The sequence below is a fragment of the Cognatishimia sp. MH4019 genome, assembly GCF_020177595.1.
GTDB lineage: Bacteria > Pseudomonadota > Alphaproteobacteria > Rhodobacterales > Rhodobacteraceae > JAHTBL01.
This window is the reverse complement of sequence record NZ_JAHTBL010000004.1, coordinates 220,351-276,170: the sequence shown is the minus strand read 5'-3', so window position 1 is coordinate 276,170 and position 55,820 is coordinate 220,351. Positions and strand designations below refer to the sequence as shown.

The following is a 55,820-nucleotide window of genomic DNA, read 5'->3' as shown; positions in this document are numbered from 1 at the left end:
AATCGGGGAAGATGCCCACCACATGGATATCGTTGACGTCCTTGAAGGTCTTTTTCGTAGGATCGACAAGCTCTCCGCCGAAGACAAGATGCAGGCGTTGGGTCATGAAACGGGCCTTCCGAATTGCGGATCTGAAACTCGCCGCACCCTACGCCATCGGCGCAGACGGTCAAGCCAGAGCGTCGTGCAAAGCAGCGTGAAGCGGCCCATTGGCGGCCAGAACACCTTTTGTCTGTGGATGCGGATTGTTGAACCGCAGCGGGGTGTTACGCCGATCTGTCACCTCGCCCATCGCTTCGCGGATCAGCAGATCGCCTGCTGCAATGTCCCATTCCCAGCTGTCGCGCAGGGTGAGCATCGCGTCGAATTTGCCTTCCGCGATCAGCGCCATGCGATACGCGATGGACGAGCGGAAATGCCGCTCAACCGGGGGAACCTCCGCGCGCCAATACTCGGCGTTCATGTTCCACTTGTTGGCCAGCATCGTCGCCCCATCCAGCGCGTTTTCACTGACGCGTATCGGCGCACCGTTCAGCGTGGCGCCCTGACCTTGCGCCGCTGCGTAGAGCTTGTCTCGCATCGGCAGATAGACGACTGCCGCGGTGACCACGCCCGCTCGGGCAATCGCAAGGCTATGAGACCACGTGCGCGAGCCTTCGATGAAGGCGCGGGTGCCGTCGATGGGGTCGACGATGAAGACCGTGTCCGCATCAAGCCGTTCAGGCGTGTCCTCGGTTTCCTCAGACAACCACGCATAGTCGGGACGGCTGGCCATCAGTTCGGTGCGCAGCATGGCATCAACCGCCAAATCGGCCTCTGTCACGGGGCCTGCGCCGCCGTCTTTCTCCCATGTCTGGGGGTCGTCCTTGAAGTAGCCCGACGCGATCTTGCCGGCTTCCTGAGCGGCAGCGATCAGCAGGTCCAGATCAGTCTCCGGCAAGGGTCATCCCTTCGACCAGAAGCGACGGCACAACGCGGGACAGGTAGGTCCGCGCGTCATTGGCCGGGATGATCCGGCGCAGCATGTCGCGCAGGTTTCCGGCGATTGTGCATTCGTTGACGGCATAGATGGGCTCGCCATTCTCGACCCAGAAACCGGCGGCACCACGGGAGTAATCGCCTGTCGTCGGATTGATGGTCGAGCCGATCATCGAGGTTACCAGCAAGCCGGTGCCCATTTCTTTGAGCAGATCCTCGCGGGTCTTGTCGCCTTGCGTCAGTTCGACATTCCCCACCGAAGGCGAGGGCGGTGCCGACGTGCCGCGCGCCGCATTGGCCGTACTGTGCAGCCCCAGCTTGCGGGCATGGGCCAGATCCAGCGTCCACTGTTTCAACACGCCGTTTTCGACGATGTTACGGGCGGCCGTCGGCAGCCCCTCGGCGTCAAAGGGCTTGGAGGATGACATCCGCTTGCGATGCGGGTTCTCTGTCAGTGACAGCACATCTGGCAGAACCGGCTGGTCCATCGCATCGCGTAGCCAAGACGCGCCGCGCGCGATGTTGGTGCCGTTGGAGGCCGCCAAGAGATGCCCGATCAGAGAGCTTGAGATGCGTTCGTCAAACAGCACCGGAAAGCTCCCGGTCTTGGGTTTGCGCGCGCCTGCACGTTCCAAAGCGCGGGTCGCGGCTTGGTGTCCGATCTCTTCGGGGCTGCGCATGTCAGACGCGAAAACGCGAAAATCGCCGTCATAGTCACGCTCCATCTCGCTGCCGGTGCCCGTGATTGCAACACAAGACAGTCCATTATCGGTGCGCGTGTAGCCCCCAGAAAATCCGTTGCTGGCAGACAGATGAATGCGGCGGCGGCCATAGCCAGCCGAGGAAGACTGCACCTGACTGATACCCGCATGGCTTTGCGCGGCAGCTTCGGCGCGCAATGCAGCCTCTTGCAAGGCGGCAGGGTCCGGCTCTTCTGCCGGATCGGCCAGTTCCAACGCAGCAACGTCCCAATCGCGGGCAAGGTCTGCCGCATCCGCCAAGCCGATATGCGGGTCTTCGGGGGCTTCCTTGGCCATCGCGACCGCGCGTTCAGCCATCTGGGCAATCGTGTCAGGCTTTACATCAGACGACGATACACAGGCCTGCCTTTGGCCAATCAGCACCCGCAGCCCGATATCGATCCCTTCCGAGCGTTCGGCCTGCTCAAGCGTACCTTGGCGCACGTCGATGGACACTGACGTGCCATCGACCGCCATCGCATCGGCCGCATCGGCACCTGCGCGTTTCGCAGCGTCCAAAAGCGCCTGTGTCAGGGCATCTAGCGTATCGGCCATCGGGAACCTTCCTCAATCCATGTCACGAGGAGGTAGTCCGATGTGGGGGTCTCCGCAAGGCGCGCTGTGCTTAGCGCAGCCGCTGCCCGTTGGCCAGAACCTGCCCGTCCTCGGTCACTTCGATTTTCGAGGTCAGCTCATCCTCGCCCGTCGGTGTCGCAAAAAGACCCAGCATCATGCGTGCGCCCATCGCTTGCTCCTGCGGCAAAAGACCCATGGAGCTCAGCTTGTCGATCAACCCGTTGCCGCCTTCTAGCTTTAAATTCACCGTGCCTTCGGGGCGCGGCATGCCGTCAAACGTGGTCGTGTCGGCATTGTCGAACTCAAACGCGCCGTCGCCGGTCAGCTTGGCGCCTGCCAGCTCAACCAGAAGGTTGTTCAAATCCAGTGCATGGATTTCGCCGGGCGTTTCGGCGCTTTCCAAAGCGGCCGCTTGCTCAGGATCCATCAGATCAAAGAACCAGTTCGCCTTTCCGTCGATATCAAACGACACGGTGGCCGGATCGCGCGGCAGGATGGTGCCTGGGTCAAACATGTTCCACAGCGCGTCGGCCATGGTGAATTCGGTCAGGTTCAGGGCCAGACCGAAATCCTGCGGTTCTTCGGATTTGCTCATGGGCATGAGGAAGTCGAACCCGTACTCGGCCATCGCAAAGCTCAGCGGGAAGGGCAGATCGCCGGTCTGAACATTCATGTTCAACCCGCGCGTTGTGCCTTTATAACCGATGCCGTCTTCGCTCATCACAACGTCCAAATTGCCACCTTCCGAGGTGCCAGCGCCCGAAATCGTGTCGCCATTGCTGTCAAAGCTGAAGGTCGAGGCCGAACTATCGAACGTGTAACCCGCATCGCCCATCAGACCTGCAGACATCATCATTGCTGGATTGTCGGAGATACCGCCTTCCGGCAGAACCGACGTGCCGGTCATGGACAGGCCTTGAACCGTGCTGGAGAAGGCGGCTGTTTCGGACGCTTCGGGGTCTTCGAAGTTCATGTTCACAAGTGTGTTGACGGCGTTCAGCACATAGCTGACATCCATGGTCTCGCCCGCTGTCGTCTCATATGTGCCGGTGAGATCTGTGGCCATGACCTCTAGCGTCAGTGGTTGCTTGATGCCCTCGGCCAGTACCTCGTCCACGACAAGCCCGTAGCTGTCGGCGGCCAGCGCATAGCTCATTTCCTCGGGCGTGCCGCTGACCAGCATCGTCATGCCTTCCTGCACCATGCGCATGGTCATGTCGAAGGCTTCCGCATCAGCGGGATCGGCATTCACCTTAACGGTGTAATCCGGTGCCATCGTGACGCTGACGGTGCCGTCGCCATTATCTGTGAAAGCAAGGCTTTGCGTGATTGCAGAAACTTCGCCATCGGGGATTTCCATCAACATCGCGATGTTCTCGACATTCAGCGTGTCTCCATCCCGAGTTTCCGAACCGATGGTGACGTCGCCATCATAGGCCGTCATCCACTCTTGCCAGCTTTCCCAGACCTGTTCGGGTGTGACATCGGCATGGGCGGCGGTTGTGGATAAAAGCAAAGCAAAGGTCGGCAAAGCGGCGGCAAAACGAGGCATGGGGGGTCCTTTGGGTCTGAACTGTTATCGCCTAATGTCAGGCTGCACTGCACAAAGTGCAAGGGGCCTCGTTTTGTGACAGGCGGTTTTCACGCCCGCGCCAAGTCGCTACACCTGCAATGCGTTCAAGGGAGTGTGCCAATGGATATGACCGGAAAAACCGCTTTGATTACAGGCGCAAGCCGTGGAATCGGGGCCGAAGCCGCGCGGGTCTTCGCCGCTGCGGAGGCTAATGTTGCTTTGTTGGCGCGCTCTGAAGAAGCGATTGCCGATCTGGCCAGCGAGATCGGGCCGAAGGCGCTTGCGATTCCTTGTGATGTGAGCCGCTATTGGGAGATGCAGGCCGCTGTCGACGCCACGATCAAAACGTTCGGCACGTTGGATGTGTTGATCAATAACGCCGGTGCGATCGAGCCGATCAGTCATTTGTCCTCTGCCGATCCTGATGCATGGGGTCATGTGATCGACATCAACCTCAAGGGCGTCTTCAACGGAATGCGCGCGGCGATGCCAGTGATGGAGGCCGCAGGCCGTGGCACGATCCTCACCATCTCCTCCGGCGCGGCTCATGGCCCGGTGGAAGCATGGAGCCATTATTGCGCCTCTAAGGCCGGGGCCGCGATGCTGACCCGCTGCGCCGATAAAGAGGCCGCTGATAAAGGCCTGCGCGTCATGGGCTTGTCGCCCGGCACCGTGGCGACCGAGATGCAGCGCGAGATCAAGGCTTCGGGCATTAATCCCGTCAGCCAGCTGGATTGGAGCGATCACATCCCCGCCGATTGGCCCGCCAAGACGCTTTTGTGGATGTGCTCCCCCGATGCGGATGCGTTCTGCGGACAAGAGATTTCCTTGCGCGATGAAGACATCCGCGCGCGGGTCGGCCTTACATGATCCGTCTGGAGAAGGACGGTGACCTGTGGACGGCCACGATTGACCGCCCCGACAAGGCCAATTCGCTGACCCGCCAGATGCTGACCGATCTGGCAGATATCGCCGAAGAGGCCCATGCGGCGAAAGCTTTCATCCTGACTGGCATCGGCAAGGTCTTCTCCGCCGGAATGGACCTGGAGGCCGCCAAGGAAGGCCTCGCCACAGACCCCGTCTGGGAACGTCTCTCGGGCGCCATCGCCGCCCATCCTGGCCTGACGATCTGCGCGTTGAACGGCACGTTGGCGGGTGGTGCCATGGGCATGGCGCTGGCCTGTGACATCCGCATTTGCGTCCCAACGGCTAAATTCTTCTACCCGGTCATGAAGCTCGGCTTCCTGCCGCAACCTTCAGACCCCGCGCGCTTGGCGGCCTTGATCGGCCCCGCGCGGGCCAAGCTGATCCTGATGGCAGGTCAGAAAGTGACCGCAGAGGAAGCGCTGGCGATGGGGCTGGTCGAGCGGGTTGTTGAGGGCGATGAGTTGGTTGAGACGGCAGAGGCGCTCGCCGCAGATGTTTTGTCTGCAGACACCGCGCATATCGCGGGCATCAAATCCCTGATCGCCTAACGCCGCCGTTTCGGCACTTTCGACATGAACTCCGGCGGGCGCTTGCTGACCCAGCGAAAGAACTTCTCTAACCGCGGATGCCGCCGCAACGCCTCGACCGAGTTGTAAGCCCGCGCCAATTCCGCCTCGCTGAGCGTCGCGTGGATTTCCTTGTGGCAGATGTGGTGGATCAGCACTGTCGGCCCGCCTTTGCCGCCTTTCAGCTTTGGGATCAGATGGTGCAGGCTTTGGGGCACGCCGGGTGGAATGGGCCGCTCGCAAAGCGGGCAGAGCGGGTCCGGCGTGTCGGTGTCAAAACGGCTTTCCATGTCCGCATGACAATGGGATAACATCCTTGCAAGACAAGGGTGTTGGGTATGGATCTGGACAATTTACCGCCAATCTTCGGTCAGGCCTTCGAGATGATCGAGCCCGGTATTGAGCTTGCGCAACGTTGGCTTCTCAGCCCCGCAGCCTGGTCTCAATTTGCTCTGCTGATTGTGGCGTATATTCTCGCTGTCATCATCACGCGGCGTCTGTCCCCGACCTTGTCGCGCTTGCTGACACCGCCAAGCGATCAAGAGCATATCATCGCGCAAACCCGGCGCTTTGTGCTGATCTTCTTGCCTCTGTTGCTGCCGCTTTTTGCGTATGTCTTCACCGCGATTGGCGAGCAGGTTGTGCGCTCGCTTTTCGATTCAGGTGCGGTGATTGCCTTTGGCAAGCGCGTTTTCCTGTTTATTGCGGCGCGTATTCTGGTCAAACACATCATCAAAGACCCGTTCCTGAAATTGCTGGGCAAATACGTGTTGATCCCGGCGATGGCGCTCTATGCGGTGGGTCTTCTGGATGATGTCACGGTCGCGCTGAATGAAACGGTGGTGAACCTCGGCAACATCTCCTTCTCGGTGATGTCGTTGGTGCGCGGCGCGATTGCGGGCAGTCTGCTTTTTTGGCTGGGCCGTTGGTCAAACGATCAATCCAGCGCTTATATCAGCAAGCAGGACATGCGCCCCTCGACCCGCGAATTGGCGATCAAAGCGGCCGAGATCACGATCTTCGGCGTCGCATTCCTGCTGCTCATGAACATCATGGGCATCAATCTCAGCACCCTCGCAGTGCTTGGGGGTGCGATTGGTGTGGGCCTTGGTTTCGGTCTGCAAAAGATCGCGGCCAATTTCATTTCCGGTGTGATCCTGCTCCTTGAGGGGCAAGCGACCGTCGGCGACTATGTCGAGCTTGATGGCGGCGAATCCGGCACCATCGTCAAAATGACCGCCCGCGCCACGATCCTTGAAACCTTCGATGGCCGCTGGATCGTTGTTCCGAACGAGGATTTCATCACCACGCGCGTGGTGAATCTGTCCGATCAAGGCTCGGCCAACAGGTATGAGGCCGCGTTTTCGGTCAGCTATGACACCGACATCAACCTTGTGCCGGACATCATCGAAAAGGCCGTCTCCACCCACCCGGATGTGTTGCAGATGCCCGAACCTCCGGATTGTGAGCTGCGCGGCTTTGGCGATAGCGGCATTGATTTCGCAGTGGAATTTTGGGTGAATGGTATTGATGACGGGAAGAACAAATACACGTCCGATGTGCTGTTCCTGATTTGGAATGCACTCAAGGACCATGACATCGAAATCCCCTATCCCCAGCGTGTGGTGGAGATCAAAGGACAGTTGCCCCAGTGAAAACCGCTCTGGTCATCGGGGCCGGACCGGCTGGCCTGATGGCCGCCGAGCAGCTTGCCCGCGCGGGTCTGCACGTGACCGTGGCAGAGGCGAAACCATCCGTGGGGCGCAAATTTCTGATGGCGGGCAAGTCGGGGCTGAACCTGACGAAGGCAGAGCCATTCGACACCTTCCTGCCGCACTATTTTGAGGCCGCAGGGCGTTTAAGCCCGATCTTGGAGGCGTTCGATGGTGATGCTGTACAAGACTGGGCGCGTGGATTGGGGCAAGAGGTCTTTACCGGCTCGTCGGGTCGTGTTTTCCCCAAAGTGATGAAGGCCTCACCGTTATTGCGCGCATGGTTGGCGCGATTGGCTGAGCTTGGCGTCGATATCCGCACCCGCTGGCGTTGGAGCGGTTGGGACAATGGCTTCCACTTCGATACGCCCTCTGGTCCCGAAACCCAGACGCCCGATGTGACCATTCTGGCGCTTGGCGGCGCGTCTTGGGCGCGGCTTGGATCGGATGGCGCGTGGACTGAGCTGTTCAAGACCAAAGGCCTGCCTCTCGCCCCGTTCAAGCCTGCGAATATGGGGCTAGAGGTCGATTGGTCGCCGCACATGGCCAAGCATTTCGGCGCGCCGTTGAAGGGGATTGTGCTTGTTGCCGGGGATCAGCGGGTCAAAGCCGAAGCACTTCTTTCTGAGCGTGGTCTTGAAGGCGGCGGCATCTACGCTGTGTCACGGACGGTGCGCGATGGCGCGACGCTGCAAATCGACCTGCTGCCAGACCTGAGCGCGGATCAAATCCGTGCGCGTCTGGCCAAACCGCGCGGCAAGGCGAGCCTTAGCAATCACTTGCGCAAGGCCCTGCGCCTTGATCCCGCCAAACAGGCGCTCTTGATGGAGTTCGGGAGGCCACTGCCAGATGATCTTGCCCCGCTGCTGAAAGCCCTGCCGATCCGCCACGCGGGGCCCCGGCCCATGGACGAAGCGATCTCGACCGCAGGCGGTGTGCCTTTTACGGCTTTGAATGACGATCTGATGCTGAAAGATGCCCGCGGCGTCTTCTGCGCTGGCGAAATGCTGGATTGGGAAGCGCCTACAGGTGGCTATTTGATCACCGGATGCCTTGCGACCGGGCGCTGGGCCGGGCAAGCCGCCGGACGGTTCGCCTAGCGGCGCGCTTGCGCGAGCATCGCCAACCGGATCAACGCGCGTTCCATAACAGCCATTTGCGGAGATTTAGAGGTGGAGCGCAGGGTCAAATCTGCATCCAGCAACGTCTCCAAGGCTTTTTCCAATCGGTCCCGTCCGATGCCTTGCGCCTGCCGCAACATCCTGTCCCGGCGTGGTCCATAAACCGGTGGGCGCAGCTTGCCGATGCCCGCAGGCGCACCGCCGGGATCAGAGGCCGCCGTATAAAGCTGCCGGAAATGCCGGGTCGCCCCGATGCACAGCCCCACGGGCTGCATGCCTTGGGCTTTCAGCTTTTGCATGACCGGCCCGATCTCGTTCGTGCGCCCTTCGGCTACGATGTTCAGAACATCATCCAGATCCGCCTCGGTCGAGGAGGGCGCGCAGGCCAGCACATCCTCCGATCCGACCGGGGTGCTGTCGCCCAACTTGTACAGCGCTAGCTTCTCAAGCGTTTGCCGAAAATCGCCCGGCCCCAAATCGCGCGCCAGATTGGTCAAATCGGTCATCGCCTCCTGTTCGATCTGCGCCAGACCGGCGGCTTTCAGATCGGCTTCAATCTCGTCCCGCGTGGGTGGGTTATCGTAGATCCCGGCGGCATAAGCATTGGGATGACCCTCAAACAGTTTGCGCAGGCCTGAGCTTGCCTTGAGTGCACCCGCCGTCACGATCACTTGCGCGTCGCCCTGTTGCCAGTCCTGCAACGCCGCTGTGATCGTTTTGGTTACGGTCTCATTGGCGTCTTCGACAAAGGCCACACGGGGGCCGGGGAAAAAGCCCTGCGCCTTGATTGCATCGTTCAGAAGGGCGCTGTCTTTGCGCAGGTCAGACGCGGGGATACGGGTCAGGCGCATCTCTTCTTCGGCGTTTGGCCCCAACAGCGCTGCGATCACTTCCTGACGTTTCAACGCGACGCGCATGGCATCTTCGCCAAAGATCAGGAGGCCTGTCCGATCCGCTTCAGGCTTTGAGAAATACCGCCCCGCATCGCGCGCGGTCAGCTTCATTGCCAGCTGCTCGACGTTGCATAAAGCCGCGAGACGATCTGATCGGCCAGCGTCGTTGTCAGACGCTCGAACGCGTCATCGCGCGCGCTGGATGTGGCCACCGTAGAGCCACTGGCGGAATAGCCGGTGAAATTGCTCACCTTGCCTGTGTCCAGCACTTCGGGTGTGCCTGTGCGACGAACTTGGTATCGCGCCGTGCCAATGACATTCAATCGGGTAATCGACTGCTCGGACGTGATCGCCAGGTTCTCGGTCTTCAGATCAAGCGAGACGGCCATCGTATAGGGGGCCGCATCATTGCGCCCCAACCGGTCTTCCAGCTGTTTGCGCAGGTTGAAGCTGTTGGCGTCGTTTGGGGCCTCAAACAGGATTTGGTCATAAAGACCGCGTGCAGAACCGGACGTGCCGTGGACCGGCTCAAACCCGCATGCGGGTAGAGCAACAAGGCCCAAAAGAAGGCTCCGGCGGTCAAATGACGACATTTACGATTCTACCCGGCACGACGATCAGTTTCTTAGGAGCGGCACCCGCAAGCGCCTTTTGCACAGCATCATGTGCCAGCGCGAGCTTTTCAACCTCTTCTTTAGGCATGTCTTTGGCCACGGACAGTTCGCCGCGGCGCTTGCCGTTGATCTGAATAGGCATCGTTACATTGTCTTCGACCAGCATCGCCTCATCAGCCACGGGCCATGCAGCGTTTGCGATCAGGCCCGCGCCGCCCAGCTTGGCCCAGATATCCTCGGCCAGATGCGGGGTCATGGGCGACATCAGTTGCGCCAGCGTGCGCATGGCTTGCTTGCGGGCCGTACCGCCAGCTTTTGATTTCTGCACAACATTCGTGAACGCGTAGAGCTTGGCGATAGAGGCGTTAAAGCCAAAACTTTCAACGCCCTGCGTGACCTCAAAGATCGCCTTGTGCATCGCACGCAGCAGATCTTCATCGCCTTGGCCTATACCGTCCTCCATCTGGGCAATCTCGTCGGCAATGCGCCAGACGCGCCCCAGATGTTTATACGCGGCCTCGGCCCCAGAGGCGGTCCATTCGACATCGCGTTCGGGCGGGCTGTCAGACAGCACGAACCAGCGCGCAGTATCCGCGCCGTATTGTTCGATGATGTTCACCGGGTCGACGACATTGTTCTTTGATTTGGACATCTTGGCGGAAGGGATCACTTTGACCTCGCGCCCGTCGTCTTTCAGAAATGCCTTGCTGTCGCGCAGTTCTACCGTCTCAGGATAGTGATAAACCGGACGACCGTTCTGGGGGTCTTCGGTCTGATAAATCGCGTGTGTCACCATGCCTTGGGTGAACAGCGCATCAAACGGCTCAATTGCCTTGGCGGGCAGGTGTCCGGTGATGTGCATTGCACGGGCAAAAAAGCGCGAATAGAGCAGATGCAGAATCGCATGCTCGATCCCGCCGATATACTGATCCACATTCATCCAATAGGCAGCATCTTCGGCCACGGTCGGCGTGTCCGCGCGTGGCGCGGTGAAGCGCGCGAAATACCATGAACTGTCGACAAACGTATCCATCGTGTCCGTTTCGCGCTTTGCGGGTTTGCCACAAGACGGGCAGGCGCAGTCGCGCCAGATCGGATGCCGATCCAGCGGATTGCCGGGAGTGTCAAAGGTGACATCCGAGGGCAGTTCGATGGGCAGGTTCTCTTTCTTTTCAGGCACGACGCCGCACTCGTCACAGTGCACAACGGGAATCGGGCAGCCCCAATAGCGCTGACGGCTCAGCCCCCAATCGCGCAGACGAAACTTGGTGACTCCCTGACCCACGCCATTGTCTTCGCAAAAGGCAATCGCTGCGTTGATGCCCTCTTCACCGGTTTGCTCCGTCTCGCCGGCAAAACCACGCACATAAATGACCTTCTCGGTCTTCGCGGGAACAAAGGCATCGCCGCCATCCTCGGGCATGGCGGAGCCGTCATCTTCGGCAGGGGCATAGGTCGAGACGACAGGCAGATCGTATTTACGGGCGAAATCCAGATCGCGTTGATCATGCGCTGGGCAACCAAAGATTGCGCCAGTGCCGTAATCCATCAGAATGAAGTTGGCGATGTAGACGGGCAGTTCCCAAGCGGTATCAAAGGGATGACGCACTTTGATACCGGTGTCGAAGCCGATCTTCTCCCCGGTTTCCAGTTCTTCCTCAGTCGTGCCGCCTTTGCGGCATTCGGCGCAAAACGCAGCGACCTCAGGGTTATCCTTCTCCAGCTGCTTGGCCAGCGGATGATCCGGAGAGATGCCAACAAAAGACGCGCCCAGCAGTGTGTCGGGCCTCGTTGTATAGACCTCGATCCTGTCGAATCCTTCGGGTGCCTCAATGGCGGAGAATGCAAATTGCAGACCGCGCGATTTGCCGATCCAGTTGGCCTGCATCAGCTTCACCTTGGCAGGCCAATCATCCAGCCCGTCCAGCGCATCCAGTAATTCCTCGGAATAATCGCTGATCTTGAAGAACCACTGCGTCAGCTCGCGCCGCTCAACCTCCGCGTCCGAGCGCCAGCCCTTGCCGTCGATCACCTGCTCGTTCGCCAGCACGGTCAGATCAACCGGGTCCCAGTTAACCACGGCATTTTTGCGATAGATCAGCCCGGCATCCATCATGTCGATAAACAGCGATTGCTGTTGGCCGTAATACTCGACATCACAAGTGGCCAGCTCACGGCTCCAATCAATGGAAAAGCCCAGCGGCTGCATCTGTTTGCGCATGTCCGCGATGTTGGAATAGGTCCATTCTGCCGGATGAATGCCCCGCTCAATTGCCGCGTTTTCGGCGGCCAGACCGAAGGCATCGAATCCCATCGGGTGCAGCACATTATGGCCCGTCGACAGCTTATAGCGCGCGATCACATCGCCCATCGTGTAGTTGCGCACATGGCCGATATGGATGCGGCCCGATGGGTAGGGGAACATCTCAAGCACATAATATTTCGGCTTGTCGTCGGTCCGTGTGGCTTTGAACGTCTCGGCCTTGTCCCAGGCCTCTTGCCATTTCGCTTCGATTTCGGCGGGGGCGTAACGCGACATGCGCAGGGTCCTTCATATGAAAACGCCGGGCATCACGGCCCGGCGCTGTAATAGTTCGAGTGGGCTAAACGGTCTAGAGGGCGTCGTCACGTAGACGAAGCTGGCGCGCCCGCGTAAGAATCGCATCCTCGACAGCCCGCACGGTGTCAGGGTCCGCAGGGCCCGAACGGGTCTGCAGAGACAGCACAAGCGAACGGGCATCAAGTGCCGGATCCTGAACGTAAACCGTAGCGCGATAGGCGCGGCCACCGCCGGGCGGTGTGCCAAAGCCCATGACCAGAACGCCTGTGAACGGATCAGCGGCCTGAACAGGCATGAAGTTCAAAACATCCAGCGATGCGTTCCAGATATACTTGTTCACCTTCACGGTGACATTTGGATCGTCATTGTTGCCGAACAGATCCCAAATCGTTGAAGAGCGTGTGCGCCCGTCCGGGTTCAAATCAATCTCGGACGCATCGCTGCGGTCCAGCGCACGGCCAAAGCCGCCGCTTCCGATACCGCCACTGCATCCGGCAACCATGGAAGCCATTAGAATGGCTGCGAAAATCTGTTTGATATACACGGTGAGACCACCCGACCCCAGTTGTTGTCTTTCGCATTACCTACCCAAGCCTGCCTTGCGCGACAAGGTTTAGTTGATGCCATTATATAAAGGGGGCCAAACAGACTTGTGGCAAAGATGCACCAGAGTGCGGTTTGTTGAATCCACGAGGCCAAGGCTTTCTTGCAATCAAACCCCGAAAGAGAGAGACAGACTTCATTCTCAAATCGGAGTTCCCCGTTTTGAGTGCACCTTTTAGATAAACGAGGGAAAACATGAAAAAGACTCTTCTCCTCTCGACAGCTCTGGTTGCCTTCGCTGGCATGGCTGTTGCAGATGTCGCCCTGACCGGCCGTGCCGAAATGGGTATCGAAGGCGGTTCCGACGAGAACAACGCTGACTTCTTCACCGACATCGACGTTACATTCACCATGTCTGGTGAAACCGACGGCGGTCTGTCCTTCGGCGCATCCGTCGATCTGGACGAAGGTGGCGACGGTTCGGCTGCTTCCGACGACAACACCGACGACGGTGGCGCAACGATCTTCATCTCCGGCGGCTTCGGCACGCTGACGATGGGTGACACCGATGGCGCTCTGGACTGGGCTCTGGTTGACGCTGGCAACAACGGCAACGGCGGTTCGCTCGACGACGACGAAACCACGCACGCTGGTTACCTCGGTGCTTACCTGGACGGCGCATATGACGGCCAGATCGCTCGTTACGACTATTCCTTCGGCGACTTCGGTGTTGCAATCTCGGCTGAGACCGACGACAGCGACGACGATGGCGACGATGATGGCGAGCGCGACACCGGTTACGCTCTGGGCTTCAAGTACGACACCGACCTGGGTGGCGCTGCTCTGAGCCTCGGCATTGGTTACCAGTTCGCAGCTGGTGGTTACGAGATCGACCTGGGTTCCTACGACGACACGGGCGATCTGGAAGCAACTCTGGGTGACACGGACGCCATCGGTGTTTCGATCTCCGCGGCGTTCACCAATGGCCTGACCGCTGGTATGACCTATAACAGCTGGGACGTTGATGATGACGACGGCCTGGAAGCTGACATCCAGCACGTTGGTGTTGGTGTTGGTTACACAACCGGCGCTCTGACCCTGCACGCAAACTACGGTGTGTTCGAGATCGACGATCTGGGCGACATCGGCGACGCAACGGTTGAAGGTTACGGTCTGTCCGTGGCTTACGACCTGGGCGGCGGTGCAGTTGTTCACCTCGGCTACGGCAACTCGTCCTACGACCTGGACGACGATCTGGCGACTTCGCTGGGCCGCGACGACGACGACGAGTCCTCGACCTACTCCTTCGGTCTGGGCCTGTCGTTCTAATCGAACGCCAAGCATAGCTTAGGGAAGAGCGGGCCTTGTGCCCGCTCTTTTCTTTTGGGGCCAAGGCGTTCACAAGAACGCAAGCAGGAGGCTCCTATCATGGCACCAAAACAATCCGTTCAAGCGCTCTTTGAAAAAGGGTCCAAGCTGGCGCGCGCTGGCGACTTGAACGCAGCTGCCAAGCAGTTTCGCCTCATCCTGAAAACCAATCCCAAAGTTGCCGAAGCGCAGTTCCAACTTGGACAGATCGCCGCTCGTCAAGGCAACGGGGTTGAGGCGACCACGCGGTTCGCCGCCGCCTACAAACTGCGCCCGTCCGAACCTGGTGTGATTGCGGCATATGCGGGGGCGCTGCATCAAGCCGGTAAAGACGCGGCGGCCCTGCCGCTTTATGACAAGCTCATCGCGTTGCGCCCCCACGACGCAAAACCCCGCGCGGATAAGGCGTTTTTGTTACAACGCGCAGGCCAATTCGATGCGGCGGAGGCAGAGTTTCGCGCTGCTCTTGCGAATGATCCTAATGACGGTGAGCTTTATCGCGTCTTCCTTGCCACCAAGAAACTAAACGCGGATGATCCACTGATCCCAACAATGAAAACCGCATGGGAAAGCGTCAAACTCAATGATCGAGGGCGTGCTAATTTGGGGTATGCGTTGGCCAAAGTGATGGAGGATACCGGCCAGTATGATCAGGTGTTCCGCTATCTCGATCCTGCGAATGCGCTGATGGCAAATGCATTTCCCTTCCAAATGTCAGACCGCGAGGCAGAGATCGATACGGTTTGCCGTCTCTTTGAGGACTGGACGCCTTCTGAATTGGAAAAGACGACCAGCGCGCAACCGATCTTTATCACTGGCATGCCACGTTCTGGTACAACGCTGATCGAACAAATCCTCGCAAGCCATAGTCGCGTGACGGGCGGTGGCGAGTTGGCCATCGCGCTCAAGCTCGCTTATCAGGCCATCGAATTTGAGAACGGCGGCAGGGGCCCCACGCCCAAAGCCATCGCAGACCTTGGTTTCGCCTACGAAAAAGAACTGCGTCGCAAGATTGGTCCACATGACATTGCGACCGACAAGTCGATCCAGAGCTATATGGTTATGGGCCTGATGCAGCTTGCGATCCCCGGTGCGAAATTTGTTATCGTCAAGCGCGATCCGCGCGATGTGGGTCTGTCGATCTACAAGAATTACTTCACTGCAGGCACCCATCGCTATGCCACCGATCTACGCGTCATCGGTCAGTATATCGCGCTTTACGAGCGCATGATCGCTTTCTGGAAAGCCCGCATCCCTGATGCGATCTACGAGGTTGCCTACGAAGACTTGATCGCAAACCCCGAGGTTGAGACCCGCAAACTGGTTGCTGCCTGCGGTCTTGACTGGGAGGAGGCTTGCCTCAACTTCCATCAGACGGATCGCAAGGTGAAAACGCTTAGCTTGCATCAAGTGCGCCAGCCGATTTATGCGTCCTCCACAAATGCGTGGCAGCGCTATGAGAAAGAGCTGGCCCCGCTGATCGAAGCTTTGGAGGAGGGCGGATGTCTTTAGACGATATCAAACAACGCATTGAAAAAGCAGAGAAAGACGCGGGTCGCGAGATCGGATCAACCCATCTGATTGCCGTGTCCAAAGTGCAGCCGAACGCCCGTGTCGAGGCCGTCTTGCAAGAAGGGCATCGCCTTTATGGCGAGAATCGCGTGCAGGAAGCGGCTGGAAAATGGCCTGACTTTCGTGAGCAATTTGATGGCATTCAGGTCCATCTGATCGGCCCTTTGCAGACCAACAAGGCGCGTCAGGCGATGGAGCTTTTTGAGGCGATTCACTCGGTGGATCGTCCGAAACTCGCCAAGACCCTTGCCCGACTTGCGCAAGAAATAGGCACTTGCCCAGATGTGTTCCTGCAAGTGAACACCGGCGAGGAAGACCAGAAAGCAGGCGTTATGCCCGCAGATGCCGACGCGTTTGTTCAGGAGTGTCGCGACCTTGATCTGCCTGTTCAGGGCTTGATGTGCATCCCGCCGGTGGACGAAGAGCCGTCTCTGCATTTCGCGCTTCTGGCAAAGATCGCCAAACGGAACGGTTTGACCGGGCTTTCCATGGGGATGTCTGGCGATTTTGAGCGTGCCATCGCCTTGGGGGCCACCCATATCCGCGTCGGCTCCGCGATTTTTGGCGAACGCACCTATAGCTGAGGTACGATAACCCGGCTCTCGTAGCGAATTTTTGAGACGATCCAGCGCAAGTGATTGCGGCGAAAGGCGATACAGCCTTCGGTAGGGTACCCTGGCCTACGCCATTGATGCAGGAAGATCGCCGATCCACGCCCGCGTTCTGCATAAGGCCAGTTCCAGTCGGTAACCAGCACGATATCGTAAAGCGGATCTGCGCGGCGGAGCGCCTCATGACTATGGGGATACGGCGCGCGGACCATCAGGTTATAGTCCTGATCGCGCATATCATCTGACCAGAGATCACCGGGCCGGATCGGCACCCCCCAATCTGCCGGTCGCGCCATACGGTCAGGACGATAGAGCAGGCCAACGATGCGGTGAACGCCCACAGGCGTCGCCCCATCGCCTTCGCGTTTATCCGCGCGGATGCCGCCTTTGCCGATGGTGCATGGAAACATCCGGCCCCGAAAGCGCAGTCCGCGTTTGGTCAAAACCAGATCATCTGGCGTCACAGAATATGCCCGGATTTCTTTGCTTTGGTGTCCAGATAGGCGGCGTTGTGGCGATTCTCACCGACTTTCAAAGGCACACGCTCGGCAACGGCGATCCCTGATTGCTCCATCATTGCGACCTTTGCGGGGTTGTTCGTCAGCAAACGCACCGATGAAAACCCCATCTTTTTCAAGATGTTCGCACCGATTCGGAAATCACGCTCGTCATCCTCAAAACCTAGACGGTGGTTCGCCTCGACCGTATCAAAGCCCTGATCCTGCAAGGAATAGGCGCGCATCTTGTTGGTCAGCCCGATGCCGCGCCCCTCTTGGTTCAGATAGAGCAGGACGCCTGCGCCTTCGGCCCCCATCTGCGCCAACGCGCCGCGCAATTGCGGGCCGCAATCGCATTTTAAAGATCCCAGCAGGTCGCCGGTGAAACACGCCGAATGCAGGCGCGTCAGGGCAGGGACGCTGCGATCCGGTTGCCCGATCTCAATCGCGTAGTGTTCTTCAGACCCATCATCGGGGCGGAAGATATGAAGCCGCCCGGCCTCTGATACCTCAAGCGGCACGCGGGCGCTGATCACAGGCGACAAAGGGGCGGCTTCCGTCTCAAGCACGACGCTTTGCGGCGCGATGGTCAACTGGTGCGCCGCAGCAAAGGCCGCGCCATCGCTGAGCGTCAGAACAACCGCAGCGGGCAGCAACCGCGCCTCTTTCATCAGATGAATCGCAGCGCGTGCGCCCATTGCATCGCCTTCACGCGCCGTGACCAATGGCCCTTTCATCGGGGTGTTCAGGTCATCTGCCGGGTCCGCGACTGCCTGCACCCAAGACAAGGGCGCATCAGACGGCAGTGCGATCCGCGCCAAGTCGCAATCATAAGCGCGCGCTTTCAGGGTCTGCGCCCGCCAGCTGGTCACCACCAGCCAAGGCGTGCCCCCCAACGCGCGAAAATCGGCCAATCGCCCCGCGCTAAGCGTTTCGGCTGCGAGCACCAGGACGTCCTGCGCTCCGCTTAGAACGACAGGTACGCCCATACGCAGGTCAGCGCGGGCACGGGCAATCAGATCGGTGGTGTTGGGGCTGAGACTCATGTGAAAGATCCTCGAAGAGTTGGTGCATATTTACGCGGCTTCGCCGGAACTTGAAACATTTACCTGCATTCCGACACGAGAGCGTGAGGAAGTGCAGCAATTCTTGCCGAAATGCGAAATCGCTTCCATGTGAAGATCAATCGCAACCGGAGGACCACGATTATGGCCCAACTGAAACGCATACTTCTAGTCGATGACGATGACGACCTGCGCGAGGCGCTTGCCGAGCAACTGATGCTGACGGAAGACTTCGACGTCTTTGAAGGTGGCAACGGTGCCGAAGGGATGGAGCAGGTGAAAGCCGGCCTGTTCGATCTGGTGATCCTCGATGTGGGTCTGCCCGATACAGATGGTCGCGAGCTGTGCCGCCTGATGCGCAAGCAGGGTGTGAAATGCCCGGTGGTGATGCTCACCGGCCATGACAGCGACGCCGATACGATCCTGGGCCTTGATGCCGGTGCCAACGATTACATCTCCAAACCGTTCAAATTTCCGGTGCTTCTGGCCCGCATCCGCGCCCAACTGCGCCAGCACGAACAGTCCGAAGACGCTGTCTTCCAGCTTGGGCCGTATACGTTCAAGCCTGCCCAGAAGATGCTGGTCACCGAGGACGAGCGTAAAGTGCGCCTGACCGAGAAAGAGACAAACATCCTCAAGTTCCTCTACCGCTCGACCGATGGTGTCGTGGCGCGCGATGTGCTGCTGCATGAGGTGTGGGGCTACAACGCGGGGGTCACGACCCACACGCTGGAGACGCATATCTATCGCTTGCGCCAAAAGATCGAGCCTGATCCCAGCAACGCACGGCTGCTTGTCACGGAAAGTGGCGGATATCGGCTTGTGGCTTGATCCAAGTCAATGAATCGCTCGTAAAGAAATGTGTAGGACTTATCTAACGGTTACCCTCTCCGTCCTGGGTTAAAGACGGAACCTCCCTGTTGGACTTGGTCGGGCCTTGCGCCCGACCTTTTTTTATGGGCCTTCTTGTCCAGCTGCTGCCGGAGGATTTCATGCCCTTTACCCTTGCCACCTGGAACATCAACTCCGTGCGCCTGCGCGAGCCGATCGTTCTGAAATTACTCGAAGAAGAAGCACCTGACGTGCTCTGTCTGCAAGAATGCAAAAGCCCGGTTGAGAAGATCCCAACCGATGGCGTCGCAGCTTTGGGCTATACCCACATGGTCGCACGCGGCCAGAAGGGCTATAATGGCGTGGCCATCCTGTCCAAACTGCCGATAACCGATGCGGGTGACCGCGATTTCGTCGGCATGGGCCATGCGCGCCATGTGGCAGCGACGCTTGAGAATGGCGTGACGATCCACAACTACTATGTGCCTGCCGGGGGCGATGTCGCTGACCGCGAGGTGAACGAGAAGTTCGGCCAAAAGCTCGATTTTCTGACCGAGATGCGGGATTGGTTTCATGCGGAAAAGCCCGAAAAGTCGATCCTTGTGGGCGATCTGAACATCGCCCCGCGCGAGGATGACGTCTGGTCGCACAAGCAGCTTTTGAAGGTGGTCAGCCATACACCGATTGAAGTTGACCATTTGGGTGCTGCGCAGGACGCTGGTGCCTGGGTCGACATCACCCGCAAGGATATTCCTGACGGCCCGCTTTATAGTTGGTGGTCTTATCGCGCCAAAGATTGGGACGCGGCAGACAAGGGTCGCCGCCTCGATCACGTATGGGCAACTGATGATATTGCGAATGCGGGCCACGGGTCGCGCGTCCTGCGTCACGTTCGCGGTTGGGAGAAGCCCAGTGACCACGCACCGGTTTTCGCGACCTTCGACCTTTGACAATCACACCTTGCCCTCACATATGAAGGGCAACGGAATTTAAGGACAGAACCCATGCTGGAACTTGGCGGCACCGGTGGCGCAGATGCGCCCGCAACCGATCTTATCAAAGATGTGACCGAAGCGACGTTCATGGCGGACGTGGTCGAGCAAAGTCAGACGGTCCCGGTGATCGTCGATTTCTGGGCACCGTGGTGTGGGCCGTGCAAGACGCTTGGACCCCAGCTTGAGGCCGCCGTCACCGCGGCGGGCGGGCGCGTGAAGATGGCCAAGGTCGATGTCGATCAGGCGCAGCAGATTGCAGCGCGACTGCAAATCCAGTCGATCCCGACGGTTTATGCCTTCTATCAGGGTCAGCCCGTGGATGGCTTTCAAGGCGCTGTCGCCCAATCCGAGGTGAACGCTTTTGTCGAGCGCGTGGCCGCTTTGGCAGGCGAGCCTGACAATGGCCTTGCTGATGCGATTGAGGCGGCCGAAGGGATGCTGGCCGAAGGGGCCGCAACGGATGCCGCGCAAACCTTTGCCGCTATTCTTGGTGAAGACCCGAACAACGCAGCGGCTTATGGCGGTCTGGTTCGCGCCCATCTCGCGCTGGACGATCTGGATCAGGCCGAGGCGATCTTGAACGGCGCCCCTGCCGACATCGCAGACGCGCCCGAGCTGGAAGCAGCCCATGCGCAGTTGGAACTGGCCAAGCAAGCTGCAGGCGCTGGCCCTGTCGGTGAATTGAAAGCGGCAGTCGAGGCTGATCCAGCCAATCACCAGGCCCGTTTTGATCTGGCTACAGCTCTTCATGCCTCTGGTCAGACCGAGGAAGCAGTGACGGAACTGCTCGAAATTTTCCGCCGTGATCGGGAGTGGAATGACGGAGCCGCCAAGGCCCAGCTCTTCACGATTTTCGATGCGCTCAAGCCCGAAGACCCGATTGCATTGAACGGACGTCGCAAACTCTCGTCACTGATATTTGCCTGAGGCGCCACACGGGCTACCTGACTAAAATGATAATAAAAGCTGCCGACCTGCCAGACACGATTCCAGTGTTCCCCCTGCCCGGCGCGCTTTTGCTGCCTCGTGCCCGTCTTCCGCTGCATATCTTCGAGCCGCGTTACCTCGCGATGATTGATGATGCGCTGAAAACCTCCACGCGTTTGATCGGCATGATCCAACCGCACCGCGTGCCCGGGTCCGATCAAGACAGGCTCCATCACATTGGATGCGCAGGTCGCGTCACGGCGCTAAGCGAGACCGATGACGGGCGCTATATGATTACGCTCAGCGGCATGTCGCGCTTTCGCGTCGTCAAAGAAGTGTCGGGTTTTTCGCCCTACCGCAAATGCGACGTGTCCTGGACCGGATTTGACCGGGACCAAGGACCGGTTGAGCATGACAAAGGCTTTGATCGAGACACGTTTCTCGATCTGCTTGCACGGTATTTCGCAGATCAGGACCTGTCGACCGATTGGGTCAATCTCAAGGATGCCGAGGACGAGTTGCTGATCAACTCGCTCTCGATGCTTTGCCCGTTTGACCCCGAAGACAAACAGGCGTTGCTGGAAGCGCCGTCACTTTCGACCCGCCGGGAAACGCTTGTCACCCTGATCGAGTTTGCGTTGCGCGGCGGCTCGAACGAAGAGATGATCCAGTGAGCGACGGTCCCGTCTTTGATCGCCATATGTTAGAGGCGCTGGTCTGCCCGCAATCCCACAACACGTTGGAATACGACGCCGAGGCGCAAGAGCTGATCTCGAAATCAGCCAACCTTGCCTTCCCGATCCGCGACGGTATCCCTGTGATGCTGGTCGACGAGGCGCGCGTCCTCGACTAGACGCGTTTGCCTTGAAGCAGTTTTGGCAAATCCCCGGTCAGACCCGCGGCCTCCCGAATGAAGCTGCGGCGCAAGCGTGGGACGGCATTGATAAGCCCCATCCCCAGATCGCGCCCGATACGCAAAACAGTATTATCGTTTGAGAACAATCGGTTGAACGTGTCTGTCGCGAGCCCCAACATAGTTCGATCAAAGCGCCGCCAGCGCTGGTATTCCTCCAGCGTGATTGGCGACCCGATGTCTTGCCCGCGCCTGCGTGCAAGCGTCAACACCTCGGCCAAAGCGGCCACATCGCGCAGGCCCGCGTTCAGCCCTTGCCCCGCAATCGGGTGCATGCCTTGCGCGGCATCGCCAACCAAGGCGATGCGATCTGCAATAAAGCTTTGTGCCGTCGTCAGGTTCAGCGGGTAGGTATAGCGGTCGCCAGTCAGCGAAATCTCCCCGAGGAAATTGCCAAAACGCGGGCGTAGCACATCCAGATAGCTGTCATCATCCAACGCGTTGATCTCAGCGGCGCGGGCCGACGTCTCGCTCCACACGATTGAACTGCGATCCCCCGTCAGCGGTAAAATCGCGAGCGGCCCCGGCGGCATGAAATACTGATGCGCAACACCGCCATGGGGTTTCTCATGCTTGATCGCGCAGACCAGCGCGGTTTGGCCGTATTCGGTCACGTTCCGCTTGATCCCCGCACGTTCCGCTGTGCCGCTGCGCCGTCCATCAGCACCCACCAGAAGCGTTGCCGTCAGCGTCTTGCCCGAGGCCAGCGTGACGCTCACGCCTGTGTCCGACACCTCCTGCGCAACGACCGTTTCTTTCGCCAAATGCGTGATCTTTGGCTCTGCCTCGACAGCATCCAGAAAGGCGCGGCGCAGATTGCGATCCTCGACCATGAAGCCCATCGGGCCTTCCTCGATCTCCGCGTGATCGAAATGCATCATCAGCGGGGAAGGGGCCTCGCCCGCGCGCCCGTCTGTGACTTTGATCTCCAGCATCGGCTGCGCGTCAGGCGCTACGGTTTCCCACACTCCGACCGCCTCCAGCAGCCGTTTCGAGGCTAGCGCCAAGGCATAGCTGCGCCCGTCAAAGGTCTTGGCTTTGCGGGTCGCTTTGGGCAGCGCGTCGATCATCGCCACGCGAAAGCCCCCTTGTGCGAGGGCCAATGCCAAGCCGGTGCCGTTCAGGCTACCGCCCACGATGATGATATCTGTGTCCATGCCCCGCAATATGGGCGCGCGGGCGGGATTGTCCATGCGCTGCGCTGCCGCTACCGTGCCCGCAAAACCGGAGGGCATCATGGACGACTGGCTGACCAAAAGCGCCGCAGATCTGGGGCGCGGCATAGCGGCAAGGGAGATTGACCCGGTGGCCCTGACCCAGACCTATCTGGACGCCATCGACGCGCACCCCCACCGTGACCGCATCTATGCGCGCGTCACAGCCAAGCGCGCCATGGCCGAAGCACAAGCCGCCAAAGAGCGGGCCGCTTTGGGTCAGCGTCGCTCGCTTCTCGATGGCGTGCCGATCTCGTGGAAAGACCTCTTCGACACGGCCGGTGTAGCAACCGAAGCGGGCAGCGCCTTGTTGAAAGATCGCACGCCCGATCATGACGCCGAAGTGCTGCGCAACGCCACTGCAATGGGCCTTGTCTGCCTCGGCAAAACCCACATGACCGAGCTTGCGTTTTCAGGTCTTGGCCTCAACCCCGTCACCGGCTCGCCGCCCAATATCAATGACGAAAATACCGTTTCTGGCGGGTCCTCCTCCGGTGCCGCGACCTCTGTCGCCTTCGGTCTAGCCGCCGCCGGGATTGGCTCTGATACCGGCGGCTCCGTTCGTGTGCCTGCCTGCTGGAATGATCTCGTCGGCCTGAAAACCACCGCTGGCCGTGTCTCTGCGCAAGGCGTCGTCCCGCTTGCGCCCAAATTCGACACGGTTGGCCCGCTGACCCGCACGGTCGAAGACGCGGCCCTTATGCTCGCGGCTCTCGAAGGCACCAAGCCCATCGATACCAGCCCCACAACCCTAGAGAACCGCCATTTCGCGATCCTCGACACTAGCGCTTTCGACGATATTCGCGATCAGCCCCGCGCCGGGTTCGACAGCGCATACATTCGCCTGCAAAATGCAGGCGCGCGGATCACCCATATCGACATCCCCGAAGTGGCCGAGGCGATGGCGCTTGCCTCGCCACTTTTCACTGCCGAAGCCTATGGCACTTGGAAAGACGTGATCGAAGCGAACCCCGACGCGATGTTCCCTGAAATCCTGCAACGCTTCCGCATCGGCAAAACGGTCATGGCCGCTGATTACGTCGCCGCGTGGCAAGCCATCGACCGCTGCCGCGCCGCCTATCTCAAAGCGACTGCTGGCTTCGACGCGGTTCTGATCCCAAGCTGCCCGATCATGCCGCCCAATGCAGAGCGTCTTGCCAAAGATCACGACTATTTCGTCACAGAAAACTTGCTGACGCTGCGCAATACGCGCATCGGAAACCTGATGGGGCTGTGTGCCGTCACGCTGCCTACGGGCCTGCCCTCGACGGGCATCATGCTCATGGGCGCGCCCCATTCCGAGGAACGCCTGCTCCGTCTCAGCCTCGCTGCCGAGGCCGCTTTGGCCTAAATGCCACAGAAATTTCCCGCAGCCGCTTCTTTTTGCACCGTTTTTCTGGACGCACGCCCGCCCGGCGGGTAACTTGATCTCAAACGGGGCGTTAATGACCCCGATCTTGAGGCAGTAATGATCTATCCTGAGCGGTTCGCCGCCCTTCCGGACCATCCTTGGCCGCGCCTGCGGTCTTTGCTGAACGGCATTGCGCCGGGTGGCCCGGAAACGCTCATGACCATTGGCGAGCCGAAACACGCTTTTCCTGCATGGATCACCGATATCATTCAGGAAAATGCCGCCGGGTTTAACAGCTACCCCCCCAATGACGGCTTTCCCGAACTGCTTGAGACGATTGCCAAGTGGATCGAAACCCGCTTCGGCGCGACCCTTGATCCCGAGACACAGATCATGGCGCTCAATGGCACGCGCGAAGGGCTGTTCAACGCTTGTCTTGCGCTTTGCCCTCCAGACACGAATGTGCTTGTGCCGAACCCGTTTTACTCGGTCTACGGCGTCGCGGCCAAAGCGGCGGGGGCCACGCCGCACTATATTCCTGCTTTGGCAGAGAACGGGTTCTTGCCCGATTTCGCCGGCCAACCAGCGGATGTGTTGGACAACACCGCCATCGTCTACATGTGCTCGCCCACCAATCCCGAAGGGGCTGTCGCCTCGCCTGACTATTGGCGCGACCTACTGGCTTTGGCGGAAAAGCACGATTTCATCATCTTCGCTGACGAGTGCTATTCCGAGATTTACCGTGACACGGCCCCTGTAGGCGGCCTGCAAATGGTCAAGGAAACCGGCGCGAACCCCGAACGGGTCGTCGTGTTTCATTCGCTCTCCAAACGCTCGAACCTGCCGGGGCTACGCTCTGGCTTTGTTGCCTCCGGCCCTGAGAACATGCGCCGCATCAAGCAATTGCGCGCCTATGCTGGAGCCCCCTTGCCTCTGCCATTACAGCACGCGGCCAAAGCCGCATGGGCGGATGAACAGCATGTCATCGAAAACCGCGCGCTTTACAAAGCGAAGTTCGACGCAGCGGATGAGGTCTTTGCTGGCCTCAACTCTTACCACGCGCCAGAGGCTGGATTCTTCTTGTGGCTTCCGGTCGAGGACAGCGAAAAAGCCACAGTCAAGCTGTGGCAGGAAACAGGCGTCAAGGTTCTGCCGGGTGCATATCTGAGCCGCGAGGTTGGGGGCATCACCCCCGGCGCAGGCTATATCCGGGTCGCCTTGGTGGCCCCAATCAATGAAACGCGGGACGGGCTGACAAGGCTGCGATCCTGTTTATACGACTGACGAGGTAGGCATGGCATATCAAACGCGCGGGCGCGATCCGCTTCTGGACAGCAACATGCAAGCCGCGATTGAAAAACGCGGTAAAGAGCTGATTGGCCTTACCTTATTGGCGATCGGCGCGCTGACCGCTGCGATGCTTTGGTCCTATTCGCCGGAAGATCCCAACTGGATGGCCGTCACCGACGAGCCTGTGCAAAACATGCTGGGTCGCTTTGGTGCTTCGCTTGCCGCGCCGCTGCTGATGATTGTCGGCAAAGGGGCCTGGGCCATCGCATTCATCTTTATCGCCTGGGGCCTGCGTTTTGCCTTGCACCGCGGCGAAGACCGCGCGCTGTCCCGTCTGATCTTCTTTCCCATCGCGATTGCCGTCGGATCCATCTATGCCGCCACGCTGACACCGCCTGCCACATGGACCCACAGCTTTGGTGTGGGGGGGCTTTTCGGCGATACCGTCCTGTCGATGCTGCTCAGCATTTTGCCCTTCGGCGCGGGCTTTACCGTCAAATTCGTGTCTTTTGCGACAGGCGTCGGTGTGCTGACGCTGGGCGCATTTGTCCTTGGCTTCACCCGCCCTGAAATCCGGACGCTCTTCCGCTTTATGGCGCTGGGCCTTGTGATTGCCTATGCCCAGATCATGACGCTTTTGGGCAAAGGGGCCTCTGGTGCCGTGGGCCAGGCCCGCCGCATGCAAGAGGCACAAGCGGCCCGCAAAGCCCGTCTGGCCGAAGAGCAAGCGATGCAGCAAGACGCTGTTATCTATGATGAAACACCGGCGATGCAGCCGCGGCCAGCTGCCGTGATCCGCCCTGAGCCACCCGTTCAACAAACGCCACACATGCAGCCGATGCCGCAAGTTGGCCCTGCTGTGCAGCCTGAACCGGTCTCCGAACCACAGCCGAAAACCGGCCTGTTGGCGGGCGTTGCCAAGCTGATTAAGCCTGCCGATCCTCTGCCCGAGCCTGAACTGCCCGAGCAGGAATATGCGCCCGACATCGACTACGCCAACAGCGATGATCGCATCAAAGCGCGCATCTCGGACGCGATCAAATCGCGTGTGCGCCAGTCGCCCGGCCAAGCCATGCCACGGGTGGAGCCGTCGCTGACCCGCGGTCGTGGCCCGCAACCGCTGATTGCCGATACTGCGCCGCGTATGGCTGATATGCCCGCCGAGCCGCCGGTGACGTCCACCCCCCAAGCCTTGTCGCTGACCCGTGTCAGCCGCGTGGACATGCCCGAGCAGAAACCGCTTACCGCCGAGCCTCTGTTTGAGACCGAAGACGCGCCTGCACCAATCCCGCAGGCCGCCGCGGTTGAGCCGCAAACCCGCGTGCAACACACCCCCAAGAAAGCCGTGACCCCCTCACGTCAAGCCAAGGCGGAAGCCCAGCCAGCACTTCAATTTGAAGACAACATGGCAGATTACGAACTGCCCCCGCTGAACCTTCTGACGAACCCGATTGAGGTGCAGCGCCATCATCTGTCTGACGAAGCGCTCGAAGAGAATGCGCGGATGCTGGAAAACGTCCTTGATGATTACGGCGTGAAGGGGGAGATCGTGTCGGTCCGCCCCGGCCCGGTTGTGACCATGTATGAGCTTGAACCTGCGCCGGGTCTCAAAGCCTCCCGCGTGATTGGTCTGGCCGATGATATCGCCCGCTCCATGTCCGCGCTGTCTGCGCGTGTTTCCACTGTGCCGGGCCGTTCGGTCATCGGGATCGAACTGCCCAATGAGAACCGCGAAAAGGTTGTCCTGCGCGAGATCCTCAGCGCGCGTGATTTTGGCGACAGCAACATGAAGCTGCCCCTCGCGCTGGGCAAGGATATCGGCGGTGATCCAATTGTCACGAACCTTGCCAAGATGCCCCACCTCCTGATCGCAGGGACGACCGGCTCGGGTAAATCCGTGGCGATCAACACCATGATCCTGTCGCTCCTCTACAAGCTCACGCCCGAGGAATGCCGCCTGATTATGATCGATCCGAAGATGTTGGAACTTAGCGTTTATGACGGCATTCCGCATCTTCTGTCGCCCGTGGTGACGGACCCGAAAAAGGCCGTGGTGGCTTTGAAATGGGTCGTGGGCGAGATGGAAGAACGGTATCGCAAGATGTCCAAAATGGGCGTGCGCAACATCGACGGCTATAATGGCCGCGTCCGCGAAGCGCTTGCCGCTGGTGAGATGTTCCAGCGCACCGTACAGACCGGCTTTGACGAAGACACCGGCGAACCGATCTTCGAGACCGAAGAATTCGCGCCCGAAACGATCCCCTATATCGTTGTCATTGTAGATGAAATGGCCGACCTGATGATGGTCGCAGGTAAAGAGATTGAGGCTTGCATCCAGCGTCTTGCGCAGATGGCACGTGCCTCGGGCATCCACCTGATCATGGCCACGCAGCGTCCCTCCGTCGATGTGATCACCGGTACGATCAAGGCCAACTTCCCGACCCGGATCAGCTTCCAGGTGACTTCCAAAATCGACAGCCGCACAATTCTGGGTGAGCAGGGGGCCGAGCAGCTTCTGGGCATGGGCGACATGCTCTACATGGCCGGTGGCGGCAAGATCACCCGCGTGCACGGGCCGTTCTGTTCCGATGAAGAGGTCGAGGAAATCGTGACCTACCTCAAAGCCTTTGGCCCGCCGAAATACATGAACGGCGTTGTCGACGGCCCGGATGAGGACAAGGAAAGCGATATCGACATGGTGCTTGGCCTTGGTGGCAACACCAATGGCGAGGACGCGCTATACGATCAGGCCGTGGCCATCGTGATCAAGGATCGCAAATGCTCCACCTCCTACATCCAGCGCAAGTTGGCGATCGGCTACAATAAAGCCGCCCGTCTGGTTGAGCAGATGGAGGATGAAGGCCTTGTGACCGCCGCCAACCACGTAGGCAAACGCGAAATCCTCGTGCCAGAACAGCAATAAAGCGCCTATATCGCGGAACCCTCGCGGCGATGTGAGGGTTCGACAGGTGCGTATCGTCGCGCAAGCAATTATATGGTTCTTATGAAACGCTTTATTGCCACAGCCCTTCTGGGTATCTCGCTTGCTCTGCCTGCTCAGGCCGAGAAGCTGTCGCTGAACGCCATCTCAAACTATCTCAACGGTCTGCAAACCGCCAAAGGTGCGTTCACCCAGATCAATGGGGATGGCACGATCTCGACCGGGACGATTTATATCAAACGTCCCGGCCGTGTGCGCTTTGAATACAACCCGCCCGAGGCGTCTTTGGTGATGGCCGGTGGGGGGCAGGTCGCCGTCTTTGATGCACGCTCCAACCAGCCGCCAGAGCAGTATCCGCTGAGCCGTACACCCCTGTCGATTATCCTGCAGCGCAACGTGAACCTTGCGCAGGCGCAGATGGTGACGGGCCATGGCTACGATGGAACCTCGACCACCGTGACAGCGCAAGACCCTGAGAATCCCGACTATGGCAGCATTCAGATGGTGTTCACCGATAGCCCTGTTGAGCTACGCCAGTGGGTGATTACCGATAATGCAGGTGGCCAGACCACGGTTGTTCTGGGCGATCTTGAGAAAGGCGTCACCCTTCCCGCGCGCCTTTTCAATATCGTGCAAGAAGCACAAAGCCGCTAAGTCAGCAGCGCATTAACCTTAATGCGCCGCTCTGCTTTCTTTTGTCTCTAAATACCTACCCCGAAAGCGTGCCGACCCCAGAGGCCGGTCCGCATTCTAGGAACAGCGCATCAACTGAAACTGATAGCTTTGCGCCCGCTGGCCTACTTCGCCCGCGACCCGCATTAGCCAGCCTTTGCTATTATAGCTGCCGCGCGCAAAGCCGGTATGGCCTTCGTGATACGCCAGATACTGGTTGCGCGCGTCGGTCAGCGGAATGCCGTTGCGGTCGCGGGTCTTGTTCATATACCAGCCCATGAAATCGGTGGCATCGGTGATGCGATCCCGCCGCGCATTTCGGCGGCCTGTCTCGGCCAAGTACTCATCCCATGTCCCGTCGAGCGCTTGTGAATACCCAAAGGCAGAGCTTTGGCGCCCCATCGGGATCACACCCAGCGAATAGCGGAACGGGGTCCGCGCATCCGAGATGAATTTGCTTTCCTGATAAATCGTCGCCATCTGGACATGCACCGGCACGCCCCAACGGCGCTCCGTGCGTTTGAAGGCATTCAGGTAGGTCGGTCGCTGATCCAGAATGGAGCACGCGTTGTCTAGGTTTCGGGGCGCACCAGATTGATTGCCGCTGCCACAGGCCGCGACCAACACCAATAGGATAAATGCGCGAAGAGTTCTGCTCATCTGCCTCTCGCTCTTTGTTTTTTCGCAGTTTAGCCAAAAAGCGATCTCTTGAAAACGACAAAGCCGTGAGATCAGAGTAAAAACGCCAATAGCAGCGGAAGGCTGATCACCGATAGCAGCGTCGAGACGACAACAAGCCCTGCGACCGCATCGGAATCGGCCCCGTATTTTTCCGCAATCAGATAGGATGTGACGGCGACGGGGGTCGCGACTTGCAGCACCAGAACCGCAAGTGCGACCGGGTCCAATGCGAACCAATCGCCAACAAGATAAGCTGTTGCCGCACAAATCAGCAGCTTGATGGTTGATAGCAACACCGCTTGCACCAGCCGACCGGGGCGCAATCGCGCGACAGCCACGCCCAGTGTAATCAGCATGATCGGGATGGCGATCTGGCCTATCAAATCAAGCGTATTGGTCAAAAAGGTCGGCGTCTCCCAGCCCTGCCACAGAAAGATCGCGCCCAGAATTGTGGCGCCAACCATTGGTTCCTTGACCACCTTAAGCGGTGATCCGCCACCCGAGACGACCCAGATGCCAAAGGTGAACGAATAAATCGCCATGATCGCGAAGACCACGACCGCATATCCCAGCCCGGTATCGCCAAACGCAAAAAGCGCCAAAGGCAGGCCCAGATTGCCGGTATTGCCGAATGTCAGCGGCGCCAGATAGGTGCGCCTGTCTAAACCATTGGCCAACACGACGGCGGCGCAAAGCAGCGTTACGATCGCGTAAGTTACTATAGACGCAAAAGAAAGTGCCGCCAGCGCCTGGGGATCAACCTCGGTCTGCATGAGCGCCACGAAAATCAGGCACGGCACTGACAGGGTCATCGCAAGACGGGTGACAAACTCCACCCGGTACTCAAAACCCAACTTCACCCATGTGAAACCAACCGCCGCCAACAGGAACACCGGGGCGGTGATCTCTAGAACTGTCAGAACAAGGTTCACAGACTGTTTCCCCAAAAGCGCCTTGCGCCGCGTTTACACGGGCCATCTGGCGCTCTAGTAACGATGTCAGGGGTTGTTGACTATGCACAAAGCACGCGCAAAATATCACTTGGGCCAGGTTGTCCGCCATCGCAAACATCCGTTCCGCGGGGTTGTGTTTGACGTCGACGCAATATTCTCGAACACCGAGGAATGGTATGACGCGATCCCCGAAGACGCGCGTCCCAAGAAGGATCAACCCTTCTATCACCTGCTCGCAGAGAACGATCAAAGCTACTACGTGGCTTACGTGTCCGAGCAGAACCTCGTTGCCGATTACTCAGGCGAGCCCGTGGATCACCCCGACCTCGACGATCTTTTCGGTCCGTTCGAGGATGGTCAGTATCCGCTGCATTTCCAGCTGAATTAATAGCCCAGCGCGCAGCCGTCTTTACGCGGGTCAGACGCGCCTTCCAGCGTGCCATCTGCATGGATTTTGATCGCCTGCGCGCCGCCAATCGGCCCGTCGGGGATGCTGACATCGTGACCCAGATCCGCCAGTTCTTGCCGGACCGTGTCTGAATAGCCCCGCTCGACCTTCATGTCGCTCGCATCCGAAAAGCTGCGCGGCGCATCAATCGCGCTTTGCGGGTCCATCCCGAAATCGATCATATTCGACATAAACCGCGCATGGCCGTTGGATTGATACTGCCCGCCCATCACGCCAAAGGGCATCGTCACTTTGCCGTTCTCGCGCAGCATCCCCGGAATGATCGTGTGCATCGGACGTTTGCCGCCACCCGCCTCATTCGGGTGCCCGTCTTCCAACGTGAAGCCAGCGCCCCGGTTCTGAAACAGCACGCCAAATTTGTCGCTGGCGATGCCAGAGCCGAAGCTGTGAAAGATCGAATAGATCAGCGACACGGCCATCCGGTCCTTGTCGACAACGGTGATATAGATCGTATCTTTATGCACTGCCTCGGTCAGGGGGGCCGCTGCCTGCATCGCTTTCTTTGGGTCGATCAACGCAGCCAGTTTCTGTGCCGTCTCCATCGACAGCATATGCTCCAGCTTTGCGGTTCGGTCGGCAATAAACCGATTGCGCGCATCATAGGCCAGCTTGGTCGCCTCGGCCTCGATATGAGTGCGCAGGGTTCCAAACGGATCCATCCCGGCGATATCAAACTGGCTGAGGATGTTGTTCATCAGGATCGCCGTTGCGCCTTGCCCGTTCGGCGGATGCTCGACCAGTTCGACATCTTTATAACGACCGCTGATCGGGTCGGTGTAGTCGCACCGCGTCTGGGCAAAATCCTCCAGCGTGTGGACGCCGCCGCGCGCTTGCAACGCGGTCACCATGTCCTCTGCGACTTCGCCTTCGTAAAACCCCGCGCGCCCATCCATCGCGATGCGGCGCAGGACCTCGGCTTGTTTCGGCGCACGGAACAGCTGTCCTGCAACCGGTGCTTTGCCGTTCAGCAAAAAGTCATCGCGCGCCCCGCCGCTTAGGTTGCCTACGGCGTCTGCCCAGTCAAAGGCCACGCGGGGGGCGACGGGAATACCTGCCTCTGCATAATGGATCGCTGGCGCGAGAGAGGCTTTGAGCCCCGCCTTCCCGTAATCTTTGGAAAGCGTGCAAAACGCATCCACCGCCCCCGGCACCGTGACCGCAGCGGGATCGTAAAGCGGCACGGTCGCGTGACCTGCGGCGCGCATGGCTGCCGCGTCCAGCGCTTTCGGTGCCCGGCCCGAGCCATTCAGCGCAACGATCTCATCGCTGCCAGCAGGCGACAGCAATACAAAGCAGTCGCCACCGATCCCGGTCATTTGCGGTTCGGCAAAGCCCAGCAGCACCGCGCCCGCGATGGCGGCATCAACGGCATTGCCGCCTGATTCCAGAATTTGGACAGCAACCTTCGCGGCCAGCGGATGCGAGGTGGCGCACATGCCGTTGCCCGCAAATACGGCCGATCGGCCCGGTGTCTGAAAATCGCGCATTGCTGTCCTCCCTCGCAGTGATTGGATAGTAGAGGGACGACAGCGGAGTTCAATGAGGTGTGGGGAAGGATCGGCGCGTTCGTCGCAGGCCGTCAGTATGCGCGCAGGACCTTTTGCCGATGAGACAATCGGAATACCGTCCCCTTCTGAGCGGTCACCAGTACCCATAGAAGCGATTTCTGGAGACCCACTAGAAAGTTGCGCAGTGCGCCAAGGCTCAAATTCGAGATATGACGAAAAGTAAGACCCCGGCGCCACGCACTGGGTGGGGGCTGTTAACGCGACGCCGAGGTGAAGCTATATGCAGCTACATCGTTTTGATACGCAGACATTCGGGCTGGTCTTTGAGCGAATTGAGGTTTCTTCGCGACGATCCATGCAAATCAGAAACAATGCGGTTTAACGCAACGCGTTGCTTTGAGTGTCGCAACAACAGTCGCGCACAGGTTGCGCGGGGCGGGACAATCGAATCGAATAGCTCAGATGGTTTCGCGACGTGTCGCGCCGATATTCCAGCCTGTCTGTCTGTGACCTGATCAGAAACCAGCCAAACCCGCCCTCTGGCAAGTCTTCGCGTGCAACAGTGTGGTCGGGCAATCTGCCCTTCGGCAAGGTCAGACCGGGCATTGCCCGCCCATCATCTTGCACGGCGACATAAAACTGATCACCGCTTGCCCAGAGATGCACCGCGATCAAGGCGTCATCCTGTGTGGGAAACGCATGCTCTGCAATATTGTTGAGCGTCTCAGCCAGTACCAGTTCCACCGTCATGGCGTCGTCGTTGCCAATGCCCCAATCAGGCAGCATCGGCATCAAACGCTCCAGCAAAGCGCGCACGCCATGCTCCGTGCTAAGACAGGAGAGCCGGATATCGCCCACCGTCTGTGTCACTTCGTGATATCTGCCTGTGCCGTTGCGAGGTCAGGATAGATACGGAACACCGAATCCATGCGGGTCAGTTTGAACACCTTTTCCACCGGGGGGCGCAGGCTGGCCAAATCCAGCCGTATCCCGTTTGGCAGGGTTTTCATCACCGCAATAATCGCGCCCAAACCGCTGGAATCGACAAAATCAACGGCGCCCAGATCCAGCAGCACGCGGTCTTTTGCATCCAGTGCTGCGGCCTTCACCGCATCCTTGAAGGTCACCGCCGCGGCAGAGTCGATCCGGTTCTGTTCTACAGTGACGGTTACCGTGCCACCTGATTGCTTTGTTGCAAGGTCCATGCTTTGTCTCCGGTCAGGACTGTTGCAGACATGGATATTGCGCAAATCTTAAGCGAAGGTTTGCGGATATCTCGGGAGGAAACCAGAAAATGCGTAAAGTTGTCATTACTGGTGCGTCGCGCACCCCGATGGGCGGGTTTCAAGGTGCTTTGGCGGGGGCAAGCGCGCCTGATCTGGGCGGCGCCGCAATAAAAGCCGCGATGGCGCAAGCCGGTGTCGAAACCGTGGACGAGGTCCTCATGGGCTGTGTCCTGCCTGCGGGGCAAGGCCAAGCGCCCGCGCGTCAGGCAGGCTTTGCCGCTGGCCTTGGGGAGGATGTCCCCGCAACGACCCTGAACAAAATGTGCGGATCGGGCATGAAAGCTGCGATGATGGCCTTTGACCAGATCGCGTTGGGCCATGCCGACACCATGATTGCCGGCGGGATGGAAAGCATGACGAACGCCCCGTATCTCTTGCCCAAAATGCGCGGTGGCGCGCGGATCGGCCACCAACAGGTGCAGGATTCCATGTTCCTCGATGGGTTGGAGGACGCCTATGACAAAGGCCGCCTGATGGGCACCTTTGCCGAGGATTGCGCCGAGGCGTTTCAATTCACGCGCGACGCGCAGGACGAATATGCGCTTGGTTCGCTTTCCAACGCTTTGGAGGCGCAGAAATCCGGCGCGTTTGCCGATGAAATCGCGTCTGTCATTCTCACAACCCGAAAAGGTGAGACCGTGATTGCCGAGGATGAACAGCCCGGCAATGCCCGCCCCGACAAAATCCCCCAGCTCAAACCTGCGTTCCGCAAGGATGGCACTGTGACGGCCGCGAACAGCTCATCAATCTCCGACGGCGCTGCTGCGTTGGTCCTTGCGTCTGAGGACACTGGCCTGCCCATCCGCGCCCGCATCATGGGGCATGCCAGCCATGCCCAAGCGCCGGGTCTGTTCACGACGGCCCCCGTGCCTGCTGCGCAAAAGTTGCTCAAGGCGATTGGCTGGTCAAAAGACGATATCGACCTGTGGGAAGTGAACGAGGCGTTTGCCGTTGTCCCTATGGCCTTCATGCACGAAATGGGCGTCGACCGCGCAAAGATGAACGTGAACGGCGGCGCCTGCGCGCTGGGCCACCCGATCGGGGCCTCCGGCGCGCGGATCATGGTGACTTTGCTGAACGCATTGGAAAAACGCGACCTCAAACGGGGCGTCGCTGCTATCTGTATCGGCGGCGGTGAAGGCACAGCCATCGCGATCGAGCGTCCATGACAGCCGACCACGCTTCCCTTGCGAAAACCATCGCAGCTCTCACCGAAGGCGAGACCGATGTGATCGCCAAAATGGCCACCATCGCCTGTGAGGTGCACCATTCGGACGACCGCTTCGATTGGACAGGGTTCTACCGCGTGACAGAGCCGAATCTGCTGAAGATAGGCCCCTATCAAGGCGGCCATGGTTGCCTTGTGATTCCCTTCGACAAAGGCGTCTGTGGTGCCGCCGCGCGCACGGGGCAGGTGCAACTTGTCCCCGATGTGGACGCCTTTCCCGGCCATATTGCCTGCGCGTCCTCCACGCGTTCGGAATTGGTCTTGCCGGTCCACGACGGGCAAGGCGCGTTGCTGGGCGTCTTCGATATAGACAGCGACCAGCCCGACGCGTTCACGCAAACCGACGCCGATGCGCTTGCCGCGATTCTGAAAGCGGCCTTTGCATGAGCTTTGAGGGCTGGACGGTTTTCGCCCTTTTCTGGGTGGTCTTTGTGACGACCCCGGGACCAAATGCGGTCAACTGCATCCAGAACGGCATGACCCTTGGCATGGGCCGCGCGATGTGGGGTGTGCTGGTAATCCTGACGCAAGCGACTGCATTCCTGTTGCTATCGGCGCTCGGCATCACGGCCCTGCTCGTTGCCTCGCCAATGGCGTTTTTCTGGGCGAAATTGATCGGCGCGGGCTTTCTGATTTATCTGGGCATTCGCGGTTGGCTGAACGCAGGCAAACCCGTCAGCACCGAACCGCGCTCAGGCCGCTCTGTCTATTTTCACGCGCTGATGATCGCGACGATCAATGCCAAAAGCGTCGCCGGATACCTCGCCGCTTCTCGGCCTTCGTGCAGCCCGACGTCCCGATCTGGGAGCAGATGCGCGTCATTGTCCCCACCGCGTTAACCATTACCGCGCTCAGCTACACGGGCTATACCGCCATTGGCGCGGGTCTTGGAAAACTTGCCATGGGGGCTGTTCTGAACGTCTGGTTCCGGCGTATCATGGCGACCTGTTTCATCATCTACGGGATCGCGCTGGGCGCGACAGGACGGGCGACATGATCAAGGGCGCATGCCTTTGCGGCGCAGTGACATTCGAGGTGGGCGAGGGGGCGCAAGGCTATTCGGTCTGCCATTGCGGGCAGTGCCGCAAACAGTCGGGCCACGCGTGGTCATCAGGCTACGCGCCCGAGGCCAATATCACGATCACCGGAGAGCTCCGCTGGTATGAGGCCTCCCCCACTGCCAAGCGCGGTTTCTGCCCGGTCTGCGGATCGTCCCTGTTCTGGAAAGCCCATGATGAGGACACGATGAGCTTTGCCTTGGGCGCCATCGACAACCCGACCGGCCTGACCTTGGAGAAGCATATCTTCGTTGCCGACAAGGGCGATTACTACGAGATCGCGGATGGTCTACCCCAAAAGCCATGAGTGATGACTACGACCCCCCGCAGGACCCGCTGGAGATCTTGCACGACGATCATGAGCTGCTTTTTATCAACAAACCCAGCGGGTTGCTGTCTGTTCCCGGCAAAGGGGCGCATCTTGCCGATTGCCTGATCGCCCGCGTGCAAGCTGTGTTTCCCGAAGCTCTTTTGGTGCACCGGCTTGACCGCGACACCTCGGGGGTGATGGTCTTTGCCAAAAGCCCACATGCCCAGCGACATCTTGGGTTGCAGTTTGAAAAGCGCGGGACGAAGAAGACTTACATCGCGCGGGTTTTCGGCCGGTTGGAGCCGAAAACAGGCACTGTTGATCTGCCTTTGATCGTCGACTGGCCGAACCGACCCCTACAAAAAGTCTGTCACGAGACGGGCAAAGCCGCCGTCACCGATTGGCGCGTTGTGCGCGCGTCGGACGAGGAAACACGCGTGCGGTTGATGCCCAAGACGGGGCGGTCGCATCAGTTGCGCGTGCATATGCTGGCGCTGGGGCATCCGATATTGGGCGATCCGTTTTATGCCACCGGTGCGGCGCTGGATCACCCGCGCCTGATGCTGCATTCCGAGACGTTGCAGCTGCGTCATCCCGATGGTGGCGCGGGGATGCGGATCAGCGCGAAAGCGCCGTTCTGAGGCGCTTGTGGGCCCCCGTCGGACGCCTCCGGCGGAGGTATTTAAGGACAAAAGAAGGGGCGGCGTTAACCTTAATCAGAGGTGAACGCCGCCTTTGAACGCTTAGGAGTTCCAGCCGGACACGGCTTTGACTTCGAGGAATTCCTCAAGCCCGAAGGTGCCGCCTTCACGCCCGTTGCCGGACGCTTTGTAGCCACCGAAGGGCGAGCCTTGGGCGAAGCCTGATCCGTTGGTTTCCACCATGCCTGAGCGCAAGCGACGCGCCACGCGGCGGCGTCTTTCGTCGTCAGGTGTCTGGATGTAATTGGTCAGGCCATAGGGCGTGTCATTGGCAATGCGGATCGCATCTTCTTCGGTATCAAAGGGCATGATTGACAGGACGGGGCCAAAGATTTCCTCTTTGTAGATCGTCATGTCGGGGGTCACATCGGCAAATACCGTGGGCCGCGCATAAAAGCCGCGGTTCAGGCCGTCAGGTCGCCCAACACCCCCGGCAACCAGCCGCGCGCCCTCGTCGATGCCTTTTTGGATCAGGCCTTGCACTTTGTCGAACTGCGCCTCGGACACCAGCGGGCCGATATGTTTGCCTTCTTCAGAGGCTGGTCCGACGCCGGTCGCATTCGCCGTCTCAACCGCGGCTTCCACGGCGGCATCATAGATCGAGCGTTCAACCAGCATCCGGGTTGGTGCGTTGCAAGACTGCCCGGTGTTGCGGAAACAACGGACCGCACCGCGTCCGGCAGCTTCGGCACCTGCATCTGCGAAAATGACATTCGCGCCTTTGCCGCCCAGCTCAAGGCTCACGCGTTTTAGCGTATCGGCGGCGGCTTTGCTGATCGCGATGCCTGCGCGCGAGGAGCCTGTAAAGCTGACCATGTCGACATCCGGGTGCGCGGAAAGCTGGCTGCCCACGCCGGGGCCATCGCCATTCACAAGGTTGAACACACCTTTCGGGAAACCCGCCTCGTCAATGAACTCAGCGAACAGCAGTCCGGACAAAGGCGCAATTTCGGAGGGTTTCAGCACCATCGTGCAGCCTGTCGCCAGCGCCGGTATCGCTTTCAGCACGATCTGGTTCATCGGCCAGTTCCAAGGCGTGATCAGCGCACAAACCCCGATGGGTTCATAGAGCGTCATCTCGGTGTCGGTGAATTTCCGATCAAACTCGAACGCCTCGAATGCTTTGAGGAATCCTTCCAGATGCCAACTGCCTGCGCCAACCTGTTGCGCGCGCGCCAGGTCCTGCGGCGCGCCCATCTCAAGGCTGATCGCTTGGGCCATTTCCTCGGACCGTGCCGTGTAGACCTCAAGCAGCTCTTTCAGCAAAGCCATCTTTTCGGCTTTCGGTACAAACGCCCAATCCTCGAACGCCGTGCGTGCAGCGGCTACTGCGGCATCCGTATCCGCTTGCGATCCAAGCGAAATGACTGCGCAAGCCTCTTCGGTGGACGGGTCAATGACCGTGAAATCCTGGGGTTTCGACGGTGCGACCCACGCCCCGTTGATGTAAAAATCGCGTTTCTCGATCATGGTGGTCTCCCTTAATGTTGCGGCACTGTTTCATTGGGACTGCCGCCTTTCAAGGGCTGTCGTTCAGCCTGACGGGCAGCCCTTGGAATGGCGTTCTATGCCAGCGCGATTTCGCAAACCACGCGCCCTTTTGCGCCGATCCTCCCTAGCGAATCCCTGCAGAGCCTATAGATATCAGGCAACAGCAATTCATTGACAGGAGGGCACGACATGGGCCTGCGCATTAACGACACGATCCCCGATCTGACGGTCGAAACCGATCAGGGCAGCATCAGCCTGCACGACTTTATCGGCGACAGCTGGGCGATCCTGTTTTCCCACCCGAAAGACTTCACACCCGTTTGCACGACTGAATTTGGCGCTGTCGCCCAGCTGGCAGACGAGTGGGAAAAACGTGGCACCAAGGTGATTGGTGTGTCTGTTGACGGGGTTGAGGACCACAAGAAGTGGAAAGGCGATATCGAGACGGTATCCGGTGCGACGGCCGGGTTCCCGATCATCGCCGATATCGGGCTTGAGGTCTCCAAAGCGTTCGACATGCTACCTGCCGAGGCCTATCTGCCCGATGGTCGCACCCCTGCCGACAGCGCCACCGTGCGCTCGGTCTTTATCATTGGGCCGGACAAGCAGCTTAAGCTGTCGATGACCTACCCGATGACGGTTGGACGCAACTTTGGCGAGATCGTGCGGGCGCTGGACGCGCTGCAGGCAACCTCCAAACACGGTATTGCCACCCCAGCCAATTGGGTCGCAGGCGAAGATGTGATTATCCCGCCCTCGGTCAGCGATGCGGATGCCAAAGAGAAATTCGGAGATTTTGACGCGGTTCTGCCTTACCTGCGTAAGACCAAGTCACCCGTCTGAATAGGTCCGGAACGGATCAAGGGCCTCGCCGATCCCGTTCGGCGGGGCCTCTGTTTGAAGGGTCGTTGTGTCGGGCTGATCGGCCACTACTGTGACCTCGTCCAAATTCCGCGCCGTCGGGCGCGTTGGCGCAACCGGATCCAGCGCCCGGTTCAGGTCACATGTTTCGCGGATTGCGCGTTTCTTTGCGTTGACCTCGCGCGCGAAGCTACCGTCGAAGATACGGCCACGATCTTCCATGTCGTTGGTCACGATGCCCGACACCAATCCGCCCGGCGTTAGTGTGCTGAGAACAACTATCGCCGCGCGTTCGCGGGTGGGTCGCATCTGCTCCAGCGCAATCAGGTCACGCTCTGCCGTGTCGCAATTGACAGGTGCTGCAACGACGGCATCGTCAATGTTGGGAATTGTGGCGCAGGCGGCGCACAACAACACAGCCACAACGGCAAAAACTGGCTTCATATGCTTTTGTTTCCCCTATCCCGGTGAGATTGCGGGATCAGCAATGTTTAGCCTATCTGCGCGCTTTGCCCAAGCCTGCTATTTCCCGGCCCAACCTGCTGAACCGACCTATGTCTCAGACCTGTCTTATGGTACTTTAAATCCATGCAACATGTGCTCCTCTCGACGCGCTTGCAGGCCTCTGCCGATCGTGTTTGGGAAGAGGTCAACACGCCACGTTTGTTGATGTTTGTCGCGTCCCCGGTCCTGCGTTTTGACCTTGTTGAGCCTTTGGTCCTTCCCGATCAATGGGAGGAGCGGGACTATCGCTTCCGGCTCAGGTTCTACGGACGCTTGCCTTTGGGGGAGCAAACGGGGCGTGTCTCAAGGCCCCAACCAGAAGGCCTAAAACGATATGTGCGCGACAACGGCTTCAGCGCACTGATCCGAAGATGGGATCATCTGATAACGATTGAACCAGACGGCAACGGAACGCTTTACAGTGATTGGATTGAGATTGAGGCTGGGCCTCTCACGCCGTTTGTTGCGGCTTTTGCGCGTCGGTTCTACGCGCATCGGCAAAGACGGTGGCACCAGCTTGTTGCAGCTGACTTTAAGTATCCTGCGGCCTGACCTGGGCCGTTTTGCGGAAAAGGTCTGCTTGAAATAGAGAGCCCCGCCAGTAACGGCGGGGCTCCGTCTTTCGGTCTGTTGTAACTTAAACGGCGATCACACCGCCGTCTTCTTTGGTCACGACAACCACCGACGGGCGCGGCGGCATGGCGGGATCAAAGTCGGGCCAGCGGGTTGCCGGGTCTTCAAAGGTCGAGTCGCGCTCGAAGCCCACGAAGTCCTTTGTGCCGTCTGTGCCAGGGTGCTGAACCGCGAGGAACAGCGTCTGGGAGTTGTCGGCAAAGTAGGGCCCGCACAGCTCACCACCCACCGGGCAGCGGAAGAAGAGCTTGGAGTGACCGCGCAGCTCGCCCTCTGTCTCAAGTGCATAAAGGCCGTCGGATTTACCGGTCTTGCCCCAGTTGGAGCCTTGATCGGTCGAAATCCAAAGACGCCCGTCCGCGTCGATGGCGCAGTTGTCGGGCGAACCGAACCAACCGCTTTCGGACGTCTCGGGGTTCCACTCGGCACCGACCTCGGCAATCGTCGGATCACCACATTTCACAAGGATATCCCATGTGCCTGTGGTGGCGGAATGGTTGCCACCCTCTTCCTTGATCTCGATGATATGGCCAAAGCTGCTTTCCGCGCGCGGGTTAGCAGCATCGACCTGATCGGTCTGACGACGGGTGTTGTTGGTCAGCATGATATAAGCCGTGCCATCGCCACGCGGCTGCGCGTCTTCGGGACGGTCCATCGGCGTCGCACCCAGCAGGTCAGCAGCAAGGCGCGTGTCGATCATGACGTCGGCCTGGCTTTCAAAGCCGTTTTCGGCGGTCAGCGGGCCTTCGCCATGGGTCAGGGCCAGCCAGTCGATCGTGCCGTCCTCGTTGAAGCGCGCCACATAGAGCGTGCCCTCCGACAGCAGGCTGGAGCCAAAGACAGAGTTCTCGTCCGTCACAACCTCAGCCGACACCCACTTATACTGGTAGTCAAACCGGTTGTCGTCGCCCGAATAGATCACCAGCTTGCCGTCGCTGGCGACCGTGGTCTCAGCGCCTTCATGGCGAAAACGACCCAGCGCGGTGTGCTTGATTGGTGCGGCATCGGGGTTCATCGGGTCCACTTCGACGATCCAGCCGAAGCGGTTCACTTCGTTGGGCTCTTTGTCGATGTTGAAGCGGTCGTGATACTGACCCCAGGCATACCAGCGCCCGGGAACACCGTAACGCTCCATCGAGGCCGCTTCGGGCTGTGCGGAGACATCTGGATCGCCATCGGCATCCACCGTATCGGTCCAGAAATAACCGTGGAAGTTCTCCTCGGCCATCAGGTAGGTGCCCCAGGGTGTCATGCCGCCGGCACAGTTGTTGATCGTGCCCAGCACCATGGTGCCGGTGTCGTCATAGCTGGTCTTCATCCGGTCGTGACCAGCCGCAGGGCCGTCGATGGTCATCTCGGTATTGGCAGTGATCCGGCGGTTGGCCGGGTTGTCGCGATTGACCGACCACTTGCCATCGTCGCCTTTGACGATCTCGAAAACCGATCCGCCATGGGCGGCCATCTCGATATCGACCAGCTCTTTGGTCATGCCTTCAAAACCAGAACGGTCCTGACGACCCAGACCGGGGAACATCACTTCTTCGTTGGTGTATTCGTGGTTCACGCACAGCATACCACGGCCCGGCTCGACCTCGGCAAAGCCGACATAGTCATTATTATAGCCAAACTGCTGCGCCTGTGCTTCGGCGGTCTGGTTCATCACATCGAACTCAGGCGCATCTGCGGTGATGGGATCGCCCCAGCGCACCAGAATGTCGGCGTTATATCCCTCAGCGATGTGGTGCTCGGTGTCGTTGCCCCAGGCCAGCTCGTCAAATTTGTAACGGCTCTCGGCGCTCATGGCGGCAGCTTGCTTGGGCGCGATCATGGCAGATGTGCCAAACAGAGCGGTCGCCGCAGACACACCCAGCATGCCGCGCAGCATATCGCGGCGGCCATACCGGCGGCTGATCACAGCGCCGATGGTGTTGTCGAGGTGGGGGTTTGTGGGGATGTCGTCGAAGGCCTCAAAGGCTTCGGCTTTATTGCCGTATTCAGGATCGTTGATGATGTCATCACGCGACATGGGCAGCTTCCTCTTTTGGAAAATTGGGTTGCTTGTCTTCACCGGTTTTCGGGTGAATCGGGGCCGTAATTGGACCGATTCCACAAAGACCGTGTGACGGTAGTGTAACCGTTCTGTGACGCTGTCAGATTGTGGTGGCAGAAAGTCGCTCAAATGAAAAAACCGGCCCCGACCCGAGGGTCAGAACCGGTTTCCCACAACGCACCCGTATGAGGTCCGCAGACCTATTTTGTTAGGGCGAGTGGTGCGTCATGTGCGCGCCGTGAGGCGGCGGTCAGCGGCGCGTGATCTTCATGTCTTAGCGTTGGGCAGCGGCAATCTCAGCAGCAGAAGTCACACCCAGCAGGCGCAGCGTGTCAAGATTCTGGGTCGAGATCACGTCGCCATTCGAGGTAAAATCATTACCTGCAACTTCGGCGGGGGAGGTTTTGCCCAGATCGTTGGAGGCGCGAAAGTCACTGCCAAAGTCATGCTGATCTGCAACCTCGGCAGGCGAGGTGACGCCCAAGTTGAAATCAGATGCGAATGCCGGAGCCGAAGCGCCGAGGATCAGAGCGGAGATAAGTGCGAAGCGTGTCATGGTGTAAGTCCTTTCAGTGTGTCGTGTTCAGTGTGTTCGGGTGGAAGTGTTTGCCTTCCGATGCAGTAGATATGGCACTGCACCCCCAAGCTGAAAACGCGCACGCTGATCGTGATCTATGTGCGCAAAAGCACATCACAGGCTCGTTAGGGGATTTTGCGTGCTTTTGGTGACAAAAATGCGAGCGGTCGTGAGCGCTGAAAACTCTTAACAAGAGTTTCCCCAAAAGCCTTCTGAAGGCTTTTCTACCCCTTGCAATCAACCCAAGAAAAAAGCCCCGGCGTTTCCACCGGGGCTTTCCATCTGTCAGAAAAGAGGCGCTTACTCAGCGTCTTCCTTCTTGATCTCTTCGCCGGTCTCCTGATCGACAACCTTCATCGACAGGCGCACCTTGCCGCGATCGTCAAAGCCCAGCAGCTTGACCTTCACTTCCTGACCTTCCTTCAGAACATCCGAAGGGTGGTTCAGGCGGCGGTTCTCGATCTGGGACACGTGCACCAGACCATCGCGCTTGCCAAAGAAGTTCACGAACGCACCGAAGTCGACGATCTTGACGACCGTACCGGTGTAGATCGCGCCTTCCTCAGGCTCGGCCACAATCGCGTGGATCATGTCATAGGCTTTCTGGATCGATTCACCGTTGGCCGATGCGATCTTGATCACACCGTCATCGTTGATGTCGACCTTGGCACCGGACACTTCCACGATCTCACGGATGACCTTACCGCCCGAGCCGATCACTTCACGGATCTTGTCGGTCGGCACGGTCATCGTTTCAATGCGCGGCGCGTGGATCGAGAAGTCGGCAGCGCCGGACAGCGCCTTGTTCATCTCGCCCAGAATGTGCAGACGGCCGTCCTTGGCCTGGGCCAGGGCTTTCTCCATAATCTCGGGCGTGATGCCAGCGATCTTGATGTCCATCTGCAAGGACGTGATGCCGTTTTCAGTACCGGCAACCTTGAAGTCCATGTCACCCAGGTGATCCTCATCACCCAAGATATCCGTCAGAACCGCGTAAGAGCCGTCATCCTCAAGGATCAGGCCCATGGCCACACCGGCAACCGGTGCTTTCAGCGGCACACCTGCGTCCATCATGGAGAGCGACCCACCACAGACCGACGCCATCGAGGACGAGCCATTGGATTCGGTGATCTCCGACACCACACGCACGGTGTAAGGGAAGTCGGTTGCTGCAGGCAGAACCGCCTGAAGCGCGCGCCATGCCAGTTTGCCGTGACCAATCTCACGACGACCCGGAGGGCCAAAGCGACCCACTTCACCAACCGAATAGGGGGGGAAGTTATAGTGCAGCAGGAAGTTGCTGCGATAGGTGCCTTGCAGCGCGTCAATCATCTGCTCGTCGTCGCCGGTGCCCAGCGTGGTCACAACCAGACCTTGCGTTTCACCGCGGGTGAACAACGCCGAACCGTGTGTCCGCGGCAGGAAGCCTGTCTCGGAAACAATCGGGCGAACTGTAGCCAGTTCACGGCCATCAATACGCTTGCCGGTTTTGACAACGTCGCCACGCAGAATGCTGGCTTCCAGCTTTTTCATGGCCGAGCCAAGGTTGGCATCTTCCAACTGCTCTTCGGTCAGCGCGGCCTTGACGGTCTCGCGGGCCTCGGCAACTGCGGTCGTGCGTTCCTGCTTGTCGGTGATGGCAAATGCTTTGCGCATGGCATCTTCGCCAGCCGTCTTCACGGCGTCATACAGATCGCTGTAATCGGGCGCTTCAAAGTTGAACGGCTCTTTCGCGGCGTCTTCGGCCAGATCAATGATCAGGTCGATCACCGGCTGGATCTGCTGGTGTGCAAAGTTCACAGCACCCAGCATTTCAGCTTCGGTCAGCTCGTAGGCTTCCGATTCCACCATCATGACGGCGTCTTTGGTGCCTGCGACGACCAGATCAAGGCGCTGCTCGGGGTTGTCGCGCAGCTTGTGCATGTCGTCGATGGACGGGTTCAGCGTATATTCGCCGTCCACATAACCAACGCGCGCACCGGCGATCGGGCCCATGAAAGGTGCGCCGGAAATGGTCAGCGCGGCGGACGCGGCGATCATCGCGACGATGTCGGGATCATTGACCAGATCGTGGGACAGCACGGTGCAGATCACCAGAACTTCGTTCTTGAAGCCGTCGACAAACAGCGGGCGGATCGGACGGTCGATCAGACGGCTTGTCAGCGTCTCTTTCTCCGTCGGGCGCGCCTCGCGCTTGAAGAAACCACCAGGCACTTTACCGGCAGCATAGTATTTTTCGTTGTAGTGCACGGTCAGCGGAAAGAAATCCTGACCCGGCTTTTGCTGCTTGGCAAAAGTCACGTTGGCCATGACCGAGGTCTCACCAAGCGTTGCAATCACAGACCCATCGGCCTGACGGGCGACCTTGCCCGTTTCCAATGTGAGGGTCTCGTCCCCCCACTCCATCGTTTTCGTCGTTACGTTAAACATCACGTTTCCTATGTTGGCGCGCCGTTCGCGCCGTTTGCGTAGGGGCCGGATGCCCCTGGCCCTTTCGAATCCAATCTGCACGTCGGGCCCGGCGATACAGATTTTCGGATTGAGTTGATGGTAATGCCTCTTATTGGCATTCCCATGCGAAAACCGCGCCCGAAGGGGCGCGGTTTCAGTGACTTAGCGACGCAGGCCGAGCTTTTTGATCAGATCCTGATAGCGCTGCTCTTCTTTGCCGCGCAGGTAATCAAGAAGTTTCCGGCGCTGAGCGACCATTTTCAAAAGGCCACGACGACCGTGGTTGTCTTTCTTGTGGGTCTTGAAGTGCTCAGTCAGCGTTGCAATCCGCGAGGACAGAATGGCGACCTGAACTTCGGGCGAACCGGTGTCGCCTTCTTTGGTGCCAAACTCTTTCATCACGCGGGCTTTTTCTTCAGCAGTGATCGACATCGGGGTCTCCTTCAAAAGGTTAAGGGTGATGGCGCAAGCCGGGATGTCGTCCAGCAAGGCCCATGGAGAGGCTCCGCCCGTTTCCAAGCGGATGCGCGCGTATAGGAGGATTCTGCCTGAAAAGAAAGCGTTTTGTGGAAGGTCGCGTGCATGGTTCTTCTTTCGACCGGCCCACGGGGCTGAGCCATATTCTAGCCTCCTTTGAAAGCTAGCAGGTCATGCGCCAAACCTCATTTCGCTAAGGAGCAATTGAATGTTCAAGATCGGCCTCGAAACACTGTTCAAAAATGCGCCTCTGTTCCTGTTCCTGGCCGCCTTTCTCGTCGTGATTGAACTGACTGAGTTTTCAACAACGGGCGGTCTGATCGTGGTAAATGCAATACTTGCGATGGCGTCTCATCGGATGGTTTTGCTTGATGAAGACTACAGCTTCAGACGCGAGTTTTGGCGTCAGACCGGTAAAGATCAGGTCAAGGCACGGCAAGGTCGCTTTATGGGATTTTACTTCCTCTTTTTCCTAACGTATCTCATGTGCGTTGGATTGATCACATGGGCATGGATGAGCCTTGGCAACATTTCCATTGAGGACAGTGACCTCTTTATGGCCAGCCTGATCATCTCAGCTATCATTGCACTTTTGCCCAATGGCATAATCCTTGCCATGTTTGGGGGGGGTCTCCCCGCCGCAGCCGTTGGGGAAAAACTGAGCTTGCGAGACGCCAGACTGATCGCAAGGACAACATTTGGCACAACTCTGAAACGGCTCGTTATCGGTAGCTTTGGTGTTCCGGCAGTTCTTTTTGTCGCCGTATTTGTCTTACAAGTCGTCTTGGCGCTGCCCTCTGACGATTACCACCCGATAAACCTGCTGGTGCACCTGATTTATGAAGGTATCGGGCTCGTTGCCATCCACTTTGCGGCAGTCGCCCTGAGCCTCGGCTTCCGGGAGGGAGAGAAAAATCTACCCCAATTGGTCTAATTGCACCTAATCACCTATCAACGACCTGCGTATGCGCGTTGCGCCTCAACATCATACTGTAACGCGCCCTACCCGAGTTGCCCCGCCAACAACTGCTGCACCTGTGCATAGGCCAGCAGTTCCACGTCCGCCACGCTCAACCCGTCCGGTGCAATCACCTTTGCGACCAGATCGCCGTCAGCCGTGATCTCGAACATATCCGGATCGGTGTCAGAAACATGCACGGTCACGTCCGACGGCGGGTCATCATCCCCGTGGATCAGGACCAGCCCATCGTCCTGTTGAAAATCCATCACTTCTGCCGGAGCGCCGCTGCCGCGGATGTCGAGCATAAAAGTGTCCGAGCCCTGACCACCGTGGAGCGTGTCCGCCTGCCCACCGATCAGCGTATCGTGACCGCGACCGCCATTCAGATGATCGACGGTTTCATCCTCGACAAGCTCTGGCAGGTCACTGTCTTGATCGTCTGCGCTTTCGCCTTCATTTTTACCGTTGTCGCCCAGTTCAAGGTTCAGCGCGCCGCCCACCGTGCTGCCAACGGCGCCCTCAATCGCGGGCAGGCCGGCGCTATCCAGAATCACGTCAATCTCGTCGGTGATCTCCTCGGCCAAGGTCGGTCCGCCTTGCACCAGGTCACTGCCGATCAGTAGGTCGTTGCCGGTGCCGCCCATAAGCGTGTCATGGCCCGCGCCGCCAACAAGCAAGTCGTCGCCCGCCACGCCAGCAAGGCTGTCATCGCCTTCATCGCCCCAAAGCCTGTCTTCACCGGCCCCACCGACCAGCGTGTCGTCCCCGACACCGCCTGACAGCACATCATCCCCGTTTTGACCGAAAAGAGCATCCGCACCCTCTTCGCCTGCAAGCCGGTCATCGCCGTTCTCGCCGATCAGATCGTCAAGCCCGGCCCCGCCCAGAAGGGCGTCATCACCGGTCCCGCCCCAAAGCTGATCTTCGCCGTCGCCACCATCAAGGATGTCGTCACCACCCCCGCCGTTCAAAAGGTCTTCGCCAGTGCAGCCTTCAAGCAGATCTTTGCCCGCGCTGCCTTCCAGCGGTGCACCATCCAGAACCGCTGTGAGGACATTGGTATTGTCCTGTAAAAGATCCTCCACCTCCGAGGTCATGGCCTCGTCAGTTTCAACCTCGGTGTTATCCGCCCAGATCGAACCAACAGCCCCACCGGCAACCAAGAGGCTGAACAACCCCATCAAACCAAACATAAGCCACCCCTTTCAAAAGCCACCCCGCTTTCGGGGGTAGCAGGCAAAGGTAAGTGAACTCTTTTTATGGAGAGGGCTGTCATCGCTAAGTTGGTTAACGCTCAGCCTAAGGTGGTAAATTGTTTCCTAAATTGAAACAGCAAGTTGTGTTTGGGTAATTGACCTCAAATTTCCAACAATCAAAGGGCTATTCTTCTTCCCCGCCCTCGCTTCTCGCGTTAAGGGTCCTCTTGTATTTTGGGGGAAGTGAAGAATGTTTGAATTGGTCGCTTTGCCAATCCTGCTGATTGCAGGGTTGGGGTTTGCTCTTTTTGGTGAAAGTAACGACGACAACGATAATGACGATGACGATCGTGACGACGATAACACGGAAAGCACAGATCAGGACAAAGACACCGATCTCGTGCCCGATCCCCAGCCAAAGCCGCAACCAGACCCGCCCCTGACCCGCGGCGGAACAGATCTGATCATCGACGGAACACCGCTTGACGATACACTAAAAGGTGAGGCGGGCGATGATCAGATTACCGGCGGCGATGGAAACGACACCATCGACGGCCGCGCCGGAGACGACCTAATCATTGGCGGTCCCGGTGATGATACGCTTCAGGGTTGGTCCGGCGATGACGACATCGACGGTGGACCAGGCGATGACCAGATCAATGGCCGCAACGGCAATGATACGATTCAGGGCGGTCCCGGCGATGACAACATAGACGGTGGCATTGGCAATGACGATATCGATGCTGGCGGTGGCAACGACTTTGTGCTCGGCGGGAACGGCGACGATACCATCTTTGGCGGTTCCGGAAATGACGTGATCCGTGGGTTTACCGGCAATGACACGATTGATGGCGGCACCGGAAATGACCGTATTCATGGCGGCAGCAACGGCGACGTGATCCGGGGTAGCTCAGGTGCGGACGTTCTTGAAGGCGGCACTGGCAATGACATCCTGCGCGGCGATTCCGGCAACGACATTTTGCGCGGTGGCGCAGATGATGACACGCTCAAAGGTGGGCTGGGCAATGACCAACTGGAAGGCGGCACCGGTAACGATACGCTCGAAGGCGATATTGGCCGCGACACGCTTGAGGGCGGCGACGGCGATGACACGCTGTCCGGTGGCGTCGGTGCAGATACGCTTTCGGGCGGGGCGGGCGATGACCTTCTGCAAGGCGGGTTCAGCAACGACATCCTGAACGGTGGCGACGGTGAGGATATCCTGCTGGGCGGGCGCGGCAGCGACACCCTGGACGGCGGGGATGGCAACGATATCCTGGTTGGAACAGATGCCGTGACCACGTCCAATGATCCTGTGAATGGTCAGATCAACGGCTCCGATCTCGACAATGCCGATACGCTTCTTGGCGGGGCCGGGGATGACGCGCTGATTCTGGGCGAAGACGACATCGGCACAGGCGGCGATGGCGCGGATACGTTCATTTCAGGTACCTGGATTGATCCGGGCGAGGCACCTGCCATCCTCGATTTCGTCTCGGGCGAGGACAGTTTCCAGTATTATGTCCCGCAGGGCGATCCTGCCCCCGCGTTGACGCTGCAAGACCTCGGTGGTGGCACGCAGGAAGTTCTGGCCGATGGCGTTGTCGTGGCGAGGGTCACAGGCTCAATCGCACAAACAGACCTGTCCGTCGTGCCGTTCGTGCCTGCGTAAGATGCGTTAAACGGGAAATAAATTCATGCCTTCGGGTCATAGTTGCGCCATGATTGGTTTTTAAACTAAACCGATCATATCAACGCGCGGCGCGCAGTTTATCCGGAGTTTCTTTCGACATGTGATCGGTCATTTTATCGCTCTTGCTCTTGGCAGGGCTTGGCTACGCTATTGATGCAGCCGTTGAAGAGGATGAAGATAACGACGACGACGACGATGTCGAAATCACCACAACCAAGACGACTATCTCACTCAACAATCTCATCGAAGGTTCTGACGGTGATGATGCGCTGACCGGCAGCGCCAAAGCTGACCTCATCGACGCAAAAGATGGCGACGATACCGTCAATGCCGGAGAGGGTAGTGACAGGGTCAGAGGTGGCGACGGCGATGACCAGCTTTTTGGCGAGGAAGGCCGTGACGGCCTCTTCGGTGGCGAGGGTGATGACACGCTTGACGGGGGCGACGGCGACGACGGTCTCTTTGGTGAGGCAGGCGCGGATGAGCTCTTTGGCGGCGATGGCGATGATCAGATGGATGGCGGCGACGGCAATGACGAGCTGAATGGCGATGCGGGCGACGATCTGCTCTTTGGTGGCGAGGGTGACGACACGCTCAACGGCGGCACCGGGGAGGATCAGCTTGTCGGCAACGCGGGGGCCGATACGCTCAATGGCGGGGCGGATGACGACACCCTTTTCGGTGATGAAGGGGACGACACGCTTGATGGCGGCACTGGCAATGACTTCCTGAGAGGCGGGCTTGGCGCCGATATTCTGAACGGTGGCGATGGCGAGGATGTTCTGGTCGGCACCAGCACCGTCACCTTGTCGGATGGCACGGTCTCGCCCTTCCCGGCGGATGATCAGGACGAGGCCGATACGCTGAATGGCGGCGAAGACGATGACCGTATCCTGATGGGCGAGAATGACACCGCCACGGGTGGCGATGGCGCGGATCAATTTGCCACCGGCACATTTGTGTCACCGGGCGAAGCTCCAACGATCACCGATTTCAGCACCGGCATCGACAACTTTGTCTATTTCTACCCCGATGGCACACCTGCGCCCACCTTAACGCTCAACGATCTGGGCGGGGGACAACACGAGGTTCTGGCCGATGGCGTCGTGGTGGCCGAGGTGACAGGCACGATCTCTCTGGTCGATCTGGCCGTCGCGCCGGTCTAGGCAGCGGGTTCCTTGAAGAACGGCAGGAAAGCCCGCAGCACCGCGTCCGGGTTTTCCTCCATCGCGAAATGGCCGCTTTCACAGGTGGCCGTGTGCACATCCTCCGCCCAAGCGCGCCACGCGCCCGCCGGATCGCCGGTTTTTGCGGGAAACCCGCCCTCGGCGTAGAGAAACATCAGCGGAGCCGCGATCTTGCGGCCTGCTGCTTTGTCCGCCTCGTCCAGCGCCTTGTCGAAACTTGCGCCCGCCCGATAATCCGCGCACATCGCATGGACGCGCGCCGGATCGTGGGCCTGCGCGCGATAGCTCTCCAAGCTTGCGTCGGGGAACACGGTCAAACGATCGGCCAACGTCCAGCTTTTCAGCGTCCAGTCGATATAGCCCTCTGGGTCCGCGCCGATCATCCGCTCTGGCAAAGGCGCAGGCTGCGCCAGAAACGTCCAGTGATAGGCTTTCATCGCCAGATCAGCGCTCCAAGCGGCCCAGAAATCACCCGTCGGAACGATCTCTATAATGCCCAGCCGGTCAAGCCGCTCAGGATGATCCAGCGCCATTCGATATGCCACGCGCCCGCCGCGGTCATGGCCAAGGACATGCGCCTTCGGGATGTCCAAAGCCTCCATCAGCCCGACGATATCGCGGGCCATCTCGCGCTTGGAATAGATCGAATGTGCCCCGTCATCTTCGGGCGCATCGCTATCGCCATAACCGCGCAGATCAGGGATGATGACATCGAAATGCCGCGCCAGCTCGGGCGCGATAAGCGACCAGCAATGATGATTCTGCGGATAGCCATGCAGCAAAATCAGCGGTGCGCCCACGCCCGCGCGATGCACACTTAACTCAAGCCCATTCGTTACCACGCGGCTTTGCGTAAACCCGTCGATCATTCAGACCTCCCACAACACCGGCTGCACCTGATACCCGATATAGAGCGGGTGTTTCGGATGCCCTGCCTTGCTCAGCCCCAGATGATACAGCGGATGCCCCGCGCTGCGCAAAAGCGCCTCAACCGCGGGTCCGCGCCCCAGATGCTCGCCATGGGTGCCCCATGCGGCCACATTGCGATCCGCCCAAGCACAGCCTTCGAGAATTGCCGCGTCATTCTCAGGCCCGACAGGGTCCGCCGCCTTGCGCATCTTGCGCGGGTCCGTGTCGCGCCATGCAAAGATATTCGTCACCCGAAACGCGCCAAAGCCCAGCGCTCGCGCACGCCGTTCACAGCGCTCGACCGTCGGGTCGTTCTGCACTTCGGTCGCGGTAGACGGGTTCAACATGATGAAATGCGCCCGCTGCCCGGCATCGTCCCAGATCCGCGTCAGCGCATAGCGATATCGCTCGCAGTCCGAATAGATCGCGATCGAGGGGGCATCTCCTTTGGTGTGACTTTTGGTAATCATCGCGCGCCCCATCGGCAGATATTTGTACGTACAGGTGCCATACCTGAGCCATACAGAAACCAGACGCAAACCATACGCGCTGTCTTCAGGTGTTGAAAACGCGGTTTGGGTGCAGTTCTCCGGCCTTATAGACGCCGACTGCAACGGCTTTCCCCTCATACGAGGCCCAGGCCTCATCGCCATATTCCGCGTTGCTGGCGATCATCATGCCGGGGTTGCCATTGCGCAACCGCGCGGCCCCCTCGGCCGTGCATTTCAGCTCTGGCAGATCGTCCAGGCCTTGTTCAAGTGGGCGCAAAAAATCGTCTAATTCCGGGGATTTGGCCATTTCGTCCAATGTCTCGAGCGTGATCCCGTCGCTCGCTTCAAACGGCCCTGACCAGACCCGTCGCAGCTCGCGCACATGGCCATGACAGCCCAGACTTTCACCCAGATCGCGCGCGATAGAGCGGACATAGCCGCCCTTGCCGCAGACCATTTCCAGCGTGACGTGATCTGCGTCCGGTCGCTCAAGAACCTCAAGGCTATCAACATACAGATCCCGCGCTGCGATCTGCACATTCTCCCCCTCCCGCGCCAGTTTATAAGCGCGTTCGCCGTCGATTTTCACGGCAGAGAATTTAGGCGGAACCTGTTGAATATCGCCGATAAATTGCGGCAAAGCGGCAGCGATCTCGGCATCGCTGGGGCGGGTCTCGCTTTGGGCAATCACCTCGCCTTCGGCGTCATCCGTGTTGGTCGCTTGCCCCAACCGCACGGTGAAGACGTAGGCCTTTAATGCATCAGTAATATAAGGCACCGTCTTTGTCGCTTCGCCCAGCGCCACCGCCAAAACACCGGTCGCTTCAGGGTCCAACGTGCCCGCATGACCCGCTTTCTTGGCGTCAAACGCCCAGCGCACCTTGTTCACAACCGCGGTTGAGGTGATCCCGGCGGGTTTGTCCACGACCAACCAGCCCGAGATATCGCGGCCCTTTTTGCGTCGTGCCACTTAGTCGTCGCTTTCCACATCGCGCCGCACCGCGTCCTGGCTGAACATGCGGCGGGTGTCGTCCATCCGGTCAAAGGTCTCGTCGATCTTGAAGCGCAGCTCTGGCGCATATTTCAGCGTCAGACCTTTGGCCACTAACCGCCTGAGTTCATGACGGTTTTTGCGCAAAGCCGACAGCGCCAGCTCGGCATCGCCGCCACCTAGAGGCAGCACATAGGCCGTCGCGATCTTGAGATCGGGAGAGGCCTGAACTTCCCCCACAGTAATCGACATGCGTCCCAGATCTGGGTCATGGTGATCGCCACGGTTCAGCACATCCGACAGCGTGCGCCGGATCAGTTCACCGACGCGCAGCTGTCTTTGGGACGGTCCGGGACCAGTATCAAAACGGTTCTTTGCCATAGGGGCGACTTACGCCTTTCGGCCCGCGTTGCCAAGCATCCGCCGCATCGCTAGTTAAGCGTGACGTAACGGAGAGAGATCATGACCGACCTGCCTGGCATTGTAATCACTGGCGCTTCTGGCCGCATGGGTCAAATGCTTGTGAAGACCGTCAGCGAAAGCGACCGCGTCAAGCTGGTCGGCTGCCTTGAACGGCAAGGTCACGACTGGATCGGTCGCGATATCGGCGAGGCGATGGGTGGCGCTGCGTTGGGGGTTCCGGTCACGGATGATCCCTTGGAAGCGTTCGCCAAAGCGCAAGCCGTGATCGACTTCACCGCGCCAAATGCCACCGTGGAATTTGCGACCCTCGCCGCCCAAGCCCGCGCGGTGCATGTGATCGGCACGACCGGTCTGACCGAGCATGATCTGCAAAAGCTGAACGCCGCCGCGCGCCACGCTGTCATCGTGCGAGCTGGTAATATGAGCCTTGGCGTTAACCTGTTGGTTCGGCTGACAAAAAAGGTCGCTGCGGCGCTGGATGACGACTACGATATCGAAGTGATCGAGGCGCATCATAACCAAAAGGTCGATGCGCCCTCCGGCACGGCTTTGATGCTGGGAGAGGCCGCCGCCGAGGGCCGTGGCGTATCGCTCAAGGACGTCTCTGACAGTGGCCGTGACGGCATCACCGGTGCCCGCAAACGCGGCGATATCGGCTTCACCGCGATCCGTGGTGGCGACATCGTGGGCGAGCATGACGTGCTTTTCGCAGCGACCGGAGAGCGTATCACCTTGCGCCACGTTGCCTCTGATCGGGCGGTATTTGCACGCGGCGCACTGAAGGCTGCGATCTGGGGGCAGGACAAGCCGCCCGGCGAATATGACATGCTCGACGTGCTTGGTCTTTGATCCAATCGGCCTGATGCTCCGTAAAAAGGGCATCACAACCGATAGAGGATCGACATGTTTCGCCTAGTTGCTGCTGCTCTTGCCATGCTCATCGTCGCCCCCGCGTCGGCGGAGGCGTTCCAGAAAATCTCGGACAAGACCCGCTTTGTTCAGGCTGTTGAGAACAAAGAACTGACCCGCATGGGGATCGGCCTTGATGTGACGCCGGACGGCAAGATCATCGGACGCGCGTTTGGGCGTGATGTGCGTGGCAACTGGACGTGGCAGGACGGCTATTTCTGCCGGGATCTCTATTGGGGGCAGCGGGATCTTGGATACAATTGCCAGGAAGTGAAGCTGAACGGTCAGACGATCCGTTTTACGTCTGATCGGGGAACGGGACAGTTTGCGGATCTGACGCTGCGCTAGCGGCAAAACTGTTCTGAAAACTCTTAGCCTTAGAAATCTATGGCGAGGCCCTTTTTCTCCCAATCGCCATACCGCACGGGCTCCGGCCCGTCGCGGCCACCCAATTCAACAGGCAGCTCTTTTTCCTTCGCTTTTTTGCGACGTTCTTCGGCTTCGGCCAGCGCGCGTTGGGCGGCGGGGGGCAAGTCGTTGTGATCGCTCATGGGTGTCATCCTTGTGTGCGGCTCGCCTTTGATATACGCCGCGCACGCATCCAGACAAGCCAGACAAAGGACCGCAGATGAGCGATGCCGGACTTGCCCCAAGACGCGCCGCCGTGCGCCTGCTGACCGCTGTCATCGACGAAGGGCGGCAGCTGTCCGAGCTGACATCTGGGTTGGATACACTGGCCCCTGCCGACCGCGCTCGCGCGCAGCGTTTGGCCA

The 55,820-nt window shown here is 59.2% G+C and carries 57 protein-coding genes and 1 pseudogene (2 of these 58 only partly in view); 29 read left to right on the top strand and 29 right to left on the bottom strand.

Translation table 11 applies throughout. The features are described 5' to 3' along the window. From KUW67_RS09495 to KUW67_RS09480, 4 genes are all read right to left on the bottom strand, one after another. Window positions 1-106, bottom strand: the beginning of a protein-coding gene (locus KUW67_RS09495) for a DUF4170 domain-containing protein (RefSeq protein WP_224825047.1). Its footprint begins 137 nt before the window's first position; only the first 106 of its 243 coding nucleotides appear in the window; it begins with the start codon at window positions 104-106; its stop codon lies beyond the left edge, outside the window. A 63-nt stretch (window positions 107-169) separates the two neighbouring features. Further along, on the bottom strand, window positions 170-940 hold the full coding sequence (locus KUW67_RS09490) for a 3'(2'),5'-bisphosphate nucleotidase CysQ (RefSeq protein WP_224825046.1): 771 nt from the start codon (window positions 938-940) through the stop codon (window positions 170-172). Beyond that, window positions 927-2,273: a TldD/PmbA family protein gene (locus tag KUW67_RS09485; RefSeq protein WP_224825045.1), complete on the bottom strand. Its 1,347-nt coding sequence runs from the start codon at window positions 2,271-2,273 to the stop codon at window positions 927-929. The genes KUW67_RS09490 and KUW67_RS09485 overlap by 14 nt, the downstream gene beginning before the upstream one ends. A gap of 70 nt (window positions 2,274-2,343) precedes the next feature. Next, window positions 2,344-3,846, bottom strand: coding sequence for a DUF2125 domain-containing protein (locus tag KUW67_RS09480; RefSeq protein WP_224825044.1), 1,503 nt, complete (start codon window positions 3,844-3,846; stop codon window positions 2,344-2,346). A gap of 141 nt (window positions 3,847-3,987) precedes the next feature. Between KUW67_RS09480 and KUW67_RS09475 the strand changes: the two genes are divergently transcribed. Next, window positions 3,988-4,737: an SDR family oxidoreductase gene (locus KUW67_RS09475; protein WP_224825043.1), complete on the top strand. Its 750-nt coding sequence runs from the start codon at window positions 3,988-3,990 to the stop codon at window positions 4,735-4,737. Then, complete coding sequence (locus KUW67_RS09470) at window positions 4,734-5,342, top strand: enoyl-CoA hydratase/isomerase family protein (RefSeq protein WP_224825042.1); 609 nt, start codon at window positions 4,734-4,736, stop codon at window positions 5,340-5,342. Before KUW67_RS09475 ends, KUW67_RS09470 begins: the two co-directional genes overlap by 4 nt. Here KUW67_RS09470 and KUW67_RS09465 read toward each other — a convergent pair. Further along, window positions 5,339-5,650: an HNH endonuclease gene (locus KUW67_RS09465; RefSeq protein ID WP_224825041.1), complete on the bottom strand. Its 312-nt coding sequence runs from the start codon at window positions 5,648-5,650 to the stop codon at window positions 5,339-5,341. The genes KUW67_RS09470 and KUW67_RS09465 overlap by 4 nt on opposite strands. 93 nt (window positions 5,651-5,743) lie before the next feature. Between KUW67_RS09465 and KUW67_RS09460 the strand changes: the two genes are divergently transcribed. Beyond that, window positions 5,744-7,015, top strand: coding sequence for a mechanosensitive ion channel family protein (locus KUW67_RS09460; protein WP_224825152.1), 1,272 nt, complete (start codon window positions 5,744-5,746; stop codon window positions 7,013-7,015). Then, the gene (locus KUW67_RS09455; protein ID WP_224825040.1) at window positions 7,012-8,172 is read left to right on the top strand and encodes a TIGR03862 family flavoprotein; all 1,161 of its coding nucleotides are present in this window, start codon (window positions 7,012-7,014) and stop codon (window positions 8,170-8,172) included. Before KUW67_RS09460 ends, KUW67_RS09455 begins: the two co-directional genes overlap by 4 nt. Here the strand turns inward: KUW67_RS09455 and holA are convergent. From holA to KUW67_RS09435, 4 genes are all read right to left on the bottom strand, one after another. Continuing rightward, window positions 8,169-9,197, bottom strand: a complete 1,029-nt coding sequence (gene holA, locus KUW67_RS09450) for a DNA polymerase III subunit delta (RefSeq protein ID WP_224825039.1) — start codon at window positions 9,195-9,197, stop codon at window positions 8,169-8,171. The genes KUW67_RS09455 and holA overlap by 4 nt on opposite strands. Then, a complete protein-coding gene (gene lptE / locus KUW67_RS09445; RefSeq protein ID WP_224825038.1) occupies window positions 9,194-9,679 on the bottom strand; it encodes an LPS assembly lipoprotein LptE in 486 nt (161 codons plus the stop codon). Before lptE ends, holA begins: the two co-directional genes overlap by 4 nt. Then, complete coding sequence (gene leuS / locus KUW67_RS09440) at window positions 9,666-12,239, bottom strand: leucine--tRNA ligase (protein WP_224825037.1); 2,574 nt, start codon at window positions 12,237-12,239, stop codon at window positions 9,666-9,668. Before leuS ends, lptE begins: the two co-directional genes overlap by 14 nt. 73 nt (window positions 12,240-12,312) lie before the next feature. After that, on the bottom strand, window positions 12,313-12,771 hold the full coding sequence (locus tag KUW67_RS09435) for a DUF3576 domain-containing protein (RefSeq protein ID WP_255596789.1): 459 nt from the start codon (window positions 12,769-12,771) through the stop codon (window positions 12,313-12,315). 287 nt (window positions 12,772-13,058) lie between these two features. Here KUW67_RS09435 and KUW67_RS09430 point away from each other — a divergent pair, with 287 nt between their 5' ends. The 3 genes from KUW67_RS09430 (at window position 13,059) to KUW67_RS09420 (ending at window position 16,327) form a co-directional block, all read left to right on the top strand. Continuing rightward, on the top strand, window positions 13,059-14,132 hold the full coding sequence (locus KUW67_RS09430; RefSeq protein WP_224825035.1) for a porin: 1,074 nt from the start codon (window positions 13,059-13,061) through the stop codon (window positions 14,130-14,132). A 99-nt stretch (window positions 14,133-14,231) separates the two neighbouring features. After that, entirely contained in the window at window positions 14,232-15,683 is a 1,452-nt protein-coding gene (locus KUW67_RS09425; RefSeq protein WP_224825034.1) for a sulfotransferase, read from the top strand. After that, entirely contained in the window at window positions 15,674-16,327 is a 654-nt protein-coding gene (locus tag KUW67_RS09420; RefSeq protein WP_224825033.1) for a YggS family pyridoxal phosphate-dependent enzyme, read from the top strand. Before KUW67_RS09425 ends, KUW67_RS09420 begins: the two co-directional genes overlap by 10 nt. Here the strand turns inward: KUW67_RS09420 and KUW67_RS09415 are convergent. Both KUW67_RS09415 and ribA read right to left on the bottom strand, forming a co-directional pair. Beyond that, window positions 16,318-16,818, bottom strand: a complete 501-nt coding sequence (locus tag KUW67_RS09415; RefSeq protein ID WP_224825032.1) for a L,D-transpeptidase family protein — start codon at window positions 16,816-16,818, stop codon at window positions 16,318-16,320. The genes KUW67_RS09420 and KUW67_RS09415 overlap by 10 nt on opposite strands. Continuing rightward, complete coding sequence (ribA, locus tag KUW67_RS09410; RefSeq protein ID WP_224825031.1) at window positions 16,815-17,897, bottom strand: GTP cyclohydrolase II; 1,083 nt, start codon at window positions 17,895-17,897, stop codon at window positions 16,815-16,817. Before ribA ends, KUW67_RS09415 begins: the two co-directional genes overlap by 4 nt. A 162-nt stretch (window positions 17,898-18,059) precedes the next feature. Between ribA and KUW67_RS09405 the strand changes: the two genes are divergently transcribed. The 5 genes from KUW67_RS09405 to KUW67_RS09385 all read left to right on the top strand — a co-directional run bounded on the left by KUW67_RS09405 (window position 18,060) and on the right by KUW67_RS09385 (window position 21,521). Then, window positions 18,060-18,746, top strand: a complete 687-nt coding sequence (locus KUW67_RS09405) for a response regulator transcription factor (RefSeq protein WP_224825030.1) — start codon at window positions 18,060-18,062, stop codon at window positions 18,744-18,746. A 161-nt stretch (window positions 18,747-18,907) separates the two neighbouring features. Next, window positions 18,908-19,696, top strand: a complete 789-nt coding sequence (locus KUW67_RS09400; RefSeq protein ID WP_224825029.1) for an exodeoxyribonuclease III — start codon at window positions 18,908-18,910, stop codon at window positions 19,694-19,696. Between the two features lie 54 nt (window positions 19,697-19,750). After that, entirely contained in the window at window positions 19,751-20,668 is a 918-nt protein-coding gene (locus KUW67_RS09395; protein ID WP_224825028.1) for a co-chaperone YbbN, read from the top strand. A gap of 26 nt (window positions 20,669-20,694) precedes the next feature. Next, window positions 20,695-21,342, top strand: a complete 648-nt coding sequence (locus KUW67_RS09390; protein ID WP_255596772.1) for an LON peptidase substrate-binding domain-containing protein — start codon at window positions 20,695-20,697, stop codon at window positions 21,340-21,342. A gap of 26 nt (window positions 21,343-21,368) precedes the next feature. Further along, window positions 21,369-21,521 (top strand): Trm112 family protein, encoded by a 153-nt coding sequence (locus KUW67_RS09385; protein WP_224825150.1) that lies wholly within the window; start codon window positions 21,369-21,371, stop codon window positions 21,519-21,521. Here the strand turns inward: KUW67_RS09385 and KUW67_RS09380 are convergent. Next, complete coding sequence (locus KUW67_RS09380) at window positions 21,518-22,774, bottom strand: FAD-dependent monooxygenase (protein ID WP_224825027.1); 1,257 nt, start codon at window positions 22,772-22,774, stop codon at window positions 21,518-21,520. The two genes, KUW67_RS09385 and KUW67_RS09380, sit on opposite strands and share 4 nt — an antisense overlap. 43 nt (window positions 22,775-22,817) lie before the next feature. Between KUW67_RS09380 and KUW67_RS09375 the strand changes: the two genes are divergently transcribed. The 4 genes from KUW67_RS09375 (at window position 22,818) to KUW67_RS09360 (ending at window position 29,031) form a co-directional block, all read left to right on the top strand. After that, on the top strand, window positions 22,818-24,146 hold the full coding sequence (locus KUW67_RS09375) for an amidase (RefSeq protein WP_224825026.1): 1,329 nt from the start codon (window positions 22,818-22,820) through the stop codon (window positions 24,144-24,146). Window positions 24,147-24,263: 117 nt separating this feature from the next. Then, window positions 24,264-25,430 (top strand): aminotransferase class I/II-fold pyridoxal phosphate-dependent enzyme, encoded by a 1,167-nt coding sequence (locus tag KUW67_RS09370; protein WP_224825025.1) that lies wholly within the window; start codon window positions 24,264-24,266, stop codon window positions 25,428-25,430. 10 nt (window positions 25,431-25,440) lie between these two features. Continuing rightward, window positions 25,441-28,359 carry a DNA translocase FtsK gene (locus tag KUW67_RS09365; protein ID WP_224825024.1) on the top strand — a complete coding sequence of 973 codons (2,919 nt, stop codon included), beginning with the start codon at window positions 25,441-25,443 and terminating at the stop codon, window positions 28,357-28,359. A gap of 81 nt (window positions 28,360-28,440) precedes the next feature. After that, entirely contained in the window at window positions 28,441-29,031 is a 591-nt protein-coding gene (locus tag KUW67_RS09360; RefSeq protein WP_370634941.1) for an outer membrane lipoprotein carrier protein LolA, read from the top strand. Window positions 29,032-29,127: 96 nt separating this feature from the next. On the opposite strand, the gene KUW67_RS09355 is transcribed toward KUW67_RS09360, so the two are convergent. Then, window positions 29,128-29,709 carry a lytic transglycosylase gene (locus KUW67_RS09355; protein WP_224825022.1) on the bottom strand — a complete coding sequence of 194 codons (582 nt, stop codon included), beginning with the start codon at window positions 29,707-29,709 and terminating at the stop codon, window positions 29,128-29,130. Window positions 29,710-29,780: 71 nt separating this feature from the next. Beyond that, window positions 29,781-30,662: an AEC family transporter gene (locus KUW67_RS09350; RefSeq protein ID WP_224825021.1), complete on the bottom strand. Its 882-nt coding sequence runs from the start codon at window positions 30,660-30,662 to the stop codon at window positions 29,781-29,783. An 82-nt stretch (window positions 30,663-30,744) separates the two neighbouring features. On the opposite strand from KUW67_RS09350, the gene hspQ reads away from it, so the two are divergent. Next, window positions 30,745-31,071, top strand: coding sequence for a heat shock protein HspQ (gene hspQ, locus KUW67_RS09345; RefSeq protein ID WP_224825020.1), 327 nt, complete (start codon window positions 30,745-30,747; stop codon window positions 31,069-31,071). On the opposite strand, the gene KUW67_RS09340 is transcribed toward hspQ, so the two are convergent. From KUW67_RS09340 to KUW67_RS09330, 3 genes are all read right to left on the bottom strand, one after another. Then, on the bottom strand, window positions 31,068-32,639 hold the full coding sequence (locus KUW67_RS09340; protein ID WP_224825019.1) for a gamma-glutamyltransferase family protein: 1,572 nt from the start codon (window positions 32,637-32,639) through the stop codon (window positions 31,068-31,070). The two genes, hspQ and KUW67_RS09340, sit on opposite strands and share 4 nt — an antisense overlap. 399 nt (window positions 32,640-33,038) lie before the next feature. Next, window positions 33,039-33,530 (bottom strand): ATP-binding protein, encoded by a 492-nt coding sequence (locus tag KUW67_RS09335; RefSeq protein ID WP_224825018.1) that lies wholly within the window; start codon window positions 33,528-33,530, stop codon window positions 33,039-33,041. Beyond that, a complete protein-coding gene (locus KUW67_RS09330) occupies window positions 33,527-33,865 on the bottom strand; it encodes an STAS domain-containing protein (RefSeq protein ID WP_224825017.1) in 339 nt (112 codons plus the stop codon). The genes KUW67_RS09335 and KUW67_RS09330 overlap by 4 nt, the downstream gene beginning before the upstream one ends. 89 nt (window positions 33,866-33,954) lie before the next feature. Here KUW67_RS09330 and KUW67_RS09325 point away from each other — a divergent pair, with 89 nt between their 5' ends. The 5 genes and pseudogenes from KUW67_RS09325 to KUW67_RS09305 all read left to right on the top strand — a co-directional run bounded on the left by KUW67_RS09325 (window position 33,955) and on the right by KUW67_RS09305 (window position 37,183). After that, window positions 33,955-35,115: an acetyl-CoA C-acyltransferase gene (locus tag KUW67_RS09325; RefSeq protein ID WP_224825016.1), complete on the top strand. Its 1,161-nt coding sequence runs from the start codon at window positions 33,955-33,957 to the stop codon at window positions 35,113-35,115. Beyond that, on the top strand, window positions 35,112-35,561 hold the full coding sequence (locus KUW67_RS09320) for a GAF domain-containing protein (protein ID WP_224825015.1): 450 nt from the start codon (window positions 35,112-35,114) through the stop codon (window positions 35,559-35,561). Before KUW67_RS09325 ends, KUW67_RS09320 begins: the two co-directional genes overlap by 4 nt. Further along, a pseudogene (locus tag KUW67_RS09315) lies at window positions 35,558-36,171 on the top strand (LysE family translocator). The gene KUW67_RS09320 and the pseudogene KUW67_RS09315 overlap by 4 nt, the downstream one beginning before the upstream one ends. Beyond that, window positions 36,168-36,539 (top strand): GFA family protein, encoded by a 372-nt coding sequence (locus KUW67_RS09310; protein ID WP_224825014.1) that lies wholly within the window; start codon window positions 36,168-36,170, stop codon window positions 36,537-36,539. The pseudogene KUW67_RS09315 and the gene KUW67_RS09310 overlap by 4 nt, the downstream one beginning before the upstream one ends. Further along, window positions 36,536-37,183, top strand: coding sequence for an RluA family pseudouridine synthase (locus KUW67_RS09305; RefSeq protein ID WP_224825013.1), 648 nt, complete (start codon window positions 36,536-36,538; stop codon window positions 37,181-37,183). Before KUW67_RS09310 ends, KUW67_RS09305 begins: the two co-directional genes overlap by 4 nt. Before the next feature lie 102 nt (window positions 37,184-37,285). On the opposite strand, the gene KUW67_RS09300 is transcribed toward KUW67_RS09305, so the two are convergent. Continuing rightward, window positions 37,286-38,713: an aldehyde dehydrogenase family protein gene (locus KUW67_RS09300; protein ID WP_224825012.1), complete on the bottom strand. Its 1,428-nt coding sequence runs from the start codon at window positions 38,711-38,713 to the stop codon at window positions 37,286-37,288. A 210-nt stretch (window positions 38,714-38,923) separates the two neighbouring features. Here KUW67_RS09300 and KUW67_RS09295 point away from each other — a divergent pair, with 210 nt between their 5' ends. Continuing rightward, window positions 38,924-39,577, top strand: a complete 654-nt coding sequence (locus KUW67_RS09295; protein WP_224825011.1) for a peroxiredoxin — start codon at window positions 38,924-38,926, stop codon at window positions 39,575-39,577. On the opposite strand, the gene KUW67_RS09290 is transcribed toward KUW67_RS09295, so the two are convergent. From KUW67_RS09290 to rpsO, 5 genes are all read right to left on the bottom strand, one after another. Then, window positions 39,566-40,039, bottom strand: a complete 474-nt coding sequence (locus tag KUW67_RS09290; protein ID WP_224825010.1) for a hypothetical protein — start codon at window positions 40,037-40,039, stop codon at window positions 39,566-39,568. The genes KUW67_RS09295 and KUW67_RS09290 overlap by 12 nt on opposite strands. A gap of 697 nt (window positions 40,040-40,736) precedes the next feature. After that, a complete protein-coding gene (locus KUW67_RS09285; protein WP_224825009.1) occupies window positions 40,737-42,758 on the bottom strand; it encodes a PhoX family phosphatase in 2,022 nt (673 codons plus the stop codon). A gap of 298 nt (window positions 42,759-43,056) precedes the next feature. Beyond that, complete coding sequence (locus KUW67_RS09280) at window positions 43,057-43,338, bottom strand: hypothetical protein (protein WP_224825008.1); 282 nt, start codon at window positions 43,336-43,338, stop codon at window positions 43,057-43,059. A 321-nt stretch (window positions 43,339-43,659) separates the two neighbouring features. Then, window positions 43,660-45,789: a polyribonucleotide nucleotidyltransferase gene (gene pnp, locus KUW67_RS09275; RefSeq protein WP_224825007.1), complete on the bottom strand. Its 2,130-nt coding sequence runs from the start codon at window positions 45,787-45,789 to the stop codon at window positions 43,660-43,662. Window positions 45,790-45,972: 183 nt separating this feature from the next. Beyond that, on the bottom strand, window positions 45,973-46,242 hold the full coding sequence (rpsO, locus tag KUW67_RS09270; protein ID WP_224825006.1) for a 30S ribosomal protein S15: 270 nt from the start codon (window positions 46,240-46,242) through the stop codon (window positions 45,973-45,975). Between the two features lie 253 nt (window positions 46,243-46,495). Between rpsO and KUW67_RS09265 the strand changes: the two genes are divergently transcribed. Further along, the gene (locus KUW67_RS09265; protein ID WP_224825005.1) at window positions 46,496-47,221 is read left to right on the top strand and encodes a hypothetical protein; all 726 of its coding nucleotides are present in this window, start codon (window positions 46,496-46,498) and stop codon (window positions 47,219-47,221) included. Between the two features lie 68 nt (window positions 47,222-47,289). Here KUW67_RS09265 and KUW67_RS09260 read toward each other — a convergent pair whose 3' ends face one another. Continuing rightward, the gene (locus KUW67_RS09260; protein WP_224825004.1) at window positions 47,290-48,441 is read right to left on the bottom strand and encodes a calcium-binding protein; all 1,152 of its coding nucleotides are present in this window, start codon (window positions 48,439-48,441) and stop codon (window positions 47,290-47,292) included. A 253-nt stretch (window positions 48,442-48,694) separates the two neighbouring features. On the opposite strand from KUW67_RS09260, the gene KUW67_RS18440 reads away from it, so the two are divergent. Continuing rightward, the gene (locus tag KUW67_RS18440; protein WP_304522391.1) at window positions 48,695-50,116 is read left to right on the top strand and encodes a calcium-binding protein; all 1,422 of its coding nucleotides are present in this window, start codon (window positions 48,695-48,697) and stop codon (window positions 50,114-50,116) included. Between the two features lie 149 nt (window positions 50,117-50,265). Next, window positions 50,266-51,303 carry a calcium-binding protein gene (locus tag KUW67_RS09245; protein ID WP_224825003.1) on the top strand — a complete coding sequence of 346 codons (1,038 nt, stop codon included), beginning with the start codon at window positions 50,266-50,268 and terminating at the stop codon, window positions 51,301-51,303. On the opposite strand, the gene KUW67_RS09240 is transcribed toward KUW67_RS09245, so the two are convergent. From KUW67_RS09240 to rbfA, 4 genes are all read right to left on the bottom strand, one after another. Beyond that, window positions 51,300-52,193: an alpha/beta fold hydrolase gene (locus tag KUW67_RS09240; RefSeq protein ID WP_224825002.1), complete on the bottom strand. Its 894-nt coding sequence runs from the start codon at window positions 52,191-52,193 to the stop codon at window positions 51,300-51,302. The two genes, KUW67_RS09245 and KUW67_RS09240, sit on opposite strands and share 4 nt — an antisense overlap. Next, window positions 52,194-52,703, bottom strand: a complete 510-nt coding sequence (locus KUW67_RS09235) for a DUF1643 domain-containing protein (protein ID WP_224825001.1) — start codon at window positions 52,701-52,703, stop codon at window positions 52,194-52,196. Window positions 52,704-52,788: 85 nt separating this feature from the next. Then, entirely contained in the window at window positions 52,789-53,694 is a 906-nt protein-coding gene (gene truB, locus KUW67_RS09230) for a tRNA pseudouridine(55) synthase TruB (RefSeq protein ID WP_224825000.1), read from the bottom strand. Next, window positions 53,695-54,096, bottom strand: coding sequence for a 30S ribosome-binding factor RbfA (gene rbfA, locus KUW67_RS09225; protein WP_224824999.1), 402 nt, complete (start codon window positions 54,094-54,096; stop codon window positions 53,695-53,697). Window positions 54,097-54,177: 81 nt separating this feature from the next. On the opposite strand from rbfA, the gene dapB reads away from it, so the two are divergent. Then, window positions 54,178-54,987: a 4-hydroxy-tetrahydrodipicolinate reductase gene (gene dapB, locus KUW67_RS09220; RefSeq protein WP_224824998.1), complete on the top strand. Its 810-nt coding sequence runs from the start codon at window positions 54,178-54,180 to the stop codon at window positions 54,985-54,987. A 54-nt stretch (window positions 54,988-55,041) separates the two neighbouring features. After that, window positions 55,042-55,395, top strand: coding sequence for a dihydrodipicolinate reductase (locus KUW67_RS09215; RefSeq protein WP_224824997.1), 354 nt, complete (start codon window positions 55,042-55,044; stop codon window positions 55,393-55,395). 29 nt (window positions 55,396-55,424) lie between these two features. On the opposite strand, the gene KUW67_RS09210 is transcribed toward KUW67_RS09215, so the two are convergent. Continuing rightward, window positions 55,425-55,598 (bottom strand): DUF1674 domain-containing protein, encoded by a 174-nt coding sequence (locus KUW67_RS09210; protein WP_224824996.1) that lies wholly within the window; start codon window positions 55,596-55,598, stop codon window positions 55,425-55,427. Between the two features lie 77 nt (window positions 55,599-55,675). On the opposite strand from KUW67_RS09210, the gene KUW67_RS09205 reads away from it, so the two are divergent. Then, window positions 55,676-55,820: the 5' portion of an RsmB/NOP family class I SAM-dependent RNA methyltransferase gene (locus KUW67_RS09205; protein ID WP_224824995.1), read on the top strand. Its footprint extends 1,127 nt past the window's final position; 145 of the gene's 1,272 nt are visible here — the first part of the coding sequence; the start codon lies at window positions 55,676-55,678; its stop codon lies beyond the right edge, outside the window.

Bases quoted from the DNA above. Each gene is read 5' to 3' on its own strand.
- KUW67_RS09485 (WP_224825045.1), bottom strand. From the start codon at position 2,273: ATGGCCGATACGCTAGATGCCCTGACACAGGCGCTTTTGGACGCTGCG.
- KUW67_RS09480 (WP_224825044.1), bottom strand. From the start codon at position 3,846: ATGCCTCGTTTTGCCGCCGCTTTGCCGACCTTTGCTTTGCTTTTATCC.
- KUW67_RS09475 (WP_224825043.1), top strand. From the start codon at position 3,988: ATGGATATGACCGGAAAAACCGCTTTGATTACAGGCGCAAGCCGTGGA.
- KUW67_RS09470 (WP_224825042.1), top strand. From the start codon at position 4,734: ATGATCCGTCTGGAGAAGGACGGTGACCTGTGGACGGCCACGATTGAC.
- KUW67_RS09465 (WP_224825041.1), bottom strand. From the start codon at position 5,650: ATGGAAAGCCGTTTTGACACCGACACGCCGGACCCGCTCTGCCCGCTT.
- KUW67_RS09460 (WP_224825152.1), top strand. From the start codon at position 5,744: ATGATCGAGCCCGGTATTGAGCTTGCGCAACGTTGGCTTCTCAGCCCC.
- holA (WP_224825039.1), bottom strand. From the start codon at position 9,197: ATGAAGCTGACCGCGCGCGATGCGGGGCGGTATTTCTCAAAGCCTGAA.
- lptE (WP_224825038.1), bottom strand. From the start codon at position 9,679: ATGTCGTCATTTGACCGCCGGAGCCTTCTTTTGGGCCTTGTTGCTCTA.
- leuS (WP_224825037.1), bottom strand. From the start codon at position 12,239: ATGTCGCGTTACGCCCCCGCCGAAATCGAAGCGAAATGGCAAGAGGCC.
- KUW67_RS09435 (WP_255596789.1), bottom strand. From the start codon at position 12,771: ATGGCTTCCATGGTTGCCGGATGCAGTGGCGGTATCGGAAGCGGCGGC.
- KUW67_RS09430 (WP_224825035.1), top strand. From the start codon at position 13,059: ATGAAAAAGACTCTTCTCCTCTCGACAGCTCTGGTTGCCTTCGCTGGC.
- KUW67_RS09425 (WP_224825034.1), top strand. From the start codon at position 14,232: ATGGCACCAAAACAATCCGTTCAAGCGCTCTTTGAAAAAGGGTCCAAG.
- KUW67_RS09420 (WP_224825033.1), top strand. From the start codon at position 15,674: ATGTCTTTAGACGATATCAAACAACGCATTGAAAAAGCAGAGAAAGAC.
- ribA (WP_224825031.1), bottom strand. From the start codon at position 17,897: ATGAGTCTCAGCCCCAACACCACCGATCTGATTGCCCGTGCCCGCGCT.
- KUW67_RS09405 (WP_224825030.1), top strand. From the start codon at position 18,060: ATGGCCCAACTGAAACGCATACTTCTAGTCGATGACGATGACGACCTG.
- KUW67_RS09400 (WP_224825029.1), top strand. From the start codon at position 18,908: ATGCCCTTTACCCTTGCCACCTGGAACATCAACTCCGTGCGCCTGCGC.
- KUW67_RS09395 (WP_224825028.1), top strand. From the start codon at position 19,751: ATGCTGGAACTTGGCGGCACCGGTGGCGCAGATGCGCCCGCAACCGAT.
- KUW67_RS09390 (WP_255596772.1), top strand. From the start codon at position 20,695: ATGATAATAAAAGCTGCCGACCTGCCAGACACGATTCCAGTGTTCCCC.
- KUW67_RS09385 (WP_224825150.1), top strand. From the start codon at position 21,369: ATGTTAGAGGCGCTGGTCTGCCCGCAATCCCACAACACGTTGGAATAC.
- KUW67_RS09380 (WP_224825027.1), bottom strand. From the start codon at position 22,774: ATGGACAATCCCGCCCGCGCGCCCATATTGCGGGGCATGGACACAGAT.
- KUW67_RS09375 (WP_224825026.1), top strand. From the start codon at position 22,818: ATGGACGACTGGCTGACCAAAAGCGCCGCAGATCTGGGGCGCGGCATA.
- KUW67_RS09370 (WP_224825025.1), top strand. From the start codon at position 24,264: ATGATCTATCCTGAGCGGTTCGCCGCCCTTCCGGACCATCCTTGGCCG.
- KUW67_RS09365 (WP_224825024.1), top strand. From the start codon at position 25,441: ATGGCATATCAAACGCGCGGGCGCGATCCGCTTCTGGACAGCAACATG.
- KUW67_RS09360 (WP_370634941.1), top strand. From the start codon at position 28,441: ATGAAACGCTTTATTGCCACAGCCCTTCTGGGTATCTCGCTTGCTCTG.
- KUW67_RS09355 (WP_224825022.1), bottom strand. From the start codon at position 29,709: ATGAGCAGAACTCTTCGCGCATTTATCCTATTGGTGTTGGTCGCGGCC.
- hspQ (WP_224825020.1), top strand. From the start codon at position 30,745: ATGCACAAAGCACGCGCAAAATATCACTTGGGCCAGGTTGTCCGCCAT.
- KUW67_RS09340 (WP_224825019.1), bottom strand. From the start codon at position 32,639: ATGCGCGATTTTCAGACACCGGGCCGATCGGCCGTATTTGCGGGCAAC.
- KUW67_RS09330 (WP_224825017.1), bottom strand. From the start codon at position 33,865: ATGGACCTTGCAACAAAGCAATCAGGTGGCACGGTAACCGTCACTGTA.
- KUW67_RS09325 (WP_224825016.1), top strand. From the start codon at position 33,955: ATGCGTAAAGTTGTCATTACTGGTGCGTCGCGCACCCCGATGGGCGGG.
- KUW67_RS09320 (WP_224825015.1), top strand. From the start codon at position 35,112: ATGACAGCCGACCACGCTTCCCTTGCGAAAACCATCGCAGCTCTCACC.
- KUW67_RS09310 (WP_224825014.1), top strand. From the start codon at position 36,168: ATGATCAAGGGCGCATGCCTTTGCGGCGCAGTGACATTCGAGGTGGGC.
- KUW67_RS09305 (WP_224825013.1), top strand. From the start codon at position 36,536: ATGAGTGATGACTACGACCCCCCGCAGGACCCGCTGGAGATCTTGCAC.
- KUW67_RS09300 (WP_224825012.1), bottom strand. From the start codon at position 38,713: ATGATCGAGAAACGCGATTTTTACATCAACGGGGCGTGGGTCGCACCG.
- KUW67_RS09295 (WP_224825011.1), top strand. From the start codon at position 38,924: ATGGGCCTGCGCATTAACGACACGATCCCCGATCTGACGGTCGAAACC.
- KUW67_RS09290 (WP_224825010.1), bottom strand. From the start codon at position 40,039: ATGAAGCCAGTTTTTGCCGTTGTGGCTGTGTTGTTGTGCGCCGCCTGC.
- KUW67_RS09285 (WP_224825009.1), bottom strand. From the start codon at position 42,758: ATGTCGCGTGATGACATCATCAACGATCCTGAATACGGCAATAAAGCC.
- KUW67_RS09280 (WP_224825008.1), bottom strand. From the start codon at position 43,338: ATGACACGCTTCGCACTTATCTCCGCTCTGATCCTCGGCGCTTCGGCT.
- pnp (WP_224825007.1), bottom strand. From the start codon at position 45,789: ATGTTTAACGTAACGACGAAAACGATGGAGTGGGGGGACGAGACCCTC.
- rpsO (WP_224825006.1), bottom strand. From the start codon at position 46,242: ATGTCGATCACTGCTGAAGAAAAAGCCCGCGTGATGAAAGAGTTTGGC.
- KUW67_RS09265 (WP_224825005.1), top strand. From the start codon at position 46,496: ATGTTCAAGATCGGCCTCGAAACACTGTTCAAAAATGCGCCTCTGTTC.
- KUW67_RS09260 (WP_224825004.1), bottom strand. From the start codon at position 48,441: ATGTTTGGTTTGATGGGGTTGTTCAGCCTCTTGGTTGCCGGTGGGGCT.
- KUW67_RS18440 (WP_304522391.1), top strand. From the start codon at position 48,695: ATGTTTGAATTGGTCGCTTTGCCAATCCTGCTGATTGCAGGGTTGGGG.
- KUW67_RS09240 (WP_224825002.1), bottom strand. From the start codon at position 52,193: ATGATCGACGGGTTTACGCAAAGCCGCGTGGTAACGAATGGGCTTGAG.
- KUW67_RS09235 (WP_224825001.1), bottom strand. From the start codon at position 52,703: ATGATTACCAAAAGTCACACCAAAGGAGATGCCCCCTCGATCGCGATC.
- rbfA (WP_224824999.1), bottom strand. From the start codon at position 54,096: ATGGCAAAGAACCGTTTTGATACTGGTCCCGGACCGTCCCAAAGACAG.
- dapB (WP_224824998.1), top strand. From the start codon at position 54,178: ATGACCGACCTGCCTGGCATTGTAATCACTGGCGCTTCTGGCCGCATG.
- KUW67_RS09215 (WP_224824997.1), top strand. From the start codon at position 55,042: ATGTTTCGCCTAGTTGCTGCTGCTCTTGCCATGCTCATCGTCGCCCCC.
- KUW67_RS09210 (WP_224824996.1), bottom strand. From the start codon at position 55,598: ATGAGCGATCACAACGACTTGCCCCCCGCCGCCCAACGCGCGCTGGCC.